This is a genomic window from Sphingobacterium corticibacterium (assembly GCF_004208525.1).
Classification (GTDB): Bacteria; Bacteroidota; Bacteroidia; order Sphingobacteriales; family Sphingobacteriaceae; genus Sphingobacterium; species Sphingobacterium corticibacterium.
Genome location: NZ_SGIT01000001.1, coordinates 519,042 through 576,712 on the forward strand (window position 1 = coordinate 519,042; position 57,671 = coordinate 576,712).

Genomic DNA, 57,671 nt, shown 5'->3' on the forward strand with positions numbered 1-57,671 from the left:
CGACTATTGCTTTTGATGTGGTAAAGCCACTTTATGAACCCACTCAAGATTATCAATTTGGACGTTCTACCTGGAGCTGGCTATTGTGGCAGGATAACAGTATCAATTTTGAAGATCAGCAGAAATTTATCGATCTATCGGCCGATATGGGCTGGGAATTTGCATTGGTAGACAACTGGTGGGATACAAAAATTGGTCACGACAAAGTGGAGGAATTAGTCGCTTATGGAAAAGAAAAAAATGTTGGGATCTGTCTGTGGTATAATTCCAATGGTTTTTGGAATGACGCGCCACAAGGACCTAAAAACCGCATGAATACGTCGGTAGCACGGAAAAAAGAGATGGCATGGATGCAGCGTATAGGCGTTAAAGGAATCAAGGTAGATTTCTTTGGTGGCGATAAGCAGCAAACGATGCAGCTGTACGAAGATATCTTGTCGGATGCAAATGATCACGGTTTAGTCGTTATTTTTCATGGTTGTACGTTACCGAGAGGATGGGAACGGATGTATCCCAATTTTGTAGGAAGTGAAGCGGTATTGGCGTCGGAAAATTTAATATTTACCCAGCATGCGAATGACACAGAAGCGTATAACGCAACCTTGCATCCGTTTATCCGGAATGCAGTGGGTTCGATGGATTTCGGGCCGGTATTGCTGAATAAACGCCATAACCGCGAGAACAATGGTGGGACTATCCGCAAAACGAGCGAAACCTTTCAATTAGCAACGGCAATTTTGTTCCAAACACCGGTGCAAAACTTTGGTGTTACACCAAATAACCTATCGGAATACCCCAATTTTGTGATTGATTTCATGAAGGAAGTGCCTACCACGTGGGATGAGACGGTGTTTATTGATGGCTATCCCGGCAAGTACGTTGTTTTGGCACGTCGACATGGCGATACTTGGTATATCGCTGGAATCAATGCGGAAACAGAAGCTAAAAATCTATCTGTTTCTTTACCGATGCTTTCCGAAGGGCAAGCCGTATTGTATTCGGATGATCACCAATTGAATCCTAAACAAAATCAAGTCAAGGTTGTGAAAGACAAACAGTTTAAACTGACTTTGCAACCCAATGGTGCCGCTATTGTTGTCGGGAAATAGCAAATACTTTCACTATTTCATTTGCTAGTAATGGTATAATGCTCAATCCAAAAACAGCAAGCCACTCTTGTATTCCGACGGCCTGTAATTTAAAAGCAGCTGTCATAAACGGTACGTAGAGTACGATCAATTGCAACAATAGACCGATGACTACGGCGCCAAACAGGTAGCGGTTTGAGAAGAATCCCACCCGGAAGATAGATTTGTATGCATGACGGAAAGAGAATGAATAGAATAGCTGACAGCCAATGATGGTTAGGAAGGCCAACGTGCGCGCATATTCGTGAATGTTTTCGGGAATATTATCGGCAAAAGGAGAGTATCCTTTTGCCTGATAGCCACCAACAAAAGCAACGATTGTCAGAAGACCAATAAGGATACCTGCTAAAATGATACGTCTGCCGGCTCCATGAGAGAAGAAATTGTCATTTAATGGTCTTGGCTTTTCTCTCATCACATCTTTGTCCCCCGGATCCATACCTAAAGCTACCGCAGGTAGTGTATCCGTTAATAAGTTAATCCAGAGCAGCTGTGTCGCAATGAGCGGTATAGGTAAACCGACACCAATCGCTACCAACATGGTAATGACTTCACCAACGTTACAGGCGAGTAAGAAGACAACGGACTTTTTGATGTTGTTGTAAATATTCCGCCCTTGTTCGATAGCGACGATGATGGTCGAGAAATTGTCGTCTGCTAAAATCATGTCGGAAGCATTTTTGGCTACATCCGTGCCTTCTATTCCCATGGCCACGCCGATGTCTGCGGCATGAAGCGAAGGCGCGTCGTTTACACCGTCCCCGGTCATCGAAACAATATTGCCTTTTGCCCGGAAAGCTTTTACAATATTTACCTTATGTTCAGGAGAGACTCTAGCAAATACTTTGTATTCGCCAATATGTGACTCCAATTCTTCTTGCGGCATATTATCAATCGCCGCTCCGGTTGTTGCCTCCGAGCGTTCAGAAGCGATGCCCAATTTCTTAGCGATTGCCAAGGCCGTGTTTTTATGATCTCCCGTGATCATAATCGTACTGATTCCGGCTTCTTTGGCTGTTGCGATCGAATCGTTAACCTCTTCGCGAGGAGGGTCTATCATACCTACGACGCCAATCATCACTAGGTTTTTTTCGAAATCTTCACGATCAATTTGCTTTTCCAGAGGTTTGTAGGCGACGGCTAATGTACGTAAAGCTTTATCCGACATAGCATCGGCGGCATGGGTCAGGATGGTTTTATGCGTATCCGTAAGAGGGATAATTTCACCATCTTCTACAACATGTTTGCATTTCAAAATAAGACTGTCTATAGCACCTTTCGCATAAAGCATGAATTTATCTTCCTGTTGATGGAGGGTCGACATCATTTTGCGTTTGGAATCAAAAGCTTGCTCGTCTATTCTTGGTTGTGATGACCATAAGTCTTTTCTGTCAATTTTTAAATTGTCCGCTAGCTGCAGTAAGGCAATTTCGGTAGGGTCGCCCGTGCTGTCTCCGTTTTCCAATGTAGCATCAGAGGCTAACACCATGGCCGAAGAAAGCAAATGGGCTTCTGCGGATAGGTAGGTTTTGTCATCAATCTTTTGTGTTTTGTCAGTAAAGGTGAAGAACTCTTGAACGGTCATTTTGTTTTGTGTCAGTGTTCCCGTTTTATCTGAACAAACGATGTTTACAGAGCCTAATGTTTCGACGGCGGGAAGCCTTTTGATAATAGCATTCTGCTTGGCCATTTTCGTTACCCCGATGGAGAGTACGACAGCAACAATCGCCGCTAATCCCTCTGGAATAGCGGCAACGGCTAAGGAAACGGATGTTAGAAACATTTCGGTAAGATCTCTTCCTTGAAAGAAGGATATAATAAAAATCAGCACACAGATAGCCAGTGCCGCTTTACCCAGTGTTTTCCCAAGTTGGTCCAAACGAATTTCGAGTGGCGTCTTGGTTTCGTCATCCTGGCTAAGTATACCTGCTATTTTCCCAATTTCGGTATCTGCACCTGTACCCGTTACCACGCCAATGCCTCGCCCGTAGGTAACCAAGGTAGACATGTAGGCTGTATTGTCACGGTCGCCGAGTGGTATATAGTCTTCCGAAAATACAGCGAACGCATCTTTTTCTGCTGCTACGGATTCACCGGTCAAGGCTGATTCGTCAATTTGCAGGTTCGCACTCTCAACGAGGCGTAAATCAGCAGGAATATAACGGCCAGCATCCAAAATAACAATATCCCCCGGCACGATGTTTTCCGAGCCGATTTCCTTCACTTGATTATCACGTTTTACCAAAGCTTTCGGGGTCGCCATCTTTCTCAGCGCCTCGATAGCGTTTCCGGCTCTTATTTCCTGGATAACACCTAGTGTGGCATTAATAAGGATAACGATAATGATAATGATGCCATCAAGATATTCGCCCATGAACATAGTAATAACTACGGCCGCAAATAGCACGTAAATCAACGCATCCCGTAATTGGGCAAGAAACATTTTGAAAATAGATTTACGGTTTTGGGCCTTTAGTTGATTGGGGCCGTAAGCGGATAGCCGTTGTTGGGCTTCGTTTTCGGATAAACCAGATGAGCGATTGGTTTTTAGCATCTCGATAGATTCATCGACGGATTTTGCATGAAAAAAAGTGATGTTGTCTTTTGAAGTATCGGTATTCGTCATCGTATCAGATTAAAAATTAACGTTCAATAAAGATATGGATTAGTCATTGTGAAAAATGTGATTTTGGTCATTTTGAAGTGTTTATGTATAGAAATTAACGTAAAAACAGCATATTTGTTTATCATCTAATCGAGATTTATGACTTTTTCAGCCGTTATCACTTTTTTATTTGGATTAATAATTATCACCGTCGGCGCCGAAATCTTACTGAAAGGTGCATCTAAAATCGCGACGTTACTGAATATTCGTCCGATCGTCATCGGGCTTACTGTGGTTTCTATCGGAACCAGTTTGCCGGAACTGGCGGTAGGTCTAACCGCTATCGGCGAAGGTGCAGGGGATATTGCCATTGGTAATATTGCCGGAACGAATTTGGTGAACATCTTGTTTATTCTTGGACTAAGTGCAGCTATTCGCCCTTTACCATTGAATTTAAGAAGTATTAAAACGGAGATGTATACAATGATTATTGCAGCCGTATTGTTACTGATGTTGTCATTAGATGGGGAGCTTAGTACTTGGGATGGCCTGATTATGTTGATTTTGGGAATTGTCTATTTAACGATCATCGTGCGGACAAGTAGGCAGGAGCCTTTTTATGTACAAAAGGAATTTCAGGAGGAATATGAAACGCCTCCGCTGTATGAGAAGAAAGATAAGAAGGTCTGGGCTTGGAATTTTATGCTGTTGTTTTGCGGAATCGTGGCGACCATCTACGGTGCAGAAAAGTTAGTTGATGGTGCGGTCGAGATGGCCAAACATTTCGGTATGAGCGATGCGGTCATTGGATTGACCATTATTGCCATAGGTACTTCCGCCCCGGAATTGGCAACTACAATAGTTGCCACCTTTAAGGGGGAGCGGGACGTAGCTGTCGGAAATTTACTAGGGAGTAGTGTCATCAACATTTTTATCATCTTGGGCATTACCAGTATCTTTACACCGGGAAGTATTGGTGTATCCGCGGATATTCTTTGGTTTGATTTGCCGTTAGCGGCGTTGGTTGCTTTGGTCTGTTATCCCGTATTTAAATCTGATGGGATGGTGTCGAGAAAAGAAGGGATTACTTTTGTATCGTTGTATTGTGCTTATCTCATATTTTTATTGATGTATAGGGTGTAAACGTACTCACTAATAAAGTGTATATTTGTAACCTTTACCAGGAAAAAGCTATATATGGATGAATCTGTGCAAAAGATAGGCATCGTAGGAAGTGGAAGTTGGGCAACGGCCATGATCAAGATGCTTGGCGATAATGCAGAAGAGAAAGATATTTTATGGTGGGTTAGAAAGGAAGAAGATTTGGCATACATCCGATCTTACGGACATAACCCCAGTTATTTGAGTGCTGTAAAGGTTTCTGTAAAACCGGATAATTTGTTTTCGGATGCAAAATCTGTTATTCAACAATCAGATATTGTTGTATTAAACACGCCGTCAGCTTATGTAAAAGAGGCATTAAAGGGGGTAAAAGCGGAGGATTTCTCCAATAAGATTGTTGTATCCGCTATCAAAGGTATTATTCCGAATGATAACCTTATTGTGGGTGATTACCTAACCGAAACTTATCAGGTTCCGTTAGACAATATAGTTGTTATTGGGGGACCTTGCCATGCGGAAGAGGTATCTTCAGAAAAGCTATCTTATTTAACCTTAGCAGGGAAAGACGAACGGACTGTAGAGCGTGTTGCAACACTTATACGCGGGCGGTATATTAATACTGTCCTTTCCGATGATGTTTTTGGCGTAGAATACGGGGCTGTACTTAAAAATATATATGCATTGGCTGCAGGAATATGTCATGGGCTGGGTCTAGGAGACAATTTCATTGCCGTACTGATTTCGAACGCGATCCGGGAAATGGAAACCTGCTTATCGGCAATAGATCCGGAGACTGACCGAGATATTAAGACATCAGCGTATCTTGGTGATCTTTTAGTAACAGCCTATTCACAATTTAGCAGAAACCGTACTTTTGGTCACATGATAGGAAAGGGCTACACGGTGCAATCAGCACAATTGGAAATGAATATGGTCGCTGAGGGCTATTATGCTTCTGCATGTATTCAAAATATTATCCAGCGCTATCAATTGGATATGCCCATCTGCCATATGGTGTATGAAATCTTATATCACCGCCAGCCGGCGAATGTGGAAGTCAAAAAACTAGTAGAAAAATTAACGTAAATGAGTTTAACAAAAGATCAGATAGCGGAAACTTATAAATCCATTCAGGATGAAATTACTTCTGGTTTGGAAGCTTTAGACGGAAAATCCACTTTTGTAGAAGAATTATGGCAACGGGAGGGGGGCGGCGGTGGTCGCACGCGTATTATACAGCATGGTAATATATTGGAAAAAGGAGGTGTTAATTTTTCTGCTGTCCATGGAAAACTCCCAGACCCTATCAAGAAATCTTTCCAAGTTGAAGAAGAAGATTTTTTTGCCACGGGTGTGTCTATTGTTATCCATCCAAATAACCCATGGGTGCCCATAATCCACATGAATATACGTTACTTTGAACTAGGTGAAAATATTCGCTGGTTTGGAGGAGGGATTGATCTTACACCGCATTATGTGGTAGAAGAAGATGCTCGTTTTTTCCATCACATGTTGAAAAATGTATGTGACAAGCATCAAGCTACTTTTTATCCGGAATTTAAGACCTGGGCCGATAATTACTTTTATATTAAACATCGGCAAGAAACACGGGGGATAGGTGGTGTATTCTACGATAAGCTAACACCTGAAAAAACAGGGCTGACCGATGAACAGCTTTTTAAATTCTCCTGTGATCTGGGCCGAACTTTCGTGCCTACTTATACGGAATTGGTGAACCGTAACAGACATCGTAAATTCTCCCCGCAGGAGAAAGAATGGCAATTATTACGTAGAGGCCGTTATGTAGAATTTAACTTGGTGTATGACGCCGGAACCCGTTTCGGATTGGAAACGAATGGGCGTATAGAGTCCATATTGATGAGTTTACCGGCACAGGCCAATTGGGCGTATGATTTTAAACCGAAAGCTGGCTCGGAAGAGGAAAGAACATTGTCTTTATTAAAAAAAGGAGTAGACTGGACAGTCTAACCTATAATAGTTTTTTATGATTAATTATCAGCGTTTTACACTTGATAATGGCTTGTGTGTATTGGTACACGAAGACCATACCACAGCGATGGCCTGTGTGAATATAGTATATGATGTGGGAGCACGAGACGAATCTCCGGATAAAACCGGCTTCGCCCATCTTTTCGAGCATCTAATGTTTGGCGGTTCCGTCAACATTCCAAACTATGATACACCTTTGCAAGAAGTTGGTGGGGAAAATAATGCTTTTACAAGCAATGACATTACCAATTATTATATTACGCTACCGTCTGCTAATCTGGAAACAGCATTTTGGTTAGAAAGTGACCGGATGTTGAGTCTGGCTTTTAGCGAACAAAGTCTGGAAGTGCAGCGAAATGTAGTAAGTGAAGAATTTAAACAACGTTACCTTAATCAACCTTATGGCGATGTCTGGCTGCGTTTGCGGCCACTTGCATACAAAGAACATCCCTATCGCTGGGCAACAATCGGTAAGGAACTTCGCCATATTGAGGAGGCAACTATGGTAGATGTGAAAGCATTTTTCTTTAAGCATTATGTACCGAGCAATGCTATTATGGTGGTCGCGGGAGACGTAACATTTAATCAAGTAAAAGCATTAGCAGAAAAATGGTTTGCTGATATCCCCATGCGACCTAAGCCCGTACGGAAATTGCCTGCAGAACCCAAGCAATTAGCTCCGAGACGAGAGGAAGTACATGCGGATGTACCGGTAAATAGTATTTACATTGCTTTTCATGGTCCAGGACGTACGCATCCGGATTATCCGATAATGGATTTGTTGTCTGATATACTCTCGCGTGGAAGTTCTTCTCGGCTCTATAGGGCGTTGGTGAAAGACCAGCCCTTGTTCAGCGAGGTGAATGCTTATGTGTGTGGTTCTATTGACCCGAATCTTATGGTTGTCGAAGGGAAGCCGTTACCGCATATAGACATGGCAGAGGCAGAGACATTGTTGTGGAACCAACTCGATATATTGAAAACCGAACTGATGAACGAAGCGGAATTGCAGAAAGTGAAGAACAAAATCGAATCAACAATGGTATTTGCAGAGCTTTCCATTTTGGATAAAGCCATGAACTTGGCTTTTTTTGAAGTGCTGGGAAATGCAGATTGGTATAATCAGGAAGTAGATCGATACCTTGCCATAACACCGGCTGCTATTCAACGGATGGCGCAAGAAATTTTTATTCCAGAAAATTCGTCCACCCTTATTTATTATGCTAAAAAACAACAACATGCTGAATAGAGTTATAGCACCGTTACGTCATGACATACAGGATATTACACTTGTTCAGCCAGACGAGGTGGTTTTTGATAATGGACTACGCGTTTTTGTTTTCAGTGCACCCACACAAGAGTTGGTAAAAGCTGAATTTATTTTTCAGAATATATTCGACGGTTCAGAAAATTCTCTTCTACATACCTGTGCTTGCCAGATGTTAAAAGAAGGTACGAAAACACGGACGAGTACACAAATCGCAGCGGAAATCGATTTTTATGGTGCTTATCTTATGCCGGAATATAGTTTCGATCAAACTGCATTAACACTTTATTCATTGAATAAACACCTAAGTGCGGTTTTACCTGTTGTACACGATATATTGAATGATGCTATTTTCCCCGAAGTAGAGTTGGAAACCTACATCCGTAACAACAAGCAGACCCTACAAATTTCCTTGCAAAAGAATGATTACGTGGCACGCCGACTTTTCTTCAAAAACCTGTTTGGAGAAAGTAGATATGGGCAGGTTCCGACGGAAGAAGCTTATGAAAAGTTGAACCGAGATGATTTGATTGCGCTATATCAGAAGCAGGTACAACCTCAAAATTGTACGTTGATTTTATCGGGGAATATTACCGATGAAGTATTAGCTGAAATACGCGAGCTATTTGGGATACAGTGGCAGAACAATGGAGGAGCAAGTCGTATCGTGACACCAGAATTTCCGGCTTTTGTTCCGACCACGGTATGGGAAGAGCGTGCAGAAGCCCTGCAATCCGCTATACGGTTAGGTATGCCTGCCATTAATCGTACACATCCCGATTTTCCCGCAATACAGTTTGTGAATACACTTATTGGTGGTTATTTTGGTTCCCGTTTGATGCGGAACATCCGTGAAAAGAAAGGATTTACCTATAGTATTGGATCTGCCTTTGCGAGTTTACTGCATACTGGGTTCTTCACTATTGCTACCGAGGTAGGTGTAGATAGTACGCAGGCTACACTGTTGGAAATAGAAAAAGAGTTTCGTGTCTTACGCGATACAGCGGTTTCCGAGGAGGAGATAGCCTTAGTGAGGAACTATATGTTGGGCTCTATCTTAGGTTCTATCGAGTCTGTTTTTTCACATGCCGATAAGTTTAAAGCGGTATATTTTTATGGACTCGACTTATCCTATTATACACGTTATAATGAAATCATCCGCAACATGACTGCTGCGGATGTGCAACGCATAGCGAATATGTATTTTGATTACGATAATTTATTGAAAGTAATAGTAGGAAAGTCTTTTAGCAACTTTTTTTAGAAAAAAGTTGCGCAAAAAATCGTCACTTCGGATGTTTGACAGGGAGGGAAGTGCTAAGGATAGATCTCTACAGTTATCAAAAATCCGGATGCGACATTTTCATGTTAAGGAGGGGACAATACAATTGCATGAACCCACTTTTACCCTCTTAATGCCACATGTAAAATTTTGAAATATGTAGAAATATAATATATGCATTATCCATCCCTTCAAAATTTTAAAGTGGCGAGTTTTTTTGTTTACTTTTTTTGAGGTAAAAAAAGTAAAAGCCACGTCGCGGCTTGAGCGACAAAAAAATACTATTTACTTTCTGTGATAACAGCGTTTCCTTCTTTACCTGGTGAACCAGAATAAACTTGTCCTTGAGGCATTCCACGGAGACCCGGCGCTGACATCGCTATACGTGAATAGATCTGATTTAAATCCGAAACAGGATTAATAGCCCTACCGCCCGCAGAGACATCGATATATACGTAATTTGCTTGCTTCTTATCGGCTGTTTGTGGTGTGATACCATTTGGATCGTATTTAAAACTGACATTTCCACCATCCCCATTGGGATCGGTTTTCGTTCCATTCATGGCATCTTGACCACGGGCAATTACGTATAATGAACCCAATTTGTTAAGGTTAATATCAATGTCGAAGTCGGAAGCATTATTTTGCCCACCGATACCGCTGATAAACGCGCCTTTTCCTATCTCGGCATGTTTTACGACCAATTTGATATCTTTTTTTCCATAAAACTGCAGGGAGGATTTGTCTTTCATAATAAGCGTATCAATATAGATGACCGCAGAAGAGTCACGGCTATTAAAGGTTTTCTTTTTCTTCTTGCCCAACTCTAATCTGGCAATATGTTCCTGTTGTGCATGGGCTATCGATAGGAAAGAAGAACCCAAGAATAGGAAGACTATACTTAATATGTGTGTTATTTTCATGATTTCTACTATTTACGTATGTTATATTAGAATAACAAAAAGGTAAATAGTTTAGTTTGTTTCGCCGGATGAATATCGAACGATAAGTTTTGCTGTTTTTTCTGAAGCTCCCGGCGAGCCCAGTTTTTCCGCCAATAGGTCATAGTTTTCTAACACACTTGCACGGTGTTCTTTATTGGTGATAAGCTCACCTAGTTCATCGGCGATAGTACGCGTATCGCATTCTCCCTGAATAAATTCCCGAACGGATAAAAAGCCGTTGATTAGATTTACTAAAGAAATGAATTCTACCTTTACGAGGCGACGAGCTAAAAATACCGTCAATTTATTGGCTTTATAAACGACGACCTGCGGTACTTTTAAAATACCTGTTTCCAGTGTAGCGGTACCACTGGTCACGACCGCGGCTTCTGCGTGTTTGAGAAGGTCGTAGGTTTGTTGGAAGACTACCTTTAGCGGTAAATCACCGATATATTGCTGATAGTAATCCTCGTCAAAATTAGGAGCTCCTGCGATGACGAGCTGATGTGCGGGGAAAAGATAATACAAATCAACCATAACGGGCAAGAGTTTTTCAATTTCCATTCTCCGACTGCCAGGCAACAGAGCGATAATAGGACGTTCATTAAGCCCGTTGTCTTGTTTGAAAGCGGCATTGAACTTGTATTGACTTATCGCATCCAGCAGGGGATTGCCAACGTAATCTACTACATAATTATATTTTTTATAGAAATCCACTTCAAAAGGGAGGATACAGAACATGTGGTCAACGACTCTTTTGATTTTATGTACCCGACCTTGGTTCCATGCCCAGATTTTTGGGGAGATATAATAGCAGACACGGATGCCAATTTTTTTTGCAAATTCCGCTATTTTAAGATTAAATCCGGGGAAATCTATTAAGATCAAGGTGTCCGGACTTTCCTTTGTAATATCCTCTTTGACCAACTTTAGGTTTTTTCGGATTTTTCCGAGATTTTTGATCACCTCCACAAACCCCATGAATGCCATTTCTGACGTATGTATCAAAGGCGTTTGTCCAGATGCCTCGTACATCTGATCTCCACCCACAATACGGAAGCTAGCTTCTGTGTCTTCTTTTTTTAAGGCTTTAATCAGATTAGCGCCGTGTAAATCTCCAGAGGTCTCTCCAGCAATGAGGTAATATTTCATTCTAGCTACATTCAATGCTATAAAGATACGATAATCCGTTGGATATGGCTAATAACCTTATATCCCTAGCTCGATCTGGAAAGTTCCGCCCCACGAGTTACCACTATTTTTATTACTAAAATCCCCATTTGGTACGGTATAATTTGCGTTGAGCTGGAATTTCAATCGGTGAGCCTTCATATACTTCGTCAATCCCAGTTCAATAACATCCAGCTGATTTTCATAATCCCGCAATTGCTGATGCGGTTTTATATAGGTGTAGCGGGTCGCCACTTCATATCCTTTATTAAGAAGATAGGATGCTTGCTGATTCACGCCCCATCCTTTTTGTGCATATGTCAACTCGTCTTCGGGACCGTCAATTTGATTAAATTGATCGTCCACGACATTGAATGGATCTTTCACGTCACGGCGCATGTATTCCACTTGGTAAGCAAATCCTTGATATTTGAAGATTGCATCAGCAAAAGAAGTCTTGAGCGTGAACGGATTTTTTACATACCGTCCAAGCTGTCCACCTTCTCTGGTCGTGCGGTCGTTGTAACTATACCCACCCCCGATGGAAAGTTTCGGTGTTTCCTCACGCTCGAGGTCTCCTTCGGAGTAATCACCATCATTGGTAAAATCTCCCAGGGGTAAAAATTCAACACGACCGGTATAAGCTAAACCATTATCTGTGCCTAGCGCTGCACGTCCTTCACCTGTAGAGATGGCCGCTTTTGCATGTATAGGCATCTGACCAATTTTCTTGCTTAGGTTAAAAGACATACCAAAGTCTCGATCTACTGTAAAGTTGCTGTTGACTAACGATCGATCTGCAAATTGCAATTGACCGGACGAGTTAACACGCTGACGGTTTCCGGGTAATTTGTTCTGTCCAAAAGAAATGTAAAAGTCATCGGTAAAATTGTAAAAAATGACCGCATCACGTACGATATTTGGAACGCCGCTATCGTCAAAATCCTGATCACCGCGCGTGAATGCTAACTGTATAGAGTAGGAGATCTTAGGGGTATAAATGTAGCCATCCATCCGTAAACGTAGCCTGCGGATTCGGGCATCGAACTTATCATTATCTTCGTTATCCAACACATTATTGAAACCGAGTCTATTTTGCATCCGAAATCTAAAATTGGTGTAGAACAAAGAGTCATTACTCATGTATTGTATCCCTTTGAAATTTAAGATGGTTGCCCGGTCGTCTCTTTCCTGCGCCTGGCTTTGGAGCGTAAGTAAAAGGCAACCTGCAGTCATTAACAATAGTCCAATTTTAATCTTCATGCGTATGGTTATAAAAATGTATTTTTAATACGTAAAGCAAAATGCCAAAGATAATATTTCTTGGTTTTACTTTATGCTATACTTGGATACGAAATTTCATTTTAATTTTGGAAAGAAATAGGAATAGCGTGAGCGACAATAGACGAAAGATAATTCATATTGACATGGATGCATTTTATGCGTCGGTGGAGCAACGTGATTTTCCAGAATTGCGAGGCAAAGCACTTGCAGTGGGAGGTTCGCCGGATGGTAGAGGCGTAGTGGCAACGGCGAGTTACGAGGCCCGGAAATTCGGAGTGCGCTCGGCGATGTCTTCCCGACAAGCGCTGCAGCGTTGCCCGCATCTGCTATTTACTCGACCTCGATTTGATGTATATCGGGAAGTTTCGAAACAGATACGGGCAATTTTTAAGCGATACACCGATTTGATAGAGCCGCTTTCACTGGACGAGGCTTATCTAGATGTGACGGAAGACAAGCAGGGGATAGGCTCTGCAATTGAAATTGCCAAAGCAATTAAAGCGGCTATTCGTAATGAATTGGGATTAACGGCATCAGCGGGTGTATCTGTCAATAAGTTTATTGCGAAAATTGCTTCGGATTATCAAAAGCCGGATGGATTAACGTTTATCGGACCTTCTAAAATTATTTCTTTTTTAGAACAGCTTCCTATTGATAAGTTTTTTGGCGTGGGCAAAGTGACAGCTGAAAAAATGAAAAATATGGGTATACATATGGGAAGAGAGCTGAAGGAGTTTACCGAGGATGAATTGATCCGCAAATTCGGAAAATCCGGCAAATTTTTCTACCACATGGTGCGTGGAGAGGATAGCCGACCGGTAAAGCCTAATCGGATCGTCAAATCTATTGGTATAGAAGATACGTTTGAAACGGATCTTAAAGAGGAGCAGGAAATGTTGAAGGAATTGAATGTGTTGTGCGAAAAATTGGAAAAAAGATTAGAGGGTAAAGCAAAACAAGGCCGTACCGTGACCTTGAAAATAAAATTTGCAGATTTTACACAGATAACGAGAAGCAAAACAAGTATGTTTTACCTGAATACAGCGGAAGATATTTTCCGACAAGTAATGGATCTTTTCAGCAAAGCGGACATGGAGAATAAAAAGGTGCGGCTTTTGGGAGTAACGATCTCTAATTTTTATGATGCTGATCTGGAAAAATTAAATAACCCGCAATTGCGGTTGTTTTAACATTTTTTTCATGGTCTGACGTATGTATGTAGTAGCTTCTAAGTGTATTTTGTGGTATCCGTATTCCTTATAACATAAAAAAAACTGTGCATTTTTGTGGAATATATACCCATCGTGGTATAATTTTCATAGGTAGATTGTATCCGGCATTGCCTCCCCGGTAATGCCGGATCTTTTTATACAAAAATACTGTTCAACTATAAACATGCGCACTAAAACTAATAAGACGAAAGGCCTACAAATTCGATATTCTCTAGCAATACAAGAAAGTGTTGTAAACGCTATCCTGTCCGGTGAATTGCTGTTGGAAGAAGCGATGGCAAATTACGGCATTATGTCTAAAACTACTATTGTACGTTGGTTAAAGAAAAATCGGGGTATAGAACGCGGGATCTAGTTTATCAGACAAGTTTCTTGTCTCTTCTTTATGGAGGGATATAGCAAAAAAACATGTAGCTCTAAGGCTACATGTTTTTTTTGCTTGATAGAATATCTGTAAATATATGTTGATATTCTCTAAATTCGCTCCATCTACCATTTCAAACAGTTGTTTGTGTGGAATAACAATAAAAACTAATTTTTTGAGGTACCTTATGAATATGAGTCTATTTAAACCTTTTTGGCATGTCATTTCTAATAGGCATATTGAGAAAGATATGGATAAATTGCTGATCGTTAAGATACAGTTGATGAACCAGTATGCGTTTTTGATAGCCTTGATTTTTATCCTCGATGCTATTAGAAACCTATCAGTCGGAAAGCCGGTTAATTTTATTGTTTTGGCTAGTTTAGGTAGTCTATTATTTACGTTATCTTGGTATACGAAAATATATTTTAATGCCAAAATTGCTATCTTGACTTTGATGGGCGTAACCTGTGCGGTGTTTTATTCTTGTTCTATAGCCGGTTTTCATAATGGAATAGCACCTTATTATTTCACCGTTCTTTTTGCTACATTATTTATTTTTAACGAGCATAATAAACTCTATAATTTGTTTGTTTTTCTGTGGGTTTTTGTCCTGTTCTATGTAGTTCAGCTGTTTGATTTAACGTGGTTTAGTGAGCTTTATTCGCAGATATATTTTCATGAAAATCCGCAAGCTACCTTGGTCCAGGCGGTGTTTTTGCTAGTCATTAATGGTTATTTTATTATGTTGAAAAATAATGAAATGCAGAAGCTGTATCACCAAGCTAAGTATAACTCCATACGACCATCTAATCCAAGTGTCAAGCTGTCTTCTAATATAGCGTTACCGTCAGTAGAGGACGTCGTAAAATTAGCGCAGGAAGGCGACCCCGCATTCATTGCAACGTTTCAGCAAGTGTTTCCTAGCTTTTATGCGAACTTATTTCAGCAAAATCCAGATATGACACAAGAGGAATTTAAATTCTGTGCACTTTTAAAGCTAGGATTTACGACTAAAGATATCGCAAATTATAACCATCTGGCAATCCGCACGGTACAGACAAGAAAAAGCCGGCTCCGTAAATCGTTTCGTGTTCCTCCTCAAGAAGACCTCTATATTTGGATAGCCCAGTTTTGATATTTATACCTCCGAACCCTCCGCCAACGATTTGATAAATTCGGAGGGCGATACATCTGTCACCTTTTTAAAGTTCAGCGCAAATTTACTTTGTGACGAAAAACCTGCTTCGCGTGCGAGAACTGCTATTTTTAATCTCCGGTAATAGGGATCATTTCTCAGTTTCTCAATAATGTAGTTAATCCGAAGCTCATTGATATAATTGAAGAAATCTTTTTTCTTATGCGAATTAATGACAACGGATAAGTATTTCGCATTCGTATCACAGTAGGTTGCTAGATAAGATAGTGATAAATCTCTTCTCACATAAAGCTGTTTGCTTTCAAATTCTTCTAATTCGGCCAAAATTTTATCTACGGTTTGTTCTGATATCACAGGTTGCGAGGAGGGTTCACTGTCAGGATCCGTATGTATATCCGATGGCGTAAGAGGACCGTTGGTGGACAGCGGAGGGGAAGGTGTGTCTTCTTTGTTAGTTGATTCGTTTCTTTTCTCTGCCGGTAAGTGTATTGCTCTATGCTTTTGCTTGGGTTGAGGCAGAAAAAAATAGAGTGTAAAGGGTAGAACAATTAAAATACCTGTGATGAAAAAAAGCAGTTTACTGTTTAATTCCCGGCGTATGCCTTCCCTTTCACGACCCAATATGGTATAGGAGCTGTTCAGAAAATCAGCGGATTGCCTATAAATTCTTGTTACAATAGAGTCCTGAATTCTCTTAATGGTCCGTATCTGGTTGATATCGTTTGTGCTGCTGTAATAGCGGTATGCAGTTTCGTTTACTTCCTTTTTTAATTGGAGGTAGTGTGATTGGCCTGCTATGCGCTGGGCAGTGTCCAGATGCAGTTTTGCTTTTGGGAGTTCGTTCTGGCTGATATATATATTGGCTAGGCCGTTATGAATTAACGCGGTGACATGGTTGTCTGGTAGGTTAGTACTCAAATGCAACGCCGTTTTGAAATGCACCAATGCTTTTTCGTCGTTCCCCAAAAGATAATTATTGAGTCCCAGTAGTTGCTCATTTCCCATGACAGCAAAAGATTGGTCTTGTCCTGCGTTTTCTAAATATTGAGCGGATTGCCGTATATAGGCTATTGCCTGTTCATAGTGTTTATGTGCCATTTCATAATAAGCCATTTCCTGCATAACCAGTCCTTTTGTCGCATTCGCTATTTGCAGGTCTTTGACCTTTTCAACGACTGTCAAGGCCTTTTCTGCGTATTCTTTGGCAGGCGTAAATAGACCTGCAATCCTATACTGTGTAGCTAAAAAACCATAAATACGCGTTTTCCAATTTACCTCTTTGGTGTCACCTATGATTTTCTCTGCCTTGATAGCATATTCGATTGCCTTTATAGGTTCGCCAACTTGTTGGTACAAAGAAGCCGTTAGCATTAGGCTGCGGGCTTGTAACAATGGTGTTTTAGAAATAGTATATAAGGAATCTGCAATATGTAAAGCTCTGGAGAAATCCTTTTGAGAAGTTTCCAGATATGTTTTTACATATAGTGTATTATAAGCATCTAGGTCTTGGGCGCATGTAATAGTTGTAAATGTAAGTGCGTAAAAAAATAACAAGCGAGCTTTCTTAATCATGATGGTTTTATTCCGTACCTGCTGCTAAAGCTAAAGGTTAAAATTATGATTTAAAGATGTGTTAGTAAATAGTGTTATTTCTACAAAAATGCAAGCATTCCTTTTGAATGACGAAAAATTAGATACGTCACAGGTACTTCAAGGCATACTACATAGGTATTATATATGGTGATTAAAGTGTGGTGTGGATTCACGGTAGCTTGCATTTCTCTATTGCTGTTTTAAGATGTATTTTTTTGATTTATAGTTGTTTGTATGTTTTTTTATTTAGTCGTTTTAAGTAAAGTGTACAAAGTAGGCGTTTTTTACTTTCTCTATTGTGGTTATACTATCTCTTTTTTCTGGATATCCCTCGCGTTAACTTTGTGGCAACAAATCAAAGGTAAATGCCCAGATATTAATCGTAAAGAATTGAATTTTTTTGAAAAAAATAAAAACCAATAACACAAAAATGGAAGAGCAAAAAAGTCCGCTCATACCCGAGAGGGAAATTTTTAGAGCAGAGAAAAACGAGAAACGTCGTTACCTCGCACCTACGATGGGGGCGATTCTCGTGGAATTGGAAAGTCATATTGCAGCGGGTTCAATCACCGTAACACAGGAGAATCAAGAAGTGCAAGAAGGGTGGATGGAAGACGATATTGTAAGAGATATCGAAATTGATCTTTATTAAGCTAAGAAAATGAAAATAATGAAAGTGAATTTTACGAGATTACATACTTTATTTTGTGTGTTTTTTGCGTTACTCGTGACCATGTCCTGTACGAAAGATGGGGATACCGGCGCATTTGACGGTGACGGTATTCGGGTACGTGTCAATTTACGCGAAGGCGTTATGAATGACCCCAACCTACTCAAACAGCGTGCGTCTTCCGCAAACACCAAAGCATCAACTTCGGATGGTATACAGCGTCGGATAGTCGACTTGGGTAATGACATTACGCTGGTTGCGGAGTTAGTACCGGAGCAAGCATCTGCGGCATTACAGACAAAGCAATCTGCGAGCAATGGATTAAGAGCTGCGGCGACGCCCGTGAGAACGGACTTACCCGTTGGAACAAATTACAGATTGTTGGTCTATAATACGGCCACCGGGGCTGAAATACATCGTCAAGATGTAACGGTAACACCAACCTCTTCCACCTATACGGACATTGTGCTGGATGCGCTGGAAGATGGCAACAATACGTCCACTTTTACATTCGTTGTGTATTCCTTTGGCCAGGCAGCCCTCCCGAGTTTGCCGGCAAACTCAATATTGAATAATGTCGAGTTGACTGTTGCAGGGGCGCATAACAAGCTGATGTACGATCTACAGACGGTCACACTGTCTGATTCTCCGCATGAAGGGCCGCATCCGCTGGATCTGGTTTTGTGGAATCAGCTAAACGAGATTACAACCTATATCGATCTAACGAGTTTTGGTACACCAGCATTAAAAGAAATTTCAAACCCTCGTTTTGTATCGGCTTCCCATGAGAGTGGTAATCGTGCTAGGTTAAAGCTCTCTGATGGAAATATAACCTATTTGGGTTCTGCTGAAGATATGACCATTCCGTTTGATCCTATCGGTTCTGCGGGTACGACTCTTGCCATTAGTACGAGTCCCACCGTGCTTGTCCATGATGCAAGAACAGATGGCCATCTGATCATTGACTATCTTGCGATCGAGGCCGAATCGCCGGGTGACAATTATGACCCTGATAACCCTAATGCGACTCCGCCACGGCTCATCACTGTTCATCCCCGGATTGAATTTAACGATTTAGCGATTACACCGGGTGTGAAGTACGATTTACGCTTGAGGTTAAGTAAAGGGAATTGTATTGTACGCGTGGATTTGAGAGAGGATGCCTATTCTTACGCTATCAATACCACGCCACCTAATGAACCCGCGAACAGGAGAACTATAACCGGTAATGGCAGCACCCCAAGCAACAACAAGGGCACCGTTACGACGGAATATACTGTTTATGGTGCTAACGATCCAAATTTCGGACTGGTATTGGACATCCTGCAACTGGACAACTCGTTCAACATGACGATTAACGGCCAAACATTGGCCATTCCTGTACCTCCAAGCACAGGGAACGCCGGTGGAACAGCGGGAGAGATCAATTTTGAGAACGTTACTAATGGTATACAACGTACGGTGAAATTTATGGATAATTATGCAGAGAGCGATTGGGATAACATATGGGAGGTTCATGGGAATGACTATGGCTATGGACATATCCCGGTTGTTCGAGTCGCCATTGACCATAACGGAGATATTAAGATGTGGGGAAGAAGAAATGACAGTGATCCGGTACTATACGAAATGGAGCTGATCAATGGTATACAGTGGAATCCGAATATTATATGGCATGCGGGAGCTGATAATGCTGTGGAGATCAAACAGTATAGACAAGGGCTGACGGAATTAGATTTCGTAGTTTACGGAAGACGCCTGGTGGATTGTACTACTGGTGAGATTATCTCCCCGCAATAACTCCGTATAACTTAGTATTAACTAACAAAAAGTAATAAATAAGAATCAACTATAGATGAAGAAATTTATTGTCCTATCTCTTTTCGCGTTAGGTGGTGCAAGTGCCATAAACGCACAATCACTACCCGTACAGCATGATACAACCGTGACGGTATCAACCGATCGTTATAAAGTCGTTACCAACCGTTTTTTTAACAACTGGTTTTTGGGTGTCGGTGGGGGAGCTAATATTTACTTTGGTGACCACGACAGACAAATGAAGTTTGCAGATCGTATTGCGGCACCGGTACTTTCCGTCCAGCTGGGTAAATGGTTTACACCGGGTATCGGTGTGCGAGCCAATTTTACGCATGGACGGGTTAAAGGCGTCACGCAGGAGCTGGGCAAGTTTAGTACCGGGGAAAAATATAACGACACGGACTATCGCCCATTAGTAAAGGAGAAATTCAATTATCGCCATTACCATGCAGATGCGTTGTTTAATTTATCTAACCTATTTGGTGGTTATAAAGAAGATCGTTTCTACACATTGAACTTCTATGGAGGTCTTGGCTGGATGGTCAATGCCAGCGAGGCCACGAACGGAGCGCCTTTGACCCAGAAATTGCGTGATGTGAGTGCCAACGTAGGTATTGAAAATGTATTCCGGTTAAACAGATCATTGGATTTAGCCTTGGATATCCGTGGCGCCATGGTTGACGATCGTCTTGATGGCGAGGACGGAACTAACAAAGTTAAAAACGAACGGCAGGAAGGGCCCTTGTCGGCGATACTTGCCTTGAAATATAACTTCAATAAACGTAACTGGGATAAACCAACGACAACGGTTATAGAAAGTAGTTATGATGAGTCCTTGTTAAACGAGCTGCGGGATCGTGTAGCGAAGTTGGCAGCAGACAACGATGCGTTGAAACGTCAATTGGCGGATGCCAAAGGAGAAGTTATTACAGAAGTGAAGTTCCAAGACAGAATTTTGGCTGCCCCGATTCTCGTGACATTTAAGATAGATACTTGGGAAGTGCGTAATGAAGCACGCGTAAACCTCGGATTCTTTGCGGAGATGATCAAAAGAGGTAGTCCGGATGTCGTGTATACCATTACCGGTTACGCGGATAAGGGAACAGGTTCTGTCGCCCGTAACGAGCTGTTGAGCCGTAACCGTGCAGCTGCGATTAAGAAGGTCTTGGTAGAAGAATTTGGTGTCGATCCGGCGAGATTACGTACAGAGCATAAAGGTGGTGTCGCGAATATGTATTACGACGACCCTAGGGTGAGCCGTGCCGTTATTGTCATTGGGGAATAAACGCGTATCCCTGCCCACGGTGGTCACTTCCTGTGTTCTTCATCGAACACGGGAAGTTGCGCATAATAGCGTCAAAACCTTCTAAGGAATTTACAGATGTATATTGTACTCGTTTCTTGTTGTTTTGTAATTGCCGTCTTGCTAAGCAGGGGGATGCTTCCTGTTATCATGTTAGTAACATACAAAAAACGTCTTTTTGACCCCATCAACGCCCGCAAAATACATCAGCACATTATTCCCCGCCTGGGTGGCGTTGCTTTTGCTCCCATTCAATGCTTTTTGGTCGTCGTGTCCCTGGCTTTTGTCATCAAGGTCGCGAACTTCGATATGCAGGTCGAGTCTTGGGCAATCCTTCCCAGTTTCATGATGCTGCTATGTGGTTTAGGCATGCTCTTTATGGTCGGCATTGTTGACGATCTTGTAGGGGTAAGCTATAAATGGAAATTCGTTATACAGATTCTTGTCGCGAGTTTTTTTCCTTTTTCCGGGTTGTGGATCAACGACCTGTATGGGGTTGGATTGATCGTTTCCCTTCCAGCCTGGATCGGTATGCCGTTGACCGTGTTTGTGGTTGTTTTGATTATCAATGCTATTAATCTGATTGATGGGCTGGATGGGCTTTGTTCCGGTGTGGTCACCACGGGATGCTTGATACTAGGCGTTTTGTTTGTGTACTACCATGCTTGGTGGCATGCCTTATTTGCGTTTATAACGGTAGGTATGTTGATTCCGTTTTTCTATTTCAATGTATTTGGGGCTACCAGTCGGCGGCGGCGGATTTTCATGGGAGATACAGGGAGCATGACTTTAGGATATTCGATGGCATTTCTAGCGATTAGTTTTACGATGAACAATGCTCATATCAAACCCTTTTCCGAAGGAGCGATTGTGGTAGCGTTTTCTTCCCTCATTATTCCTGTTATGGATGTGGCGCGTGTGATGTTTGTCCGCTGGCGAATAGGTAAACCTGTTTTCAAACCGGATCGTAATCACTTGCATCATAAATTCTTGCGAATGGGCATGTCACACCGAACTGCTATGTTGGCTTTATTAGGTTTGGTATTGTTTTTTTCGCTGTTTAATATCGTTATGGTGGGGCTGATTAGCAATAACATTGTCATCCTTTGCGATGCAGGTCTATGGTTGGGGATTCATTATCTGTTCGATAAAATAGAGCAACGCTATGTCCAGCCGTTGACGCTCCCGACGGGAGAACATCTTAACACGGACAGTATAATGCACGTCGAAGAGGAAGAACGGAATGAGGAGAAGAAAAAGAGCGATTTAAAGACTAAACATCATCCCGGTTTATGGGGAATATAATATATAGATGAAGATTATACTCATTGGTGGGTCTGGGTTTGTCGGCACCCAGTTAATAGATCGATTGCTAGAAACTTCTGGAGTAGAAGTATTAAATATTGATAAAAACAACAGTTCGAAATATCCGGAGTTGACTCGTATCGGGAATGTGATGGATTGGCAAACGCTGGCACATCACGCCAAAGGCGGTGACGTGGTAGTACTACTCGCGGCAGAACACCGTGATGATGTAAGTCCGATTTCGTTGTATTATGATATTAATGTAGAGGGGATGCGGAATACCTTAAGGGCGATGGAAGAAAATGGTATTAAGCGGCTGATTTTTACGAGTTCTGTAGCGGTGTATGGATTGGATAAGGATAGTCCTAATGAAGATACTGCTATCGACCCATTTAATGATTACGGCAAAAGCAAGTGGCAGGCGGAGCAGGTTTTGCACGTTTGGCATCGAAATCATCCCGACTGGAATATCAATATCATACGCCCGACGGTAATTTTTGGTGAAGGCAATCGGGGCAATGTCTATAATTTATTGAAACAGATCGCCAGTGGCCGATTTATGATGATTGGCAAGGGAAATAATAAGAAGTCGATGTCGTATATCGGTAATATCGTGGCGTTTATCTGTTTTTTGATTGCAGAGAAAAAGCAGGAGGGGTATGAAGTATATAATTATGTGGATAAGCCTGATTTCACAACCAATGATTTGGTGCATCATACCGGACATATTTTAGGGAAGAAAATCCCGACTATTCGGATTCCGTATGGGTTGGGTATGTTGGGTGGTTATGGGTTTGATTTTTTGGCGTTTATTACACGTAAAAAGCTGAATATATCGTCGGTGCGGGTGAAGAAATTTTGTGCGACGACGCAGTTTTCTTCTAGTAAGGCGATGTCATCGGGCTTTGTTCCGCCGTATACGATGGAGGAAGGTTTGCGGCGGATGTTGGAGGAGGAGTTTTAGGAGAGCTGGATTATTAATTAAGCATGGAGTTCAGAAAAGATATTCAGGGGCTAAGGGCTATAGCGGTACTTTTTGTATTCGTATTTCACTTATCACATTCATTCCTGCCGGGAGGCTTCATAGGTGTGGATATATTTTTTGTGATCTCAGGTTACTTGATATCGAAAATTATCATTTCAAAAGTAGCCACACAGGATTTTAACCTGTTGGATTTCTACATTGGACGGATTAAGCGAATTGTTCCAGCCTATTTCTTTTTACTGATTGTGGTGTGGATAGCTTATTTCTTTATCTATCTAAATGCGGATACGGGAAGATTTAAATTATCCCATTTTTGGGCAATGCTTTTTAACTCCAATTATTATTTTGCCGGCGCTGACAATTATTTTGGGGCATCAAGTAATGAAAATCCGCTATTGCATACCTGGACGTTAGGCATCGAGATGCAATTTTATCTATTCTTGCCGTTAATTCTTTTTATTCGTCATAAAAAGGTTTTAGCGGTTTTATTAATTGCTTTTATTGTTGCTCTTTTTTCGTATAGTTCATATCAAATATTCTTCGAGGGGAATAAATCAACGATGTACTTTTCGTTGTTAGCACGGACACCTGAATTTCTGATAGGTGTCCTTATATCCGTATTAAATATCGAGAAGAAGAGTTTTTTTGTTAATAATTCTTTTGTTTTGAGTGTGCTGGGGTGTGTTGGCTTATTGATTTCGGTGATGTTTTATCAGGATATTTCTCCTTTCCCAGGAGTACTGGCCATTCTCCCTTGCATTTCTACCGCTATTTTGTTAGCCGTGCCTTCCAGTAGGGTTAATAGGATATTGTCACACAAAGCATTAACATACATAGGTGAAATATCCTACTCAGTTTATTTATGGCACTGGCCGATCATAGCGTTTTTCAGATACTATCATAATCGGTACGATTTAACTTTTGTAGAACTATTTGTAATCGTCATACTCACTATTATTACATCAATAGGTTCCTATTATTTGATAGAGAGGCCGCTTCGATCTTCAGGGAAACTTAAATTTTATCTTCCTCTTACTTTAATGGCAGGAATCAACGTTTTAATGATATACTTTATTACGCCGTTGAAGTTTTCGTATTCCCGAATTCCTTTAGAATATATTTTCCCAACCTTCGGGAAAGACTCTCACAGCAATACATTTAAGAGCGTTGGTTTGTACGGGGACACGGCTTATGCAGAGAAGAGAATTTTGCTTATAGGGGACAGTCACGCGCTGACTTTTGTACCGTATTTGGACACGTTAGGGAAAAAAGAATCTCTTTTATTCAGAGCAATAACAAACGATAAATATCCAGCACTTCCGGGACTCTCTAAGAAAGAAATTTCAGAAGGTGATAGATTCGCTATATACAAACAGCTGGAACTATATATTGATAATGAAGTCGATTCGGCAGATGTCATCATTGTATGTTTTGCTGGCAAAGGAACGAATCTATATCCAACCATAGAAGGACTTTTGACTAGGTTAAAAAAGAATCAGAAAATTTTATTTATCTCAGATTATCCCACTCTGAATATAAATCCGGTAAGAATAAATCGAAGCCACGTCAAAGACAAGACAAAAAATTTTGATTATATCAAAACATATACTGCTTTAGATAAGAGGATTCATAAGCTGATTCAGGATAACAAGAATGCCAATATGATAGATTTTTCCGCCTACCAGTCTTTTTTTGACGATGCACCGTTCTATAACGATACACTTATTTACTATGACGGAGGACACTTGAACTATTGGGGTTCGGTAAAATATGAGGAGGCTACCGGAAAGGAATTTATGAAATCTTTGAACTGGGCATTGGAAGACAAAGATTAATAAAATGAGTGTCAAATTTTGGAAATAATCTGAATGAAAGTATATGCGATAATACCGGCACGGTCCGGCTCAAAAGGATTTAAAGACAAGAATATTCAATTAATAGGTGGCAAACCTTTAATAGCCTATTCTATAGCCTTTGCAAAACAATTGGGCTGCGACAGAGTGATTTGTTCTACGGATAGTGTGGAATACAAACAAATTGCGGAAAAATATGGCGCGGAAGTTCCATTTTTAAGGAGTGCATTTGCTGCAACAGATACCGCGATGGAACAGGATATTCTGTTAGACCTGTATCATAAGTTTGAAAAATATGATATTGAACAACCGGATATTATTGTTTGGCTAAGACCCACTTTTGTTTTCAGAGACTTAGCATTGATTAAAAAAGGCATCAACTATTTGATGGAACACCCTGAAATCACTGCCGTTCGAACTGTCTGTGATACGGAAGCCCGGCTTTATGATATAAAAGAAGGAAATCTGGTGCCTTGTTTTGATGATCATGGAAAATCCATGATTAGGCGTCAGGATATTGGAAAGCGTTTTAAAGTATTCAGTACGGATATTTTCAGATTTGGTAAGGATAAACTGCACGAGGATTTTATTGGCAGAAATGTACATGGTCTGGAAACAAACAAGATCTGTGGGTTAGATATTGATGATGAGATTGATTTTGAGATTGTAAAATATCTGGTTGAGTCTGAAATGGATGAGGTCCAACAATTTTTATGCTGATGACCGTTTGTGAAAAGATAAAGCATTTAATTCAAGCGAACCTATTAGACATTTTATCGCTTAGAGTTACCAAGATGCTGAAGGAGGATAATAGTTATGTTTCTAAAGGCGACTTGTTGTGTGAGTCCTTGATAAAAGACTGTATCCGTACGGAATTTCCGGGGTACGCATTGATTTCCGAGGAATCTCCCGAAGATAATATGAAAGCCTTTGAAGCAGATAAGATTATCATCTTGGATCCGATAGACGGAACAGAAAATTTTGTTTCGGGCTTGAAAGAATGGGGAGTGGCTGTATGTGTGTATGAACATGGGAAGCATGTGGAGTCGATGTTGGCACTACCGGAACTTGATCTCTATATGAAGACTGGAGATCAAGTTCCGCGATTTGAGTCGCGTATAGCGGGCATATCATCGAGCTTAACAAAAGAAGACATACTTAAACTGGAGGACGGTTTTGAGTACCGTATCATTGGTTGTTGTGTGTATAATATGTACAACGTGGTATCGGGGGCATTCTATTCATTCGAAAACCCTAAAGGTGCTAAAGTATGGGATATCATTCCGGGGTTAAATTTAGCCTTGGAGCATCATTTGAAAGTAACCGTAAATAATAAATCGTATCATGGAGAATTGCTTAGACCAGATCAAAAATATATTTTCCGAGTCGAACAAAACTAAAGTTGCAATAGTTGGAAAAGGCTCTTCTTTGAGCCAAATCCAATTGGAGCGATTAAAGGAAGACTACTATATCATTGCATTAAATGATACGGAGGTTTTTTTGAAACCTGATATGACGGTGTTTTATAGAACTGATCTCTTGTCTTCTCTTGCTGCTCAGGGTTTCCGGTCGGATTGGTATCTTGCTCCGCGGGAATTGAATGTGCCGCAGAAAAAACATTTGGCGGTTTCCTACTTTCCAATGGATCAAGAAGGGTTGGAGCGTATATATGCCTATTTTTATGCGGAAGACTTCTTTATTTTAGACTTTACCCTATTGTCAGCAATTAAGTTGGCCATGATATTTCAGCAGGTAAAGAAGGTTGCTTTGGATATTGTCTTTTTAGGTTTTGATTTTTACATCGCCTCTGTTCGTGCGGATGATATGCAAGGATTGGAATACCGTAATGCACATTTAAGGACGCAAGAATCTATATATATTACCTTAATTAGAGAACTGCAAAGCAAAAATGCCTTGCTCAATTTCCAACATATCGGTGCTAAAAAATACAGTACTAAGACGGTAGAAGATTTTAACAAAGAGCTTGACAAGTATATTTTCAATGGTAGCTTGCCAAGTAATTCACAGCTTTATCAGAATTTGCTAAAATCGCTGGACGAGACAAATAAAGTAATCGTGGTCGCGGAATTTACCAACAACCATGTTGGAGACCGCAATCGGCTGTTGAAGATGATCGAGCTAGCTGCGGAGAGCGGGGCGGATATGATTAAGGTGCAGAAACGTGATGTCGGAACATTTTATACCGAGCAGGAGCTTGATTCGCCTTATAGCTCGCCATTCGGAACGACATTGCGGGAATATAGATCTGCAGTCGAATTGGATGACGAACTATTTACATTATTGGATGCAGAGTGCCGTAAGCGAAATATCCCCTGGTTTGCTTCGGCCTTGGATTGGAACTCCTACCTGTATTTGCAAAAGTTTGATTGTCCAATGATAAAATTACCTTCTACCATTTCTGAACATAAAAATTATCTGCGAAAAGTAGCCGACAATTTCAAAGGAGAACTTGTCATATCCACAGGCTTTACGGATCAGTCTTATGAAAACTTTGTGTTACAGCATCTAATACGTGACAAAAAACTCTTTTTGTTACAATGTACCTCATCCTATCCGACACCGCCTGAAGGGTGCCAAATAGCAGTAGTGCGGCATTACGAACAGCTAAGGGAGCGGTATCCGAATATTGTTCCGGGCTACTCCTCACACGATTTGGGCAGTTTGGGATGTATGATGGCGATTGCAGCAGGAGCGAGAATGGTGGAAAAACATGTGAAATTGGGTGATTTAGAATGGGTACATTTTGACTCTGTAGCCATTGATCTATACAACAATCAATTTAAAAACTTTGTAAACGACATCCGTAAAGCCGAAGTTATGTGCGGAACGCGAAATAAAAAAGTGTATACGTTCGAGCATCATAAATACCAGGTAAACGATAACGTAAACTAATGGATCTATTGAAACGCATTCTTAACAGGTTGAAGTACGATATCCAGCGATTTTGGCATCGAAGGGATTACGAATGTCGTATTCTTATTCCTTTTGACGAAAATTGGTTTAAGGGTAAAAGAGTGGCTTTGGTTGGAGGTGCCGATTCGGTCTTGAAAGAAAAATTGGGAGCATACATCGATGGATTTGATGTCGTGGTACGCATTAATAGAGGAGTCGAAGTCTTGGATAAACAAAAGGATTATGTCGGCAGTAGAACAGATTTTTTGTTTCATCTTTTTCAGGAAGGGGATCTACCGGGAGATAGCCCCGTAACACCGAAATTATGGGAGGAAAAGAACGTTGGGGTAGTTGTGTTTTCCCTAAATGTATTTCGTTCATCTTACGGTTTTTTTACGGTCAAAAAAGTAGTCGAAAGGACGAAAAAGAAATTTAGGTTTGCGCAGGTGGTTCCTGAGCATTACAAGGCTAATGCAGAAGTCTTACATCCTTTTCCACCGACCACGGGCTTTGTAGCTATTAATACTATTATGCAGTGTATGCCAGAAGAATTGTATTTGACAGGCATTACTTTCTTTAAAACGGCGCATAACGCGGCATATAGATCCGGTGATTTGACGTATTATCAGGATCTATTCCGTAATAATGGTATCCACAATCCGGAATTGGAGTACCGGCATGTTAAGAATCTGTATTTAAGTTATCCGGATGTTCTTGTGCCGGATAATACATTACGGGAAATTTTTGAGACAAATTAAAAGCTTCTGAAAGAAAATGGGAAGGATAAATTTAATTTACTGGGATAAAAATAACTTTGGAGACGCTTTAAATCCGCTCCTGATAGAAGAGTTTTCCGTAGTTGGAGCAGTGCAACATAAAGATATTGAGTTGTCTTTAAAAAAACGTCTTTCGATTTTTGCGAAAAGTATATTGCTATTCAGATATAAGGATTTGGGAAAGCTGATTTTCCCATGGCAACATACGCTTGTGGCTATTGGTTCAACTATTCACTGGGGCAATAAACGATCCAGTATATGGGGAGCAGGTTATATGAACCATTTTAATCGATTTAAAGGCGGACGTGTATATGCTGTACGAGGGAAACTCACAGATCGTAAGCTTCAAGAAGAGGGTTTTAGACCCTGTGGTGTATATGGTGATCCTGCACTATTGTTGCCTTTATGGATTGCTCCTCAGAGCACAGCCAAGAAATACAGGTTGGGCATAGTTCCTCACTGGACGGAGGTAGATGAATTCAAGTCACTGTATGGACACTGTTGTAAAATTATAGACAGCCGAACAAAAGATATTTACAAGATTGTGCATGCGATTTGTGAGTGCGATTATATATTATCTACCTCCTTGCATGGTCTGATAGTAGCGCATGCGTATAAAGTGCCTGCTCTATGGATAAAAAAGGGGGATATTGAAACAGACGGCTTTAAATTTTGGGATTATTTTTCATCGGTTGATATTCCACGTTACGACGGGTTTACGAATATCCAAGAATTATTGGATAATGAACGAAATTGGTTAGCACTATTTGAACGGCATACTGATAAAGCTTTTATACAAAATAACCTGGCTAAAATACAGGCTGATTTGCTCCGCGCCGCTCCTTTTCCCATTAAAGAAAAGTATCTGAAAAAAGAAGAGAAAATGGGGCAAGTGCTATAAGAATCGGGATACTTTAAATTTAATTACGTGAAAGCATTTTTTAAAGAAAATTTCAAAACGCTGTATTTCTTTTACCAATACTTGGGATATAGGATGTTTTTACTCCTTTTCTTCAGTTTTCTGATGGTGTTGATGGATAGTGTCGGGCTGGCTATGTTTTTACCTTTGTTGCAGGTGGCAGATGAAGGAGCAGCAATTGGAAAAGAAAATGATAAGGTTGGATATTATATCAGCCAGTTGTTTGATATGTTACATCTTGACCTCAATGTTTATACTATGTTGGTACTAATTGTCATCTTGTTTTCTGCGAAAGCACTTTTCGCGTACTACGCATCGAAGTATTCAGTCATCAATCAGCAGTTATTTGCTAAAGGACTTCGGCTTAGACTGGCCGATGGCCTTAGAGATATGGCATATAAAGATTTTGTTACTGCAGATATAGGAAGAACGCAAAACTCACTGATAGGTGAAGCTTGGCAGGTGGTAAATGCCTGTAGTCTATATCTTTCCGCTATCAAAAACGGTATGTTTATTTTGGTGTATCTTGGTTTTGCCTTTTTCTTTGATTGGAAGTTTTCCATACTGGTGGCATTGGGAGGAGGGCTGTCAAATTTGTTTTACAAGAGATATTATACAAAGACTGAGAAGCTATCCCGTAATATTACGCAAAATAACCATAGATATAGTGGTATAGTGGTTGAAGTAGTTAACCATTATAAATACCTTAAGGCAACTGGTCGTAATTATCTTTTTTTCAACCGTCTGAAAGATGAATTGGATCGGCTGATAAAAAACAACATTGATGTAGGAATCTTAGGTGCTCGATTAAGTGCCGTACGAGAACCTATGACGATACTGGTAATATGCGTGGTGATTATGGTGCATACAGCTATATTTCAATCGCCCTTATCTGCAATCATGATTATCTTACTGTTATTTTATCGGATCATGCAAAAGGTGATGGATATCCAGACATGTTGGAATAGCTATTTGTCAGGCGTGGGTACTATTGAGAATATGCAAGATTTTCAGTCTTATCTGGATCAACATCGGGAGGTGTACAGCGGAATTCAGCCCCTTCAGCGTATCGATTCCATCGAGTTGAAAAATATCCAATTGTTTTACCAGAATTATAAGGCACTAAACAATATTAGTTTGCACATTGAGAAAAATCAATCGATAGCTTTTGTCGGAGAATCAGGGTCTGGTAAGACCAGTTTGATCAACCTGATCAGTACCTTAATTCCCTTTGACGAAGGTGCGTTTTTAGTCAATGGAAAGGGTATAGAGCTATTTTCCAATGTAGAATACAAAAGTAAAATAGGCTATATCGCACAAGAACCGACTATATTCAATGCCGATATTTTTGACAATGTTACTTTTTGGGCGGAAAGAACGGATGAAAATTTGCAAAAGTTCGAAGAAGTTATCGAGATGAGCAGTATGAAAAATTTTCTCGAATCTTTAGCGGAAAAAGAAAAGACATTATTAGGGAATAATGGTATAAATATTTCAGGCGGTCAAAAACAACGTATTTCTATTGCTAGGGAACTGTATAGAGATGTGGAAGTACTTATTATGGATGAAGCTACATCAGCATTAGATTCTGCTACGGAGCATTTGGTCAAGGAGAGCATTGAATCCCTCAAAGGAAAAGTTACCATTATTTCTATCGCCCATCGCTTATCTACGATTCAGCATGCAGATAGAATCTATCTGATGGAACAGGGGGGGATCGTAGCAGAAGGAGATTTTGAGGAATTAAAGCAAAAATCAACTTACTTTAGAAATCTCACAGTGTTGCAAGGAATGTAAGATATAAAAAAGGGAAATATAGGTTTCATGATTAAAACATATTTAAGACATATAAAAAGAACAATCACATCTTATTTTAAGTATTTGGATACTAACAAACAATTTGTGAAGCAGCCGTGCCGCTGCTACAATTATTTTCCAATTGATGCTACAAAGGTACAGGATACTTGGCTTATGGATTTTGTAAGGCATTATCATGTTGTTCCGGACGGAAGCAAGTTGAACTTTATTTCTGTATTTGGCAATAAGGAGATTATTCATTTTGTCAAACGACCGCGGGTTTTTTATACCGGAGAGAATATTCATACAGATATTGTCAGCAAAGCCCGTTTCCAATATTCGCATGATTATATGGCTAAATGTGACTTATCGATAGGTTTTGATTACCAGGTCAGCTTTACGAATACTTCTTATATACGGTTACCGATCTGGGTATTCTATATTATCCCTTTTGATGCAGATTATGCAGGGATCAAAGCAATTATCGATCGATTAAACGACCCGTCTACACGCAGGGGAAATCGGGATAAGTTTACTGCCCATATTGCACGGCATGATAACAATGGCATCCGGAGAAAGATAATCACGGCGCTACAGGATATTGATCATGTCGACTGTGCGGGGATGTTCATGAACAATACGAATGATTTGTTCGAGAAGTTTGGCGATGATAAGCTGATTTATCTAAGCACCTTTAAATTTAATATTTGTCCGGAGAACAGTGATACAACAGGTTATACAACGGAAAAGGTTTTTGAATCGATCCAGGCTGGCTGTATACCCGTGTATTGGGGCAGCGATAATAATCCTGAGCCGGATATTTTGAACCCAGAAGCTATTATCCTTTTTGATGAACGAAACCCCAAAAACACGCAGGCGAAGATTAAAGAGCTTTATGATAATCCCAAGGTCTATGAAGAGTTTATTCAAATTCCGCCATTCAAAGAAAATGCTGCGGAGGTGATCTGGACATGGATAGAGCAATTGAAAAGAGAAATGAAACAGTTATATAAAATAGGGGGTTAATCAGCGAAGCTAATATGATTGACAAAAGCAGGTTACCGTTAGTGAGTGTTATTGTTCCGATTTATAACGTGGAGCAGTATCTGGAAGTTTGTGTCGAGTCACTTCGCAGACAGACCTATGCTAATCTGGAGATTATTTTGGTAAACGATGGTTCTCCGGATGGATGTGGGGCGATGTGTGACAGGCATCAGCAATTAGATGATCGGATTGTAGTTGTGCATAAATCAAATGGGGGGCTGTCCGATGCCCGTAATGCGGGGTTGGACATCTGTACGGGTGAATTTATTGCTTTTGTGGATTCGGACGATGTGGTCCATTGCCGCTATGTAGAGTTATTGTTGAATCATATAAGCCAATCGGATATGGTGTATTGTGGTTATAGTAGTTTTGAGGATGATATTAATATTAATCCCTGTGCGGAAATTCCGACGGAAGAAGTGACTTATCATACCCAAGCGGATGCTTATGGGATATTGACTGATCCAGCAAATACTTTGCTGGTGGTTTCTTGGAACAAACTCTATAAGCGTTGTTTGTGGGATGGTTTGCGTTTTAAAAAAGGAGTGTTACACGAAGACGAATTTATTATCCATCATCTTGTCTGCAAAGTGCAGAAGATAACCTGGCTTGGTGTTCCATTGGTATATTACAGACAACGAGGAGAAAGCATTACGTCGGACAAGCGTAGTAAGAAATCGTTTACGGACAAACTGAATGCCTACTATGATCGGTATCTGTTTTTTATGGCAGAAGGCTTATTGATAGAGAAAAATATCCTGCTACAGCAGATTTACTATCGGTGTGCTATGAAAACCGTGGAGAGAGATAATGTTGTCTGGCGTAATTTGAACAGTTTTAAGCATATCATAGGTGTGGAGGACCTGTCATTTCGCCTGAGGCTGATCTTGTTGTTGAAAAAATATATGTACCCCTTATACACGGCAATGTACAGCTTAGGGAAAATATAATGTGATGGAACAACAAGCACCTTTGATATCGATCGTCATGCCCGCATATAACGCGGAGAGCACTATTGCAGTGAGCTTGGACAGTGTTTGTAGGCAAAGTTTTAGCAGATTTGAGATGGTAGTTGTTAACGATGGTTCCACAGATGACACGGTAGATATAATAACGGAATATGCCGGTCGGGATGAGCGAATTAACTTGGTTAGCATCGATAATCATGGAGTCAATTTCGCACGGCAACTAGGAGTGCAGCGCGCCACCGGAAGATATATTACATTTCTGGATGCGGATGATCAATTGCAGGAAGATACTCTGGAAATGTATCTGTATCATATAGAAGAACATGATGTATTGTTGGCGAATTGCTTTGATGACGGGGTTCTAGAGAAAGAAGAATACCTTTCCTTAATGATGGACGAACGATTGCCGAAAGAGCTTTGGGGAAAGATGTTTATAAAGGAGCTGCTGACGGATGATGTCATGACATTGCCACAGGATATTGGTATGGGAGAGGATTATATCTGGAATATTCGGGTTACGGGTCGGGTAAAGTCAGTGAAATTGATTAGAGATAATTATTACTGCTATGATGATCAGAATCCGCAATCGGCAATGCGTAGGTTTAAAAAAAGCATCGCATACGAAAAGCGTTTTTTAGATATTTTGTTCCAATCGCTTATCGAGATGGGGAAAACAGCGGAAGAAGCCCGAGACCTGTTGACTATACAGCGTTTCAATATGTTTGTGGGTTTGGTGAGAGCCAAAGGGATAAGTATAAACGATCCCTTTGTAAGGGAAGTGGCAAAACCGACAAAAGTGCTTCGCAGAAAACGGAATAGGGTATTATATGCGATTATGTGTGTGCAGAGTTTTCGTTTAAAAGTGTTTTTGGTACGGTTATATTTTGAAATAAAACCCCGGTAATTGGGTAGTTAATAAGTTTTGACGATGATTTACGTTTCTTTTGTTTTACCGGCCTACAAAGCGAAGTTTTTGAAACAAGCGATTGATAGTATTTTGCATCAACGCTATACCAACTTTGAGCTCATTATTGTCGATGATGCCTCTCCGGAAAACTTAAAGGAAATCGTCGATCGGTATACCGATGAAAGAATTTCTTATTACCGTAATGAGAAAAATCTGGGCGGGAGGAATTTAGTAGACCAATGGAATCATTGTATTCAGTATGCTAACGGAGAATATATTGTATTAGCTGCAGACGATGACCTGTATCATGAAGATTATCTTCAGCAATGTGTGGCTTTGGCACAGAAGTATCCCGATGTGGATTTGATAAGAGCGCGTGTGGCACAAATAGATGAAGAAAATCAATTGATCGGTATTGATGGCATTTTGCCGGAATTTACCAGCAAATATCAGTATCTGCATTATTGGTTTGCCGGTGTTGCCTTTACTTGTATCGGAAACTATATGTTTAAGGCCAAACCGTTGAAAGAAAGTCAATTTATTAACTTTCCAAGCGCTTTCTGTTCGGATGCTGCTACGGCTATTATGATGGCAGAACAGGGTGTAGCCAATACTGCTGAAATGCTGTTTAGCTTTAGAATATCTACTATTCATTTATCCAGCAGTAGGAAACACTTGAAAGAAAAACTGCATGCCAATACACAGTTTTATAAGTGGTTGTTTGCGTTACGATATGATAAGCCGAAAGATCCACTGGATTTGTATTGTTATCACAGGATTGCACACCATCATATCTACAACAAATGTGTATATGATTATTATAATCAGGTTATCAAGTTTTTGCCTGTGAGTAAGTTGGGATATATGAAATATTGTACTTTATTGTCTGCCAAGGACAAAAAAAAAATGGTACTTCGTTATTTTTTTGATAAAATATTTAAGCGTTAAATACAAATAAAATATTATAATATGGTTAATTACAATGTCGTTTTTGCAACTGAAGTAGGTTCAGAAACAGATTTTGAATACGAATATATCACAGAAGTTTTACTTAGAGACGTTAAAATAAATCAAATTCTAAGTAAGAATAATAGTGATCATGCAGTACAGAAAAACGATGCAATAATAATTTATTCTTGCAATAGGCGTAATTTATCCGATGATCAGCACCAGATTTTTAAGGTTTTTGACAAGCCAATATTGATGCATTTATCTAACGAAAATCAAAACCATAAAAGTCGATACTATAAGAAAGCAAAAGCAGTGTTACGTTCTGCAAGTTGGAACCCATATACGTTTTATCCGAAGGTTTATACTGTCCCAGTAGGTTTTCAGTCAGGTTATTTAAATAAAAGTCCAGATAGCCTTAGTTTCATAGATAGAAAGTATATCTGGTGTTTTGCGGGAGCTATGAAGTTTGATAGGCATGAAATGCTAAAATCATTCTCTGATATTACCCCTCATTGGACGTTTCAGTCGAAGGGTTGGCAAGGAAGTACATACAAGACAACTTCAGAACTAATAGAAGTTTATAAGTCATCTGTTTTTGCACCATCACCGTTCGGAAATATAAATTTCGAGTGTTTTAGAACAATGGAAGCTTTGGAATGGGGTTGTATCCCTGTTACGGTGAAATTTTTAGGAGAAGACTGCCATAAATATATATTTGGAGCCCACCCCTTTATTGTAGCAGATAATTGGGATGCAGCAGCGGAAGTTGTAAGGAGTTATTTATTGAACCCTGATGCACTTTACAAAAAACAAAAAGAAGTATTTGAGTGGTATCAAAAATTTAAAGATAGTTTAGCACGAGATGTAAATAAAATTGTTCAGGAAGAATTTGAAGGGCTTGAAGGAACGCAATTTGATTATCAGAAAAGATTGAAGTACAACTATAAATTAAAATGGAAATTTACAAAGCACTTTATGCTAAAATGGTATTTTCAGATTTTTTTTGACAAGATCAAAATGATCAAGTAAAACTATTTTGATAAAATATATGTGTCCATGGTAACCAAACGCCTGAAATTAATACAAAAATATGTCCAATGATTAGTAAAGTACCTGTTGTATTGGCTTTCACGCCTAATTATTTTGTCCCGGCATGTGTGACGATCACGTCCATCTTGCAAGGGTCGGGGTCTGTTTCTTTTCATTTTATTAGCTTGTTGAGCGAGCCTTTACCGGAGTATATGAAAGAAAAGTTGATACGCATCGGTGGACACAGGGCGACCTATTCTTTTATCAACCTAGAGGGACAATTGCAGGATATCTATATAGACGAACAGTATACCGTGGCCGCTTCCTATCGCTTACTGTTGCCACGCTTGCTGTCGGAGTACGCGAAGGTCCTTTATATTGACTGTGATATCATTGTTAACAATAATCTGTCCGAGCTATATCGCTTGGATTTACAGGGTAATTATCTGGCTGGCGTATTTGAGGTACCATTGGATTTCCAGATTCCCTATATGGAAGAATTGGGATGTAATCCAGAGGAATACATGAATTCAGGTTTCTTGCTGATGGATTTACAAAAGATGCGGGAAGATGGTTTGGTTGAACAGTTTATGAAAGCTTCGAAAGTAGATTATTTACAATTTCCCGATCAAGATGTACTTAATCAGGTGTGCCAAGGGCGTATTTTAGGATTACCACCGTACAACAACAGTATCCGGACTTTCTTTCTGCCGCAATACAGGGAGCGATTTTTAGCGATGTACTCTCCAAAGGATCTGCTCGATGTAAATAGGAAAGGCAATATTCATTATACCGGTACAAAACCTTGGGAAGCATTTACGATACGGTTCGTGGATTGGTGGAGGGTGTATTGGACATTGCCGAAAGAAATTAAACAGGAATGGAAGATGAATAAGAAGCTACATTATATGGCTATGCTTTTAAATACCAGAGCAGGAAGTAAGGCTTTGAGGAGTATTCAAGCTATTTATCGTAAAATAAAATATTCTAGCTAGGGGAGATGAAGCACGCTTACCTGATCATAGCGCATAATGAATTTGAGGTACTTCACTACCTCATATCAGCACTCGATGACGAGCGCAATGATATCTTTTTGCACCTAGATAAAAAGGTAAAGACTATGCCACGTATTTCGACTAAAAAAGCCGGACTATACATTATGGACAAGCGAAATGATGTGCGATGGGGACATTACATGCAGGTCAGGACGACGTTAGACATACTTTTCTATGCATATAATATCAGGAAGTATGCTGTTTATCATGTCATATCAGGAACGCATCTGCCTCTGAAATCGCAGGATGAGATACATTCTTTTTTCAACACTCATCTCGAAAAAAACTTCTTCATGCCAATGTCGACAAATGACGACGAAACGGATTTAAAGATACGGAGGTATAATTTTTTTGTGAGGAATTTTATGCATCGAAATCCTAAAATACGCCGAGTTGATCAACTGTGCTGGCAGATAGGGATAAAAGTGCAGAAGATTATAGGTTATAAACGAAACCGAAATTTGTCCTTCCAAAAGGTGTCTAATTGGTTTAGCTTAACGTCATCGGCAATTTCTTGGCTGAGGGAAAATGAAAAGACCATAGCAAACAGGTACCGATACACGTTATGTGCAGATGAGTATTTTGCCATTTCGGAACTTGATAGATCGCCACTAAAGAATAGTATAGTTTTTTATCCTCATCTTTTGAAGACCGATTTTGTCGGTGTAAATCCGCAAATCTATACATCAGAAGATTATCCAACATTAAAAAATACGCCATACTTGTTTGCTCGAAAATTCGGAGGATCGGATTTAAATATTGTGAAACGTCTTGTCAACGAATTAAAAGCCAATAAAATATGAAGCACGCTTATTTGATACTTGCCCATCATCAGTTTGGGTTACTGGAACTATTGGTTAAATCACTGGATCATGCTTGTAATGCGATTTTTATACACGTAGACAAGAAAGTGGCGGAATTGCCTGTGGTTCAGACAAAAAATGCAGCGCTTTATGTTCTTGATGAGCGTGTGGATGTCTACTGGGGAGACCTGTCGGTGGTAGAAGCGGAATATGTGCTCTTTGAAGCAGCTTCTCATGCCGGACATTACGATTATTTTCACTTAATCTCGGGCGTGGATCTTCCCATTAAATCATCAGATGACATCCGACAATTTTTTGAGAGGAATAAAGGAAGGGAGTTTATCGGCTTTTATAAAGATACGGAGTTCGCCCAACTCGATCGCAAAATGCAACGATATCATATCTTTCCACACGATTTCATAATAGATGGATCTCGGTCTAATACGATTAAGAGGATTATCCGAGCTGTACTTCTACGAATTCAAATTGCACTGGGGCTACGCCGCAATAAAAATATCGACTTCAGAAAGGGGACACAATGGGTTAGCGTTACGAGCGATTTCGTTCATTATCTGCTTTCCTGCAAAGAGGTGGTATTAAAAACATATCATCACACTTATTGTCCGGACGAGGTTTATAAGCAGACCTTATGTTGGAATTCGACATTTCGGGATAACGTGTATGATATGACCGACGAGGGGAGAGGATCATTGCGGGCGATTGGCTGGCAGGACGGCAATCTCTACGATTGGACAGATCAGGATTTTGAAGAAATTATGCAATCGGAGGGATTATTTGCGAGGAAGTTTAATAGTAACGACATGGAGGTAGTACATAAAATATTTAGAGAGATTTCGAAATAAGGCTATGGAGGAGTTAGATAAAAGGCAATCGGAGGTCATTGACACATTACGTTTTCCATTAATTATACTGGTTGTGTTTGGTCACATGCTTGGCTTTGAAAATAAGCCCGTCGCATTTGACTTATCAGTCGAAAATATTTATATCTTTTTTAGTGAACTGATCTCTCATGGATTGGCCAGGATAACAGTTCCGGCATTTTTCCTGTTTTCGGGATATTTTTTCTTTCGAAAGATGAAGGAATGGACATTCTTGTTCTATTTTTCACAATTAAAGAGGAGAATATGGACATTATTAATTCCCTATCTTATTTGGAATTTTTTAATGATAGCCGCTGTTTTACTGAAAAATTATGCTTTCGGTTTAGTGGGAGCAACACCAGACGAGTTCATGAGTAGCCTACAAGGAAACCATTGGTATTTTCATTTTTGGGAATCACCTATCAACTTTCCACTTTGGTATCTGCGTGAATTGATATGTATGTCTTTAATCACGCCACTGTTTTACTTTCTATTTCGATACATTAAAGTATATGGTCTGTTATTGATTTTATGCGTTTATGTTTTGGGATGGGAGGTACGATTAACTGGATTCAGCACCTGGGCACTATGGTTTTTTGGTGCGGGTGCATATATAGGATTTAATAAACAGAATATCTTATATTATACTCGACCAATGAGAAACCTGATATATTGGATAGCTATTGCTTTACTCTTAAGTATAACATTCTCTGTCGATACCATATACCATGGCTATCTGAGCCGGATATTCCTAATTTTTGGAGTAATGGCCACGATTAACTTTATAGACGGGATGACACAAAAGAAAATAACAGATTTTTTTGTACGGATGTCAGGAACAGTATTTTTTGTCTATGCTATTCATGAAATCTACATTATTAACTGGTTGAAAGGAGCTTTAGAAAGATTGGCTGGAGGCAGTTGGGGAATAATGCTTGCCGGTTATTTCATCGTTCCTTTTATCTGTTTAGGAATATGTTTGGGATTGTATTACGTTTCTAAAAGGATTGCTCCGGGGTTGTTGGCTATTAGTGTGGGTGGGCGATGAATACTTTACAACCCATAGTTTCGGTTATTATTCCGGTGTACAATGCGGAGGATACACTGGATATGTGTTTGAATCTACTGCAGTCACAGACCTATAGCAATCTGGAATTGCTATTTATCAATGATTGTAGTACAGACAGTAGTCGGGAAAGTATAGAGAATTGGGCGAGAAAATTGGAAGATAGGGAGTACGTAACAGTGAGAATAATAGACCATGAACGAAATATGGGCGTCGCTGCTGCTCGAAATACCGGACTGGGTCATGCTACGGGGCGGTATGTCTATTATGTAGATGCCGATGACGCCATTGAACCGGATGCGATTGAGGTATTGGTAAATGCAGCCGTGGAACATGACGCGGAGATTGTGGGGTGCAATTGGTTTTTGAGTTTCGAGAAAAATGAGCGCAAGATGAATCAACCAGCTTTCTCTACCGCTTATGAAGGGCTAATGGGGATATTAAATGGCACCATGCGGTGGAATCTTTGGCTGTTTTTGGTTGAACGATCTTTATACGAAAATAATAATATCCGTTTCACGCCCGGTTTGGATATGGGAGAGGATCTGATGGTGATGTGCAAGCTTTTTACATTCGCGAATCGGGTTACTTATGTCGATCGTACGCTGTATCATTACCGGCAGTCTAATACTGCTTCCCTCACGAAAGTTTATTCTGCTAAGCATATTAGGCAGGTAACCCAAAATGTACAGGAGATAGAACGTTTCTTGAAGGAGAGTAGTTTCGCGGATCGATTAACAAATCACATTGAATTTTTAAAATTGAACATCAAATTACCACTACTGATTTCTGATGACCAGGAACGTTATAAGCAATGGCTGGATTGGTTTCCCGAAGCAAATAATTATATCATGCAGAACAAAGCACAGCCATGGCGAACCAGAGTGTTGCAGTTATCGGCCTATAAAAAGCAGTTTTGGGCCGTACAGCTGTATTATCGGATAATTAATCAAGTGGTATATGGTATTTTATATAAATAAATAATATGTTACGAGCATTAAGACAATTTGCAGTAGGTGCTGGGGTAAGTTTTTATTTGTTTCCTTTTGGGCTGTTTTTCTTTCCGGCAAGCGTAAACATGAAAAACTTGATGGCGTTGTTGGGACTCTGTTTCGTCGTGTTTCATAGTATTCAAAACAAGACCTTTCATATCTCTAGGAGTTTGTTTGGCGCGTATGCCATAGCACTTTTGTTTTCAGTGACTTGCCTGTTTGCGATTGACTATAATGGGACGAATGATTTTAGCTATGTGACGTATATCACATCTTTTTTAATCTGGACCTGTGGTGGCTACGCCGTTTGCACCTTGATACGGTACGAACATGGAACGGTTAATTTTAAATTGATAACGTTTTATCTGGCGGCTGTTTGTCTGGTACAATGTGTATTAGCCTTGATGATAGACCGGATACCTGCTTTTCAGTTGTTGGTCGACACCTATATTTCGCAAGGACAGGATTTTTTACAAGATGTTAATCGGCTATACGGAATAGGTGCGTCTTTGGATCCGGCGGGAGTACGCTTCTCGGTCGTATTGATATTGATAGCGACCTTATTGGTAACACATCCTGAAGTAAAGTCCAATAAAAAACACCTGGCTTTACTGACGATTGCTTATCTCGTTATTGTTATGGCCGGCAATATGATTTCGCGGACGACCACGACCGGATTTGCGCTTTCCTTTTTTGTGTTGGTCTATTCAACCGGTATCTTTCAATTGGTTATCCGGAAAGAGTACTTTAAATTCCATCTTATTTTCGGCAGTATTTTAATCATCACGGTGGCGGTGGCTACGTTCTTTTATCAGACCGATCCGGTTTTTCACAAGAATCTACGCTTTGGTTTTGAGGGTTTCTTTAATTGGGTGGAGACCGGGGTATGGCGTACCGGCTCGACGGATAAGCTGGATAATGAAATGTGGATATGGCCGACAGATTTTAAATCCTGGATAATCGGTACCGGTTTATTTGGTGGTTATGTTTATGGGACGGATATCGGCTACTGCCGCTTTATCCTGTATTGTGGCGTAGTAGGATTAGCGGTATTCTCATCCTTATTTGCCTATTGTACCTATATTTTTGCTGGGAAATACCCGCAGTATCGTTTGTTGTTTTTCCTGCTGTTGGTGTACACCTTTGTGGTGTGGATTAAAGTATCTACGGATATCTATTTTATCTATGCCATTTTTTTTGCCATGGAAAAAGAATTATTTACCTATAAATCCGTAAAGGGGGCGGAAGTAACCTTAGTTTATTAATCGGATGAGAGAGCAGCAGATGAAAATTGTTTATTGTATCAATAATACCTGGTACGCAGGCGGCATGACAAGAGTCTTGGCAAACAAGGCGAACTACTTGGCTGCACAGGGGTATGAGGTGGTTGTGATAACTACAGACCAAGGCGGACATATTCCGCATTATCCGCTCTCCGAAAAAATCCAGCAAATAGATTTGGGGATTAACTATCTGGGAGCAGATCGTAAAGGAACCGCCGCAAAGATTATTTATACCCTGTGTGGTCTGTGGCAGCATAAACAGAAACTTCGTAAACTGCTAAAGGAATTAAAAGCGGATACCGTGGTGTCCATGTTTACCCGGGAGATGTTCGTCTTGCCCGGAATACAAGATGGGAGCAAGAAAGTGCTGGAAATTCATACCTCACGGTATAACTGGCTGCGGTTACGGAAAAATAAAGGGATAATCGGCAAACTGCAGAACGTCCTGGATTTCTATACGGTCAAGCGCTTTGACCACTTTGTGGTGCTGACAGAGCAGGACGAAGTTTTTTGGAGAGGTATAAAGCATATTTCTGTTATACCCAACGCAAACTCGTTTGAGCCGAAAGAAAGTTCTGCTTTAGATCAGAAGACGGTACTCGCAGTAGGCAGATGTGATGAAGGAAAGAATTTTAAAGATATCATAGAAGCCTGGGCAATAATACAACCTATACATCCGGATTGGCGGCTCAAAATTATAGGCGATGGCGAATTAAGAGGAAGCTTGAAGAAACAGACAGAGCGGCTACGATTAGATTCTTCCGTTATGCTTCAGCCATATACAAGGGATATCGTAAGTGAATATTTGAACAGTTCGGTGTTTGTTCTTTCATCTATATATGAAGGCCTGGGTATGGTCCTATTGGAGGCACAATCCTGTGGGGTACCGTTAGTGGCCTATGATTGCCAATGTGGTCCCCGTGAAATTATTGTGGAAGGAGAAAATGGCTTTTTGGTGGACGTTGGTGATGTGGATGCACTAGCTAATCGTATCATCCGGTTGATCGAAAATGAACCTTTGCGGGTAAAAATGGGGCAAGCAGCCAAAGAAAATTCCAAACGGTTTTCGGAAAAGATCATTATGCAAAAATGGTTGGATTTATTCCATCAGTTGCAGAAAGGGAGGGATAACTGGTGGGGATAAAGATTGTTTTTTGTATCGCGGGTACCTTCAATTCCGGAGGCATGGAGCGCGTCCTGGCCAATAAGGCAAATTACCTTGTGACAAAAGGATATGAGGTATGTATCGTGACCACAGACCAGAAAGCGCGCCTTCCGCATTTCGCTATGGACAGTCGGATTGTTCATTATGATTTGGATATCAATTATTTAGATCTTGTAGATAAGGGGCTTATTGGTAAGACTATCGGGTATTTTCGCAAGCAAAAAACACATTTTGACCGACTAAACACACTCTTATGTACTCTGAAAGCCGATATCGTAATCTCGATGTTTGACCATGAGGCTAATCTGGTATGGAAAATAAAGGATGGCAGTAAGAAGATACTGGAAATTCATTTTTCGCGCTTTAAGAGACTGCAATATGGTCGGAAAGGACTTTGGAGGCTGGCCGATCGATGGCGCAATAGGCGGGATTTGCAAATCGCTAAACGATACGACCGCTTTGTGGTCTTGACGCAGGAAGACAAGGCGTACTGGGAGAATCTGTCGCACATACAGGTTATTCCAAATGCCAATAGCTTCCGCCCGGATGAAATATCTTCTGTGGGGGAAAAACGGGTAATTGCTGTGGGGCGCCTTTCGTATCAAAAAGGTTTTGATGATCTCTTGGATATCTGGGCTTCGGTATTGCCTTATTTTCCGGATTGGACGTTGGACATCTTTGGTGAGGGGGAGCTGAAAGAAATGTTGCAATCCCGGATTGACCGGCTCGGTATCGGAGAAAATACACATTTGTGTATGCCGGTGAGTCATATTCAAGAAGAATATGGAAGAAGTGCCATCTTAGTGATGACCTCTCGGTACGAGGGACTGCCTATGGCACTTTTGGAAGCACAGGCCTGTGGCTTGCCCTTGCTGGCGTATGCCTGTAAATGTGGACCTCGGGATATCATTAACGATGGAGAAAATGGTTTTTTGATCGGTGAGGGAGATAAGACGGAGTTTGCCCGGAAAATAATGTTGCTGATGGGGGATATAAGCATGCGTCGGGCGATGGGGAAGCAGTCGCGATTACTTTCTCAAAATTTCTCGGAAGAGCGGATTATGTCCGAATGGGAGAATCTATTTAAGAACATAATTAAAAGTTAACAACACAATATATGCAAATGATGAAAAGAGTTGCACTAATAACGGGGATAACCGGACAGGATGGGTCCTATTTGGCGGAATTTTTATTAGAAAAGGGCTATATGGTGCATGGTATCAAACGGCGATCTTCTTCTTTTAATACGCAGCGTATAGATCATCTCTATATGGATCCGCATGAAAGACATGTGAATTTTAGATTGCATTATGGTGATTTAACGGACTCTATGAATATCATCCGTATTATCCAGGAGGTACAGCCGGATGAGATCTACAACTTGGGGGCCATGTCTCATGTCAAAGTATCTTTTGATTCACCGGAATATGTCGCCAATGTAGATGCGATAGGTACGCTTCGGATTTTAGAAGCCGTACGTATTTTGGGATTGGAAAAGAAAACGAGAATTTACCAGGCGTCTACTTCTGAGCTGTATGGGGGGCTGGTTGAAAACAAGAACAAAGACGGTTTTTACGATGAAAGCTCTGCTTTCTACCCGCGTTCACCATACGGGGTCGCTAAAATTTATGGTTTTTGGATCGTCAAGAATTATCGCGAAGCGTATCAGTTATATACTTGTAACGGTATTTTATTTAACCACGAGTCGCCCCGGCGCGGTGAAACGTTTGTAACGCGCAAGATTACGATGGCGGTAGCGGCTATCGCTATGGGGCAACAACATTGTCTGTATCTCGGCAATCTTGATGCATTAAGGGATTGGGGCCATGCCAAAGATTATGTCGAGGCGATGTGGCTGATTCTGCAACAACCGCAGCCGGATGATTATGTGATCGCGACCGGTAAAGCGACTTCGGTAAGGGATTTTGTAATCATGGCTTTCGCTGAGATCGGGGTGGAGCTCGAATTCGAAGGAAGTGGCGAGCACGAAATTGGACGTGTTAAACGCGCTATAGATGGACGATACAAATTGAATATTGGTGATATCGTTGTGAAGGTGGATCCGGAATATTATAGGCCTACAGAAGTGGATTTGTTGATAGGCGATGCAACAAAATCGAAAACGGTATTAGGTTGGGTGCCAAAATATGATTTGCCGGCATTGGTAAAGGAAATGGTGGAATCGGATCTAACATTATTAAATAAATAAGAGGTAGCATATTTCGATGGATAATACAGCTTATATGTCAACAAAAATAATCGTCGTTTCGGCCGTTAATTTGAATGTCGGCGGAACCTTGACCATCTTGAGAGATTGCCTTCGGTATTTATCGACGCTCGCTGCAAAAAATGAATATAGGGTTGTAGCTGTCGTCTATAAAAAAGAACTGGCATATTATCCAAATATTGAATATATCGAGACGAAATGGCCCAAAAAACGTTGGTTAAACCGTTTGTGGTATGAGTACGTAAGTATGAAAAAGATATCGAAGGATATCGGTGCAGTATATCTTTGGTTCTCCCTACATGATACAACGCCTAACGTTATTGCTGAACGACGGGCGGTTTATTGCCATAACCCGTTTCCCTTCTATAAATGGAAATGGCGTGACGTATTGTTGGCACCGCAATTTGTACTGTTTGCGTTGTTTTCAAAGTTTTACTATCAAAAGAATATTCATCTGAACAATCAGGTGGTCATACAGCAACAATGGATGAAAGAGGCGTTCCACCGTTTATTCCACTTATCAAAAGATAAATTGATAGTGGCTTTGCCAGATCTACCTAAATGGGATGAGTTTGCAAATGAGGAGTCCATAGTGATAGATGGGGAATATCGGTTTGTATACGCCGCATCCCCCAATAGCCATAAAAATTTTGAATGCCTATGCCAAGCGGCTGCTTTGCTGGAGAAAGAGGGCGTGACAGGGTTTAAAGTTTTGATTACCGTAGCGGGAACGGAAAACAAATATGCGCGCTGGTTATATAAAAAATGGGGAAAATCGACATCATCAATACGATGGATAGGATTTCAATCTAGAGAAAGCTTATTTAGCTATTATACACAAAGCCATTGCTTAGTTTTTCCGTCGAAAGCGGAGACGTGGGGATTGCCTATTTCAGAGTTTTCGACATTGAAGAAGCCGATGTTATTGGCAGATATGCCCTATGCGCATGAGACGGCCGCAGGAAATGAGCAGGTGGCATTTTTTAAACCGGAGGATCCGACGGTATTAGCAGATCAAATGAGGAAGTTAATTCAGCGAGATCGCTCTTTTCTCCGTGCTATACCGGCAAAAGAATATGAAAATCCTGTAACACATTCTTGGGAAGATTTATTTTCGATTTTGACGCAATGAACATACTACAGTTAGGGAAATTTTATCCCATTCGGGGTGGCGTAGAGAAGGTAATGTACGACCTGTCGCTTGGCTTGTCGGAACGGAAGGTACGTTGTGATATGCTTTGTGCGTCAACAGAAAACTATCCCGCCGGAACGATAGAACTGAACGATTTTGGAAGTGTAATGGTGATGCCCACAAAATGGAAACTGGCAGCAACCATGTTAGCACCGGCTATGATTACAACACTTCGCCGGATTGCGAAGTATTACGATATTATTCATATTCATCACCCTGATCCGATGGTCTCTTTGGCATTACTTCTTTCGGGCTATAAGGGAAAGGTGGTGTTACACTGGCATTCGGATATACTGAAACAAAAGACGCTGTTGAAGCTTTATGCGCCATTGCAAAACTGGCTCATTAGCAGAGCGGATGTCATTGTCGGAACAACGCCAGTATATGTGGCCGAATCGCCATCGCTCCAAAAGGCACAGCATAAAATCGATCATATTCCGATAGGGGTGTTGCCGATAACAGCCACGTCAGAAAAGGTTGTCACGATTAGAGAACGGTATAAAGGTAAGCACCTGATTTTTTCATTAGGACGTTTGGTGGATTATAAAGGTTATGAATATTTGATTCGAGCCGCTGGTTACCTAAACAATAACTTCCAGATTGTTATCGGTGGGAAAGGGCCTTTGCAAGAATCGTTAACCGTATTGATTCAGGAACTGGGAGTGGAGGATAGGGTAACCTTGTTGGGCTATGTGTCGGATGAAGACGTGCCGGGCTACTATGCGGCGGCCGATATATTTTGCTTGAGTTCCATCTTGAAAACGGAAGCTTTCGCGATTGTACAGATTGAGGCGATGTCCTGTGGGACACCGATCGTATCAACACATATCGCTGGTTCGGGCGTAAGCTGGGTTAACCAGGATGGCGTGTCTGGTTTGGTGGTAGAAAAGGAAAATCCGGAAGCATTGGCGAAGGCGTTTGAAAAAATAACAACCGACCCCGTGTTGAAAAGACGATTGTCGGAAGGAAGTAGAAAGCGGTATGAAACACATTTTACACGAGATAAGATGGTGGAGAAGAGTTTGGAACTGTATAACTTATGTTTATGAAAAAAGCCATACGATTTGCATTACGACCATGGCGGAGGGTTTGGAACAAGATTTTAAAAATAATAACATGATGAGATTACGGTCAGATTTAATTCTTAGACGTTTAGGTCACGAATCTATAATCGTAGAACCCGGACAGGATATGGTGGACATGTCGAAGGTGTTTACGTTCAATGATACCGCTGTTTTTATATGGGAGCGTTTACAAGGCAGGGAATTTACCTTGGAAACGGTGGTTGAAATGCTATTGGAAAACTACGAGGTAGAAGAAGATATAGCCAGGCGGGACGCACTTGCGCTGCTACAGACTTTTAAAGAACATGGTTTACTGATGGAATAGCGATGGTATTACAGGGTAGAGTGGGCAAAGCCTTTTTCAGTTTGTTGCGTGCCGGTCTATGGAAACAAGGGGTCGATATGCTGGGATGTTTTCCTTTATCGGAAGAGGAATGGCAGGCCTTGTACCGTATCGCACGTCAACAAACGGTAGAGGGTATCGTGTTTGACGGCATACAAAGCTTGGAACCGACTCTTTTACCCCCAAGGAAATTATTGCTGCTATGGCTCGTAAGGGTTGAAAAGCTGGAACAAAGGAATCGTCGAATGAACACTGTATTGGCAGAACAGGCGTTGTTTTTTGACAGTTGTGGCATCAAACCCGTGCTGTTAAAAGGGCAGGGGATAGCAGCTGGATATGCGGAACCGTTGCGCCGGGTATGTGGAGACATTGACTGGTATTTTTCGAACAAGGAAGACTACCATGAGGCCAACAGGCAGATCAGAGCAAAGGGAATAGAATGGAACAAAATGGCAGGAAATAGTATTTGGTATAGGTGGAGAAATGTAGAGATAGAACACCATCGGAACATTTTTGATATCTACAACCCATTCGTAAGAGGTTACCTGAAAGAATTTGAACAGGAGGAACAGCCGCGACAGCTTGAACTGTTGGTACAGGAGCAATCGATTATATTGCCCTCGCCGACCGCACAGTTGCTACAGGTAAATGCACATATATTGAAACACCTTCTTTCATTCGGGATAGGCCTACGGCAACTCTGTGATGCAGCTCGTTTATACAGCGCTTACCATACACAGATTGATGCGGATCGACTGCTTGCAGTCTATGCCAAAACAGGCATCTTGAAATGGATTTCCGTATTGCATAAGTTGCTGGTTGATTACCTAGGCATGCCGTCGGATAATCTCCCTCTCCGACGGGATACCGAACGGAATGCGGATTGGATGATGGAAGAGATATGGACAGCTGGTAATTTCGGATTCCATGATGGGCGGTATGTGGATATACAAAACGGCGGGAAGCGGGTTGATAAAAAGAAGAGGCTTTGGAATAACTTTTTAAGATATCTACCGTATGCGCCGATGGAGACGATCAGCTTTCCTTTTATACACTTATTTTCAAGAATATCGGGATAGATGATTAATACGGGGTTGACATATCAATTAAAATGTTGATGGTGACTTATGGACAAGCCGTACTATCTTTTAGTACGATTCTGCTACACGCTTCTGTGATAGAGCAGGACGGGCAGGGTTATGCTTTTTTGGGGAAGAGTGGCACAGGGAAGAGTACGCATAGTCGCTTATGGTTGCTCCATATTCCAAACGCTGCGCTATTGAATGACGATAATCCCGCCATCCGTTGGAATCGGCAGCTGTATAATAGGATAGTCAATCACCTGGAAAAGGTTGTCGCAAACGTACGCATAGGGCAGCTGACCTGTTTGCCGGATCGTACGGCAGCACAATTATGTTATCAGAAATTAACACATCATAAAAATAAATAGAAAAATGAACAAAGTTACTTTATTAACATGGCTATTAGGCTTAGTACTGTTAAATGGTTGTATCGTACCGAAAAAAGTGGTATATGTGAAAGATATGGTTCCGGATACGGTCTATCTTGCCATGGAGATGTTGCCATTACGCCTGCAAAAGAACGATCGTATCCAGATTGTAGTGAGTGCAAGTTCACCGGAGCTAGCTGCACCCTTTAACGGTGGCGTGGGCAGTTATAGAGTAGGCGATGATGGAACTGTATCAACGTCGGTAGACCGTTCCAGTTCGACGTCGAACTATGTAGTCGATTGGGATGGCACCATCGATTTTCCGGTTCTCGGAAAAATGCAGGTGGAAGGATTGACATTGGAGGAAGTGCGGGAAATGGTGCGTGGACTATTGATTTCTAAAGAATATATCAATAGTCCTGCGGTGAGAGTAGAACTGCTGAACTTAAAAGTCACCATGATGGGGGCTGTTGGAAATCAAGTGTTGCAAGTACCAGAGGGACGGATAACCTTGTTGGAAGCGATTACCCGATCAGGAGGGTTGCAGGTTAATGCCGACCCACAGGCCGTGTTCGTGATTCGCGAAGAAAACGGTGTGCGAAAGAAATATGTAAACGACGTCGAATCTAAAGCTGTTTTCGATTCGCCGACGTTTTACCTGCAGCAAAATGATATTGTATACGTAGAGCCTAAGACGGCTGTCATGACGCCGCGTGAACAACAAACGAGGCAGTATATCGGTTTTGGTATGAGTATGTTAAGTATTGCGTTAACCCTGTTCGCCTTATTAAAATAATAACAAAAAAGAAATGCACGTAAATCAATATAGCGGCATAGGTGCCGACGGAAAAAAAGAACAATCGATCAACATAATCGATATTGTTAAATATTTATTGTTTCACTGGAAATGGTTTGTCTTGTCTGTCCTTGTATTTGGTGCGATTTACTATTACCAATATAATAAATCGCCCTTTATTTATCGTAGTACGGAGACGGTGATGATTAAGACACCGACCAACACGCCGGTGACTGCGCGTCTTACACGGACAAACGCCACCAATTCGGTAAGTGTGAAAAGTGAAATATTGCAACTCCGCTCGAAAGAACTGATGGAAACAACGGTACAGCGTATCGGAGCGGAAACGAATTACCTGGAACGTGTGGGGTTACGCGACAACGAATTGTATAGAACTAGTCCGGTGGAAGTCACGCTTGCGGGCAAATCGGAAGATATCGGATATGATATTCTGGTAACGCCGTTGGATGCGAATCAAGTAAGTGTAAGAAAAAGAAATGGACAGTCCCAAGATGAAGAGGTCAAAGTTCCCCTTCATAAAGAGACCAAGACACCCTTTGGTTTGCTCACGGTACGAGCTACTCCATTTTACAATGAAGCATCCTACGGCAGGCGCATCCGTGTGGTTAGGCAGCCGTTGGAAACGGTGGTAAGTTATTTCCTGTCTAGACTCAGCGTGCAGCAAATAGACGGTGATGCTGCTTTACTACAGGTAGCGGTAGAAGATACGAATCCGCATCGGGCAGCGGCGCTAATTACGGAGCTAATTGCGGTATACAATGAGGTCGCGCTGTCGGATAAAAATCAAGTGGCGGTCAATACGGAAGAGTTTATACGTGATCGGTTGGCGATTATCGAAAGTGAGTTGGGATCGGTGGAATCGAATATTGAACGTCTCCAAGCCGCCAATCAAGGCATGGACGCAAAGTCTGCCGGTCAAATGCATCTTGCGGATAGTCGCCAGTTCCAGTCTGAGCGAACCAAAATTGAAACGGATATCAACCTGGCGAATATGATGCGTGAATACCTTACCGAGAAAGACGGGCAATATGAGCTGATGCCCAATAATACCGGACTGGTTGAAGCGAATGTGGAAAGTCAGATTAATGAATACAACACGATGTTGTTACGCCGAAATCGTTTGGTAGAAGGAAGTAGCACGGCAAATCCGGTGGTTGTAGATCTGGATAGAAATTTGGCGTCCATGCGGGATAATATTTATGAAGCGATGGATAATGCGATGCGGGGCTTGAACATCAAGCTGAACAATGTGATACGGGAGGAACAGGCGGCACGTGGAAAAGCGGTACAGGCACCTAGACAGCAACGGATGATGCTTTCAGTAGAGCGGCAGCAGAAAGTCAAGGAAGAATTGTACCTGTATTTGCTTAATAAAAGGGAAGAAAACGCCATCAATCGAGCCATGACGGATGAAAGTATCCGGATTGTTGATTCCGCAACCCGGTCAGGCGCACCAATTTCCCCAAACAAAATGCGGAAATTGGCAATGGGTGTTGCTATAGGTTTAGTTCTTCCAGCAGCTATTTTACTGCTAGTGCTTATGGTGGATACCAAGGTACGTAATAGACAGGATCTGGAAGGGGTGTTGTCGGTGCCATTTTTGGGAGAAATACCGCTATCCAAGCGCAAAACGAAAGATAAATCACACATTTTAGTGAGGGAAACTGGACGGGATCCGCTGACGGAAGCTTTCCGGATTTTACGTACGAATATTAGCTTCATGTCGCGAGATGGCAAAGAGGCGCAGGTAATCACATTGACCTCTTTCGGTATCGGTGTGGGGAAAACGTTCACTTCTTTGAATCTTGCAACGACCTTGTCTTATCTGGGGAAAAAGGTTGCGGTAGTAGATTTGGACTTGCGCAAAGGATCATTGACAACTAGGGTAGGACTTGACGGTGCAAAGGGCGTCAGTCACTATTTGTCTAATCCCGCTATACCGATAGACGTCATACTGCACAGTAGTGAAGAGATTCCTAACCTGCACTTCTTCCCGATAGGCGCCATGGCACCTAATCCGGTAGAACTGTTATTGAGCAAGCGATTGGACGATATGATGCAGACATTGCGGAATCAATACGATTATATTATTGTCGATGGTGTGCCGATTGGCATCGTCGCTGATGCTGGTATCGTTGACCGTATTTCGGACCTGACGTTGTTTATTATACGATCAGGTAGAATGGATCGGCGTCAGTTACCGGATATCGAGCGGATATACAGGGAGAAAAAGATCAACAATTTGGCTGTGGTGTTGAATGGTTTGAAACTGGGCAGTGCTGGATATGGCTACGGCACATACGGCTATGGAGGGTATGGCTACGGTTATGGCTATGGATTGAAAGAGAAGAGAGGGTTCTCAAGGTTGTTTAAGAGATCGTAGAATGTCTTTTATTTAAAAAGAGTGGTCATTGAAGAGAAGAGCGACGACTCTTTTTTACCAACAACCGAGAGCAAGTCTGTTACTATCATAAACAACGTATAGATCGCGGTCGGTAAGCCGTCTACGACCGCGTCTAGCTCGTAAACGACCCTCTTTTTTCTAACATGCAGCGACATAGGGGTTGTGACGTAGGACAATGTTGCTTAATCGATCCCTTTTATAGGGTGTCGATAGGAAATTAAAACGAACATGTCACAATATGTTTCGAAGAGAGATCTTTTTGTGTTAAACGCGTCTGTCAATGAGTGCATGCTACGTAACATGCTTTTAACGAAATACGTATTTAATTTAAACTTTATGTTATTTGAGAAAAAGATAATCGTATTCCCTTTATTATTGCTAGAGTTTATTTTTGATTCGTCTCAATCTAGGGCTTCTTTGTTAGTGGCGGGAAATAAGTGGAATGACTTTGGATGTCTGTCGTCGCATTTTAAGCTTTCTGCGAACGGGTTGTCGTTAAAAACAAATGAGTTCGCTAAATATCGAAAGCGCATCGCTAATTTTCCGTATTCGGTTGGCAAAAATCCGCTCCGCTATAGAAAAAAGAGAGGTGAAAATACGAAAATGTTCTCCGAATCTGTTGCTAACCCGTTTGACGTTACTGCTAGCTCGTTTGAATCTTCTATCAGCTCGTTTGAAGTTGCTGTTAACTCATCTGAATCTATTGCTAACTCGTCCTTGTTTTTTGCTAATTCATAGAACTTTGTCATGAACTCGTATGGGTTTGCTTCCATGTTACGTAACATTAATTCACAATCAATGAACTGACGCAATTCATTTAAATTGCGACAGTTCATGAATGTTTTTTAGGTATATGTATTAAAGTTCTTCGTCGTGTTGGCTGACATCCAATCCGACAATTTCTGCTTCTTCACTAACACGTAATGATGCTAGGAGATCAGTTACTTTCAAGAGAAGTAAAGATCCGAAAAAAGCGAACGCCGAAGCACCGACAAGGGCAATCAAGTGGGCAACGAAAAGTCCGGTTTCACCGAAGAAAATCCCGTTGGTTTCCACAGCACTGTTGACGTTGCTATGTGCAAATACTGCGGTCAACAACATCCCGACCATACCACCAACACCGTGGCAAGGGAAGACGTCCAATGTGTCATCAATACCTTTTTTCGTTCTCCAGATAACCACTAAGTTACTAATAACAGCCGCTACAATACCGATAACCAATGAATGTGGGATCGTTACAAAACCAGCAGCTGGTGTGATAGCTACCAATCCAACAACCGCACCGATACAGGCCCCCATTGCCGAAGGTTTTTTCCCTCGCAGGATGTCAAAGAAAATCCAAGCCATCGCCGCTGCAGCTGATGCAGTGGTTGTGGTTCCAAATGCAGAGGCAGCTAGTTCGTTGGCGCCTCCTGCCGAACCGGCATTGAACCCGAACCATCCAAACCATAGTAAACCCGTTCCTAAGATGACATAACTGATACGAGCAGGTGTATGTACTTGTTCTTTACGTTTGCCTAAGTATAATGCGGAAGCTAATGCAGCCCAACCCGCCGACATATGTACAACAGTTCCACCTGCGAAATCGAGCACGCCCATGTTGGCTAATAGGCCTTCAGGATGCCAGGTAGCATGTGCTAGCGGAACATAGATGAAGATAACAAATAAAGTAATGAAAATAAGATACGCATTAAATTTAATACGTTCGGCAAAGGCTCCTGTAATGAGTGCTGGAGTTATTACGGCGAATTTTAATTGGAACATAGCAAACAATGCTATCGGAATGGTCGGTAATGCTGACCATGCGTCATTGCCCAACATACCTTTCATCATATAGAAAGTGGAAGGATTGCCGATTATACCACCAATATCTTCGCCAAAGGCAAGGCTAAAGCCAAATACAACCCAAATAATCGTGATAAGGCCCATACATACGAAACTTTGTAACATGGTAGATATCACATTTTTTTTGCGAACCATACCGCCGTAGAAAAATGCCAAACCCGGCGTCATTAACAATACCAGCGCTGCAGACATCAATAGCCAGGCTGTATCGCCTGTATCGATATTGCTTTCCGTGACGGTGGTAACCTCAGTTGATGGGGCGAGCAATGCTAAGATTGCAGCTAGCGCGAGGAGTCCAAATGGGAGAATCTTTTTCATTTTTGGTTTTTGATTAAGTAGTTTTTTGATTAGTCTCCATGATTACTGCTGTTTTAGGAGATAAAATAATCACCCCTCCAGACTTTGACCTTAAGGTACAAAGAGAAGAGATGATTATTCATTTCTTTACCTAAAACGAAAAACCGGTAGATAACTTATAGAAAGAATCCTTGGCTTGTAATCCGTTTTTAACTTCCGGTCCGGCAGATAAGCGAACAAAACTGCCAAACTTGCCTGCATTAAATTGTACGTACGGGCCTGCCCATTGGAAATAGTCCAATTTGCCGCCGATATCATCTTTTGTTCTTTTCAAATGTTCGAAATGTGCCCCAAACGAGAACGCATCACTTACTTTATAGCCCGCACTTGCCCAATAGTGCAAATATGCTAGGGTAGAACCGTCCTCAGGCGCTTTGTCTCGAAGAGGAGCATAATAGCCGGCGTATATTTCCCCTTCAAATTTGGGGATATCCACATTGAAAAAGAGGTTTGGCACGATTCCGTCTCCGGCAATTCCGCCCAGTTGGCCATCTGCTGCTCCCTTAGAAAGCAAGTTCCCAAATGTGAAGCCAAGATTCGGGTTCAAGGTGATACCCTCGGCTAAACGTAGATTAACACCTCCGCCGAATTCTGTCCAGTTACCCCATGCACCAGCGGTACCTGCTCCCCAGAAAATACCATAGACAGATGTACTGACTTTTTCTGAAAGCTTGTATTCCATGGCTACACTAGGTGCAACGCCGAAAAATTGATCAGAAGTAACCCCAAAAGAGAATGTTGTCTCGCTTTCTTGTGCATTTGTGATAAATACAGTGCTTGTTAGGGTTAAGATTGTTGTTAGTTTGATGATTTGTTTAATTTTTTTCATAAAAAATGGGTTGTTTTGTTTTAATAAATGTAATTATATCCACAAAACTATGTAATTATTTTAATTAAACAACTTTTTTTTGATAAAAAACAAAAATAAATATTGTTTTTTTTTAAAAATCATCATTTATTTCTTAGTTTTTCTGATATTATTTCGTTTTCGAACCCTTTTGACAGGAGGTGTGTGTGTATTTTTGATTTTTCTGTAAACGAAATGGCTTTTTTTGTTTCTTTTATCTTTTTATTTATGGTTTCTTCTATTTTTTTGTGGTATTCGTCCATGTCTATGGTTTTTAATGCAAGTCGAATTAGCGGCTCAGATACCTTTTTTAACTTCAAGTGTTGTTTTATTTTAATTTTTCCCCAGCCTTTCATACGGAATCTACCCAAAGTGTATGCTTTTGCAAATCTTTCTTCGTTGAGAAAATTTTCTTCGATAAGCTGGGCGATAATATTTTCTAAGGTTTCTTGATCAAGTCCCCATTCATATAATTTGTTTCGTACTTCTTGCTGGGCTCGTTCTTGATAAGCACAGTAGCTTTCCGCTTTTCTTTTTGCTTCCAGAGGAGTTAATAACTTTCGTGGTTTCTTAGATTCTTCCATAACACAAACTTAAATAAAAGGCCTATTATTCATGAATACCTCGTAAAACAAAATACGATACGTAATTCATTTTTAGTTGTTGAAAATATTGATGAAATTTGTTCTTTGCGATTTATCATGTACACACTTGCATCCATTCTTATCCCTATTCATAGTAAACAGCACCTGATTCGTGATACGGAACTGCCAATCTATGATTTGGCCTACGACAGCCGTAAAATAAGAAATGCCGAACATAGTCTTTTTTTCGCTTTGATGAATGTTCGTGACGGACATACTTTTATTCCGGATGCTTATCAGAAAGGAGTCCGTGCTTTTGTGGTGTCGCGTGAAGATATTGATGTTGTGTCGTATCCTGAAGCTAGCTTTTTCTGGGTAGATGATGTTTTGGTTGCTTTACAAGAATTAGCACGTTATCATCGCGAGAAATTTAATAAGCCGGTTATCGGGATTACAGGCAGTAATGGCAAAACGATTGTAAAAGAATGGCTCACACAGCTATTACAAGAAGACAAGAAAGTTTATCAAAGCCCCAAAAGTTATAATTCGCAATTGGGCGTAGCCTTATCGTTATGGGATCTTTCGGATGACTATGATTGTGCCATTATTGAAGCGGGCATTAGCTTGCCGGATGAAATGGACCAGCTGGAAGCGATGATACGTCCGGATATCGGTATTATGACCAATATTGGGGTCGCGCATGCGGATGGTTTCACTAGCAAAGCGTTGAAAATAACGGAGAAGATAAAGCTTTTTAAGCATGCCAAAGACGTTATTTTCCCTTCACGCTACGGATTTGAGGTATACCTACCTGCGGGAAGCCGCACGTTTATGTTTGGAGAGTCTGATCGGGATGATGTAAAAATAGTACGCATAGA

52 protein-coding genes (2 of these 52 cut by a window edge) are annotated in these 57,671 nt (G+C 41.0%); 44 read left to right on the forward strand and 8 right to left on the reverse strand.

Annotation, left to right across the window (positions count from 1 at the left end; translation table 11 throughout):
- Window positions 1–1,109, forward strand: partial view of a glycoside hydrolase family 97 protein gene (locus tag EWE74_RS02070; protein ID WP_206365115.1) — the 3' portion only. Its footprint begins 838 nt before the window's first position; 1,109 of the gene's 1,947 nt are visible here — the last part of the coding sequence; the start codon falls outside the window, past its left edge; the stop codon is at window positions 1,107–1,109.
- Here EWE74_RS02070 and EWE74_RS02075 read toward each other — a convergent pair.
- Window positions 1,090–3,774 carry a cation-translocating P-type ATPase gene (locus EWE74_RS02075; protein ID WP_130139880.1) on the reverse strand — a complete coding sequence of 895 codons (2,685 nt, stop codon included), beginning with the start codon at window positions 3,772–3,774 and terminating at the stop codon, window positions 1,090–1,092. The two genes, EWE74_RS02070 and EWE74_RS02075, sit on opposite strands and share 20 nt — an antisense overlap.
- 138 nt (window positions 3,775–3,912) lie before the next feature.
- On the opposite strand from EWE74_RS02075, the gene EWE74_RS02080 reads away from it, so the two are divergent.
- From EWE74_RS02080 to EWE74_RS02100, 5 genes are read left to right on the forward strand one after another with little or no spacing between them, the layout of a single operon-like run.
- Window positions 3,913–4,896, forward strand: coding sequence for a calcium/sodium antiporter (locus tag EWE74_RS02080; protein ID WP_130139881.1), 984 nt, complete (start codon window positions 3,913–3,915; stop codon window positions 4,894–4,896).
- A 54-nt stretch (window positions 4,897–4,950) separates the two neighbouring features.
- On the forward strand, window positions 4,951–5,961 hold the full coding sequence (locus tag EWE74_RS02085; protein WP_130139882.1) for an NAD(P)H-dependent glycerol-3-phosphate dehydrogenase: 1,011 nt from the start codon (window positions 4,951–4,953) through the stop codon (window positions 5,959–5,961).
- Window positions 5,962–6,864 (forward strand): oxygen-dependent coproporphyrinogen oxidase, encoded by a 903-nt coding sequence (gene hemF / locus EWE74_RS02090; RefSeq protein ID WP_130139883.1) that lies wholly within the window; start codon window positions 5,962–5,964, stop codon window positions 6,862–6,864. It begins immediately after the preceding gene.
- Between the two features lie 16 nt (window positions 6,865–6,880).
- Window positions 6,881–8,134: a M16 family metallopeptidase gene (locus EWE74_RS02095; RefSeq protein ID WP_130139884.1), complete on the forward strand. Its 1,254-nt coding sequence runs from the start codon at window positions 6,881–6,883 to the stop codon at window positions 8,132–8,134.
- The gene (locus tag EWE74_RS02100; RefSeq protein ID WP_130139885.1) at window positions 8,124–9,416 is read left to right on the forward strand and encodes a M16 family metallopeptidase; all 1,293 of its coding nucleotides are present in this window, start codon (window positions 8,124–8,126) and stop codon (window positions 9,414–9,416) included. Before EWE74_RS02095 ends, EWE74_RS02100 begins: the two co-directional genes overlap by 11 nt.
- Window positions 9,417–9,715: 299 nt before the next feature.
- Here EWE74_RS02100 and EWE74_RS02105 read toward each other — a convergent pair whose 3' ends face one another.
- From EWE74_RS02105 to EWE74_RS02115, 3 genes are read right to left on the reverse strand one after another with little or no spacing between them, the layout of a single operon-like run.
- Window positions 9,716–10,357 carry a hypothetical protein gene (locus tag EWE74_RS02105; RefSeq protein ID WP_130139886.1) on the reverse strand — a complete coding sequence of 214 codons (642 nt, stop codon included), beginning with the start codon at window positions 10,355–10,357 and terminating at the stop codon, window positions 9,716–9,718.
- A gap of 51 nt (window positions 10,358–10,408) precedes the next feature.
- Window positions 10,409–11,530 (reverse strand): lipid-A-disaccharide synthase, encoded by a 1,122-nt coding sequence (lpxB, locus tag EWE74_RS02110; protein WP_130139887.1) that lies wholly within the window; start codon window positions 11,528–11,530, stop codon window positions 10,409–10,411.
- A 57-nt stretch (window positions 11,531–11,587) separates the two neighbouring features.
- On the reverse strand, window positions 11,588–12,811 hold the full coding sequence (locus EWE74_RS02115; protein ID WP_130139888.1) for a porin: 1,224 nt from the start codon (window positions 12,809–12,811) through the stop codon (window positions 11,588–11,590).
- A 164-nt stretch (window positions 12,812–12,975) separates the two neighbouring features.
- Between EWE74_RS02115 and dinB the strand changes: the two genes are divergently transcribed.
- The 3 genes from dinB (at window position 12,976) to EWE74_RS02130 (ending at window position 15,566) form a co-directional block, all read left to right on the forward strand.
- Window positions 12,976–14,022, forward strand: a complete 1,047-nt coding sequence (dinB, locus tag EWE74_RS02120) for a DNA polymerase IV (protein WP_239018524.1) — start codon at window positions 12,976–12,978, stop codon at window positions 14,020–14,022.
- A gap of 205 nt (window positions 14,023–14,227) precedes the next feature.
- Entirely contained in the window at window positions 14,228–14,419 is a 192-nt protein-coding gene (locus tag EWE74_RS02125; RefSeq protein ID WP_130139890.1) for a hypothetical protein, read from the forward strand.
- A 202-nt stretch (window positions 14,420–14,621) separates the two neighbouring features.
- Window positions 14,622–15,566, forward strand: a complete 945-nt coding sequence (locus tag EWE74_RS02130; RefSeq protein WP_130139891.1) for a helix-turn-helix transcriptional regulator — start codon at window positions 14,622–14,624, stop codon at window positions 15,564–15,566.
- 3 nt (window positions 15,567–15,569) lie between these two features.
- Here the strand turns inward: EWE74_RS02130 and EWE74_RS02135 are convergent, their stop codons facing one another.
- Complete coding sequence (locus tag EWE74_RS02135) at window positions 15,570–17,159, reverse strand: helix-turn-helix domain-containing protein (protein ID WP_130139892.1); 1,590 nt, start codon at window positions 17,157–17,159, stop codon at window positions 15,570–15,572.
- 451 nt (window positions 17,160–17,610) lie between these two features.
- Between EWE74_RS02135 and EWE74_RS02140 the strand changes: the two genes are divergently transcribed.
- From EWE74_RS02140 to EWE74_RS02305, 34 genes are all read left to right on the forward strand, one after another.
- Window positions 17,611–17,832, forward strand: coding sequence for a hypothetical protein (locus tag EWE74_RS02140; RefSeq protein WP_130139893.1), 222 nt, complete (start codon window positions 17,611–17,613; stop codon window positions 17,830–17,832).
- Window positions 17,833–17,850: 18 nt separating this feature from the next.
- The gene (locus tag EWE74_RS02145) at window positions 17,851–19,650 is read left to right on the forward strand and encodes a hypothetical protein (RefSeq protein ID WP_130139894.1); all 1,800 of its coding nucleotides are present in this window, start codon (window positions 17,851–17,853) and stop codon (window positions 19,648–19,650) included.
- A gap of 55 nt (window positions 19,651–19,705) precedes the next feature.
- Window positions 19,706–20,953 (forward strand): OmpA family protein, encoded by a 1,248-nt coding sequence (locus EWE74_RS02150; protein ID WP_130139895.1) that lies wholly within the window; start codon window positions 19,706–19,708, stop codon window positions 20,951–20,953.
- A gap of 96 nt (window positions 20,954–21,049) precedes the next feature.
- Window positions 21,050–22,276, forward strand: coding sequence for an MraY family glycosyltransferase (locus EWE74_RS02155; RefSeq protein ID WP_130139896.1), 1,227 nt, complete (start codon window positions 21,050–21,052; stop codon window positions 22,274–22,276).
- Window positions 22,277–22,283: 7 nt separating this feature from the next.
- A complete protein-coding gene (locus EWE74_RS02160; protein WP_130139897.1) occupies window positions 22,284–23,240 on the forward strand; it encodes an NAD-dependent epimerase/dehydratase family protein in 957 nt (318 codons plus the stop codon).
- 23 nt (window positions 23,241–23,263) lie between these two features.
- Window positions 23,264–25,096 carry an acyltransferase family protein gene (locus EWE74_RS02165; protein ID WP_130139898.1) on the forward strand — a complete coding sequence of 611 codons (1,833 nt, stop codon included), beginning with the start codon at window positions 23,264–23,266 and terminating at the stop codon, window positions 25,094–25,096.
- 33 nt (window positions 25,097–25,129) lie between these two features.
- Entirely contained in the window at window positions 25,130–25,834 is a 705-nt protein-coding gene (locus tag EWE74_RS02170) for an acylneuraminate cytidylyltransferase family protein (protein WP_130139899.1), read from the forward strand.
- A gap of 74 nt (window positions 25,835–25,908) precedes the next feature.
- Window positions 25,909–26,514, forward strand: coding sequence for an inositol monophosphatase family protein (locus tag EWE74_RS02175; protein WP_239018525.1), 606 nt, complete (start codon window positions 25,909–25,911; stop codon window positions 26,512–26,514).
- Window positions 26,459–28,027: an N-acetylneuraminate synthase family protein gene (locus EWE74_RS02180; RefSeq protein WP_130139900.1), complete on the forward strand. Its 1,569-nt coding sequence runs from the start codon at window positions 26,459–26,461 to the stop codon at window positions 28,025–28,027. Before EWE74_RS02175 ends, EWE74_RS02180 begins: the two co-directional genes overlap by 56 nt.
- Window positions 28,027–28,785: a glycosyltransferase family 29 protein gene (locus EWE74_RS02185; protein ID WP_130139901.1), complete on the forward strand. Its 759-nt coding sequence runs from the start codon at window positions 28,027–28,029 to the stop codon at window positions 28,783–28,785. The genes EWE74_RS02180 and EWE74_RS02185 overlap by 1 nt, the downstream gene beginning before the upstream one ends.
- Window positions 28,786–28,801: 16 nt before the next feature.
- A complete protein-coding gene (locus EWE74_RS02190) occupies window positions 28,802–29,704 on the forward strand; it encodes a polysaccharide pyruvyl transferase family protein (RefSeq protein ID WP_130139902.1) in 903 nt (300 codons plus the stop codon).
- Window positions 29,705–29,731: 27 nt separating this feature from the next.
- Entirely contained in the window at window positions 29,732–31,519 is a 1,788-nt protein-coding gene (locus tag EWE74_RS02195; protein WP_130139903.1) for an ABC transporter ATP-binding protein, read from the forward strand.
- Between the two features lie 105 nt (window positions 31,520–31,624).
- Complete coding sequence (locus EWE74_RS02200; RefSeq protein ID WP_165384628.1) at window positions 31,625–32,545, forward strand: exostosin family protein; 921 nt, start codon at window positions 31,625–31,627, stop codon at window positions 32,543–32,545.
- 14 nt (window positions 32,546–32,559) lie between these two features.
- Window positions 32,560–33,513: a glycosyltransferase family 2 protein gene (locus tag EWE74_RS02205; RefSeq protein WP_130139905.1), complete on the forward strand. Its 954-nt coding sequence runs from the start codon at window positions 32,560–32,562 to the stop codon at window positions 33,511–33,513.
- Between the two features lie 4 nt (window positions 33,514–33,517).
- Window positions 33,518–34,435 carry a glycosyltransferase family 2 protein gene (locus tag EWE74_RS02210; protein ID WP_130139906.1) on the forward strand — a complete coding sequence of 306 codons (918 nt, stop codon included), beginning with the start codon at window positions 33,518–33,520 and terminating at the stop codon, window positions 34,433–34,435.
- Window positions 34,436–34,459: 24 nt separating this feature from the next.
- Entirely contained in the window at window positions 34,460–35,386 is a 927-nt protein-coding gene (locus EWE74_RS02215; protein ID WP_130139907.1) for a glycosyltransferase family 2 protein, read from the forward strand.
- Window positions 35,387–35,407: 21 nt separating this feature from the next.
- Window positions 35,408–36,418 (forward strand): glycosyltransferase family 47 protein, encoded by a 1,011-nt coding sequence (locus EWE74_RS02220; RefSeq protein ID WP_130139908.1) that lies wholly within the window; start codon window positions 35,408–35,410, stop codon window positions 36,416–36,418.
- Between the two features lie 68 nt (window positions 36,419–36,486).
- Window positions 36,487–37,413 (forward strand): glycosyltransferase family 8 protein, encoded by a 927-nt coding sequence (locus EWE74_RS02225; RefSeq protein ID WP_130139909.1) that lies wholly within the window; start codon window positions 36,487–36,489, stop codon window positions 37,411–37,413.
- 5 nt (window positions 37,414–37,418) lie between these two features.
- Complete coding sequence (locus tag EWE74_RS02230; RefSeq protein ID WP_130139910.1) at window positions 37,419–38,276, forward strand: beta-1,6-N-acetylglucosaminyltransferase; 858 nt, start codon at window positions 37,419–37,421, stop codon at window positions 38,274–38,276.
- Window positions 38,273–39,139 carry a beta-1,6-N-acetylglucosaminyltransferase gene (locus EWE74_RS02235; protein WP_130139911.1) on the forward strand — a complete coding sequence of 289 codons (867 nt, stop codon included), beginning with the start codon at window positions 38,273–38,275 and terminating at the stop codon, window positions 39,137–39,139. Before EWE74_RS02230 ends, EWE74_RS02235 begins: the two co-directional genes overlap by 4 nt.
- Window positions 39,140–39,143: 4 nt before the next feature.
- The gene (locus EWE74_RS02240; RefSeq protein WP_130139912.1) at window positions 39,144–40,205 is read left to right on the forward strand and encodes an acyltransferase family protein; all 1,062 of its coding nucleotides are present in this window, start codon (window positions 39,144–39,146) and stop codon (window positions 40,203–40,205) included.
- Window positions 40,202–41,203: a glycosyltransferase family 2 protein gene (locus EWE74_RS02245; protein ID WP_130139913.1), complete on the forward strand. Its 1,002-nt coding sequence runs from the start codon at window positions 40,202–40,204 to the stop codon at window positions 41,201–41,203. The genes EWE74_RS02240 and EWE74_RS02245 overlap by 4 nt, the downstream gene beginning before the upstream one ends.
- A gap of 5 nt (window positions 41,204–41,208) precedes the next feature.
- Window positions 41,209–42,480 carry a hypothetical protein gene (locus EWE74_RS02250; protein WP_130139914.1) on the forward strand — a complete coding sequence of 424 codons (1,272 nt, stop codon included), beginning with the start codon at window positions 41,209–41,211 and terminating at the stop codon, window positions 42,478–42,480.
- 19 nt (window positions 42,481–42,499) lie between these two features.
- Window positions 42,500–43,642 (forward strand): glycosyltransferase family 4 protein, encoded by a 1,143-nt coding sequence (locus EWE74_RS02255; protein WP_165384629.1) that lies wholly within the window; start codon window positions 42,500–42,502, stop codon window positions 43,640–43,642.
- Window positions 43,633–44,769 (forward strand): glycosyltransferase family 4 protein, encoded by a 1,137-nt coding sequence (locus EWE74_RS02260; protein ID WP_239018526.1) that lies wholly within the window; start codon window positions 43,633–43,635, stop codon window positions 44,767–44,769. The genes EWE74_RS02255 and EWE74_RS02260 overlap by 10 nt, the downstream gene beginning before the upstream one ends.
- A 20-nt stretch (window positions 44,770–44,789) precedes the next feature.
- Window positions 44,790–45,872: a GDP-mannose 4,6-dehydratase gene (gene gmd / locus EWE74_RS02265; protein ID WP_206365177.1), complete on the forward strand. Its 1,083-nt coding sequence runs from the start codon at window positions 44,790–44,792 to the stop codon at window positions 45,870–45,872.
- Window positions 45,873–45,906: 34 nt separating this feature from the next.
- Window positions 45,907–47,022, forward strand: coding sequence for a glycosyltransferase family 4 protein (locus tag EWE74_RS02270; protein ID WP_130139917.1), 1,116 nt, complete (start codon window positions 45,907–45,909; stop codon window positions 47,020–47,022).
- Window positions 47,019–48,131 (forward strand): glycosyltransferase, encoded by a 1,113-nt coding sequence (locus EWE74_RS02275; RefSeq protein WP_130139918.1) that lies wholly within the window; start codon window positions 47,019–47,021, stop codon window positions 48,129–48,131. Before EWE74_RS02270 ends, EWE74_RS02275 begins: the two co-directional genes overlap by 4 nt.
- A 67-nt stretch (window positions 48,132–48,198) precedes the next feature.
- The gene (locus EWE74_RS02280) at window positions 48,199–48,471 is read left to right on the forward strand and encodes a PqqD family protein (protein WP_206365117.1); all 273 of its coding nucleotides are present in this window, start codon (window positions 48,199–48,201) and stop codon (window positions 48,469–48,471) included.
- A gap of 2 nt (window positions 48,472–48,473) precedes the next feature.
- A complete protein-coding gene (locus EWE74_RS02285) occupies window positions 48,474–49,568 on the forward strand; it encodes a nucleotidyltransferase domain-containing protein (RefSeq protein ID WP_130139919.1) in 1,095 nt (364 codons plus the stop codon).
- 32 nt (window positions 49,569–49,600) lie between these two features.
- The gene (locus EWE74_RS02290; RefSeq protein ID WP_130139920.1) at window positions 49,601–49,939 is read left to right on the forward strand and encodes a hypothetical protein; all 339 of its coding nucleotides are present in this window, start codon (window positions 49,601–49,603) and stop codon (window positions 49,937–49,939) included.
- Between the two features lie 4 nt (window positions 49,940–49,943).
- Window positions 49,944–50,735, forward strand: a complete 792-nt coding sequence (locus EWE74_RS02295) for a polysaccharide biosynthesis/export family protein (protein WP_206365118.1) — start codon at window positions 49,944–49,946, stop codon at window positions 50,733–50,735.
- Between the two features lie 13 nt (window positions 50,736–50,748).
- Window positions 50,749–53,139 carry a GumC family protein gene (locus tag EWE74_RS02300; RefSeq protein WP_130139921.1) on the forward strand — a complete coding sequence of 797 codons (2,391 nt, stop codon included), beginning with the start codon at window positions 50,749–50,751 and terminating at the stop codon, window positions 53,137–53,139.
- 357 nt (window positions 53,140–53,496) lie between these two features.
- Complete coding sequence (locus EWE74_RS02305; protein ID WP_130139922.1) at window positions 53,497–53,898, forward strand: hypothetical protein; 402 nt, start codon at window positions 53,497–53,499, stop codon at window positions 53,896–53,898.
- Window positions 53,899–54,018: 120 nt separating this feature from the next.
- On the opposite strand, the gene EWE74_RS02310 is transcribed toward EWE74_RS02305, so the two are convergent.
- From EWE74_RS02310 to EWE74_RS02320, 3 genes are all read right to left on the reverse strand, one after another.
- Window positions 54,019–55,323, reverse strand: a complete 1,305-nt coding sequence (locus EWE74_RS02310) for an ammonium transporter (RefSeq protein ID WP_130139923.1) — start codon at window positions 55,321–55,323, stop codon at window positions 54,019–54,021.
- A 130-nt stretch (window positions 55,324–55,453) separates the two neighbouring features.
- A complete protein-coding gene (locus tag EWE74_RS02315) occupies window positions 55,454–56,191 on the reverse strand; it encodes a DUF6733 family protein (protein WP_130139924.1) in 738 nt (245 codons plus the stop codon).
- Between the two features lie 122 nt (window positions 56,192–56,313).
- Window positions 56,314–56,793, reverse strand: coding sequence for a regulatory protein RecX (locus EWE74_RS02320; RefSeq protein WP_130139925.1), 480 nt, complete (start codon window positions 56,791–56,793; stop codon window positions 56,314–56,316).
- 117 nt (window positions 56,794–56,910) lie between these two features.
- On the opposite strand from EWE74_RS02320, the gene EWE74_RS02325 reads away from it, so the two are divergent.
- A protein-coding gene (locus tag EWE74_RS02325; protein ID WP_130139926.1) for a bifunctional UDP-N-acetylmuramoyl-tripeptide:D-alanyl-D-alanine ligase/alanine racemase crosses the window boundary here: on the forward strand, window positions 56,911–57,671 show its start. Its footprint extends 1,669 nt past the window's final position; the window shows 761 of its 2,430 coding nt (coding positions 1–761); it begins with the start codon at window positions 56,911–56,913; its stop codon lies beyond the right edge, outside the window.

What these genes read in the sequence shown, in the direction of transcription:
- EWE74_RS02180 (WP_130139900.1), top strand. Translation starts at nt 26,459, where the DNA reads ATGGAGAATTGCTTAGACCAGATCAAAAATATATTTTCCGAGTCGAAC.
- EWE74_RS02250 (WP_130139914.1), top strand. Translation starts at nt 41,209, where the DNA reads ATGTTACGAGCATTAAGACAATTTGCAGTAGGTGCTGGGGTAAGTTTT.
- EWE74_RS02300 (WP_130139921.1), top strand. Translation starts at nt 50,749, where the DNA reads ATGCACGTAAATCAATATAGCGGCATAGGTGCCGACGGAAAAAAAGAA.
- EWE74_RS02305 (WP_130139922.1), top strand. Translation starts at nt 53,497, where the DNA reads ATGTTATTTGAGAAAAAGATAATCGTATTCCCTTTATTATTGCTAGAG.
- EWE74_RS02135 (WP_130139892.1), bottom strand. Translation starts at nt 17,159, where the DNA reads ATGATTAAGAAAGCTCGCTTGTTATTTTTTTACGCACTTACATTTACA.
- EWE74_RS02080 (WP_130139881.1), top strand. Translation starts at nt 3,913, where the DNA reads ATGACTTTTTCAGCCGTTATCACTTTTTTATTTGGATTAATAATTATC.
- EWE74_RS02125 (WP_130139890.1), top strand. Translation starts at nt 14,228, where the DNA reads ATGCGCACTAAAACTAATAAGACGAAAGGCCTACAAATTCGATATTCT.
- EWE74_RS02205 (WP_130139905.1), top strand. Translation starts at nt 32,560, where the DNA reads ATGATTGACAAAAGCAGGTTACCGTTAGTGAGTGTTATTGTTCCGATT.
- EWE74_RS02280 (WP_206365117.1), top strand. Translation starts at nt 48,199, where the DNA reads ATGATGAGATTACGGTCAGATTTAATTCTTAGACGTTTAGGTCACGAA.
- EWE74_RS02310 (WP_130139923.1), bottom strand. Translation starts at nt 55,323, where the DNA reads ATGAAAAAGATTCTCCCATTTGGACTCCTCGCGCTAGCTGCAATCTTA.
- hemF (WP_130139883.1), top strand. Translation starts at nt 5,962, where the DNA reads ATGAGTTTAACAAAAGATCAGATAGCGGAAACTTATAAATCCATTCAG.
- EWE74_RS02165 (WP_130139898.1), top strand. Translation starts at nt 23,264, where the DNA reads ATGGAGTTCAGAAAAGATATTCAGGGGCTAAGGGCTATAGCGGTACTT.
- EWE74_RS02115 (WP_130139888.1), bottom strand. Translation starts at nt 12,811, where the DNA reads ATGAAGATTAAAATTGGACTATTGTTAATGACTGCAGGTTGCCTTTTA.
- EWE74_RS02230 (WP_130139910.1), top strand. Translation starts at nt 37,419, where the DNA reads ATGAAGCACGCTTACCTGATCATAGCGCATAATGAATTTGAGGTACTT.
- EWE74_RS02190 (WP_130139902.1), top strand. Translation starts at nt 28,802, where the DNA reads ATGGGAAGGATAAATTTAATTTACTGGGATAAAAATAACTTTGGAGAC.
- EWE74_RS02140 (WP_130139893.1), top strand. Translation starts at nt 17,611, where the DNA reads ATGGAAGAGCAAAAAAGTCCGCTCATACCCGAGAGGGAAATTTTTAGA.
- EWE74_RS02245 (WP_130139913.1), top strand. Translation starts at nt 40,202, where the DNA reads ATGAATACTTTACAACCCATAGTTTCGGTTATTATTCCGGTGTACAAT.
- EWE74_RS02175 (WP_239018525.1), top strand. Translation starts at nt 25,909, where the DNA reads ATGCTGAAGGAGGATAATAGTTATGTTTCTAAAGGCGACTTGTTGTGT.
- EWE74_RS02150 (WP_130139895.1), top strand. Translation starts at nt 19,706, where the DNA reads ATGAAGAAATTTATTGTCCTATCTCTTTTCGCGTTAGGTGGTGCAAGT.
- EWE74_RS02145 (WP_130139894.1), top strand. Translation starts at nt 17,851, where the DNA reads ATGAAAGTGAATTTTACGAGATTACATACTTTATTTTGTGTGTTTTTT.
- EWE74_RS02220 (WP_130139908.1), top strand. Translation starts at nt 35,408, where the DNA reads ATGGTTAATTACAATGTCGTTTTTGCAACTGAAGTAGGTTCAGAAACA.
- EWE74_RS02270 (WP_130139917.1), top strand. Translation starts at nt 45,907, where the DNA reads ATGTCAACAAAAATAATCGTCGTTTCGGCCGTTAATTTGAATGTCGGC.
- EWE74_RS02170 (WP_130139899.1), top strand. Translation starts at nt 25,130, where the DNA reads ATGAAAGTATATGCGATAATACCGGCACGGTCCGGCTCAAAAGGATTT.
- EWE74_RS02155 (WP_130139896.1), top strand. Translation starts at nt 21,050, where the DNA reads ATGTATATTGTACTCGTTTCTTGTTGTTTTGTAATTGCCGTCTTGCTA.
- EWE74_RS02130 (WP_130139891.1), top strand. Translation starts at nt 14,622, where the DNA reads ATGAGTCTATTTAAACCTTTTTGGCATGTCATTTCTAATAGGCATATT.
- EWE74_RS02225 (WP_130139909.1), top strand. Translation starts at nt 36,487, where the DNA reads ATGATTAGTAAAGTACCTGTTGTATTGGCTTTCACGCCTAATTATTTT.
- EWE74_RS02215 (WP_130139907.1), top strand. Translation starts at nt 34,460, where the DNA reads ATGATTTACGTTTCTTTTGTTTTACCGGCCTACAAAGCGAAGTTTTTG.
- dinB (WP_239018524.1), top strand. Translation starts at nt 12,976, where the DNA reads ATGGATGCATTTTATGCGTCGGTGGAGCAACGTGATTTTCCAGAATTG.
- lpxB (WP_130139887.1), bottom strand. Translation starts at nt 11,530, where the DNA reads ATGAAATATTACCTCATTGCTGGAGAGACCTCTGGAGATTTACACGGC.
- EWE74_RS02235 (WP_130139911.1), top strand. Translation starts at nt 38,273, where the DNA reads ATGAAGCACGCTTATTTGATACTTGCCCATCATCAGTTTGGGTTACTG.
- EWE74_RS02100 (WP_130139885.1), top strand. Translation starts at nt 8,124, where the DNA reads ATGCTGAATAGAGTTATAGCACCGTTACGTCATGACATACAGGATATT.
- EWE74_RS02255 (WP_165384629.1), top strand. Translation starts at nt 42,500, where the DNA reads ATGAAAATTGTTTATTGTATCAATAATACCTGGTACGCAGGCGGCATG.
- EWE74_RS02105 (WP_130139886.1), bottom strand. Translation starts at nt 10,357, where the DNA reads ATGAAAATAACACACATATTAAGTATAGTCTTCCTATTCTTGGGTTCT.
- EWE74_RS02240 (WP_130139912.1), top strand. Translation starts at nt 39,144, where the DNA reads ATGGAGGAGTTAGATAAAAGGCAATCGGAGGTCATTGACACATTACGT.
- EWE74_RS02185 (WP_130139901.1), top strand. Translation starts at nt 28,027, where the DNA reads ATGGATCTATTGAAACGCATTCTTAACAGGTTGAAGTACGATATCCAG.
- EWE74_RS02295 (WP_206365118.1), top strand. Translation starts at nt 49,944, where the DNA reads ATGAACAAAGTTACTTTATTAACATGGCTATTAGGCTTAGTACTGTTA.
- gmd (WP_206365177.1), top strand. Translation starts at nt 44,790, where the DNA reads ATGAAAAGAGTTGCACTAATAACGGGGATAACCGGACAGGATGGGTCC.
- EWE74_RS02315 (WP_130139924.1), bottom strand. Translation starts at nt 56,191, where the DNA reads ATGAAAAAAATTAAACAAATCATCAAACTAACAACAATCTTAACCCTA.
- EWE74_RS02285 (WP_130139919.1), top strand. Translation starts at nt 48,474, where the DNA reads ATGGTATTACAGGGTAGAGTGGGCAAAGCCTTTTTCAGTTTGTTGCGT.
- EWE74_RS02275 (WP_130139918.1), top strand. Translation starts at nt 47,019, where the DNA reads ATGAACATACTACAGTTAGGGAAATTTTATCCCATTCGGGGTGGCGTA.
- EWE74_RS02320 (WP_130139925.1), bottom strand. Translation starts at nt 56,793, where the DNA reads ATGGAAGAATCTAAGAAACCACGAAAGTTATTAACTCCTCTGGAAGCA.
- EWE74_RS02160 (WP_130139897.1), top strand. Translation starts at nt 22,284, where the DNA reads ATGAAGATTATACTCATTGGTGGGTCTGGGTTTGTCGGCACCCAGTTA.
- EWE74_RS02210 (WP_130139906.1), top strand. Translation starts at nt 33,518, where the DNA reads ATGGAACAACAAGCACCTTTGATATCGATCGTCATGCCCGCATATAAC.
- EWE74_RS02085 (WP_130139882.1), top strand. Translation starts at nt 4,951, where the DNA reads ATGGATGAATCTGTGCAAAAGATAGGCATCGTAGGAAGTGGAAGTTGG.
- EWE74_RS02075 (WP_130139880.1), bottom strand. Translation starts at nt 3,774, where the DNA reads ATGACGAATACCGATACTTCAAAAGACAACATCACTTTTTTTCATGCA.
- EWE74_RS02095 (WP_130139884.1), top strand. Translation starts at nt 6,881, where the DNA reads ATGATTAATTATCAGCGTTTTACACTTGATAATGGCTTGTGTGTATTG.
- EWE74_RS02290 (WP_130139920.1), top strand. Translation starts at nt 49,601, where the DNA reads ATGTTGATGGTGACTTATGGACAAGCCGTACTATCTTTTAGTACGATT.